Source organism: Bacillus sp. AFS029637 (genome assembly GCF_002584985.1).
Taxonomy (GTDB): Bacteria; Bacillota; Bacilli; order Bacillales; family Bacillaceae_G; genus Bacillus_A.
Genome location: NZ_NUPZ01000030.1, coordinates 1 through 56,434 on the forward strand (window position 1 = coordinate 1; position 56,434 = coordinate 56,434).

72 protein-coding genes and 2 other annotated features (1 of these 74 cut by a window edge) are annotated in these 56,434 nt (G+C 39.1%); of the genes, 2 read left to right on the top strand and 70 right to left on the bottom strand.

Translation table 11 applies throughout. From position 1 onward, the window contains the following. Positions 1-75: 75 nt before the first annotated feature. Complete coding sequence (locus tag COE49_RS15740) at positions 76-294, bottom strand: hypothetical protein (RefSeq protein ID WP_088232933.1); 219 nt, start codon at positions 292-294, stop codon at positions 76-78. Between the two features lie 170 nt (positions 295-464). Between COE49_RS15740 and pdaB the strand changes: the two genes are divergently transcribed. Further along, positions 465-1,229, top strand: coding sequence for a polysaccharide deacetylase family sporulation protein PdaB (gene pdaB, locus COE49_RS15745; protein ID WP_088232932.1), 765 nt, complete (start codon positions 465-467; stop codon positions 1,227-1,229). A 124-nt stretch (positions 1,230-1,353) separates the two neighbouring features. Here pdaB and kbaA read toward each other — a convergent pair whose 3' ends face one another. Then, positions 1,354-1,965 (bottom strand): KinB signaling pathway activation protein KbaA, encoded by a 612-nt coding sequence (gene kbaA, locus COE49_RS15750; RefSeq protein ID WP_088232931.1) that lies wholly within the window; start codon positions 1,963-1,965, stop codon positions 1,354-1,356. 138 nt (positions 1,966-2,103) lie between these two features. On the opposite strand from kbaA, the gene gerD reads away from it, so the two are divergent. Further along, a complete protein-coding gene (gene gerD / locus COE49_RS15755) occupies positions 2,104-2,721 on the top strand; it encodes a spore germination protein GerD (RefSeq protein WP_088232930.1) in 618 nt (205 codons plus the stop codon). Positions 2,722-2,777: 56 nt separating this feature from the next. Here the strand turns inward: gerD and COE49_RS15760 are convergent, their stop codons facing one another. The 68 genes from COE49_RS15760 to mcsB form a co-directional block, all read right to left on the bottom strand. Continuing rightward, a complete protein-coding gene (locus COE49_RS15760; protein WP_088232929.1) occupies positions 2,778-3,842 on the bottom strand; it encodes an Mrp/NBP35 family ATP-binding protein in 1,065 nt (354 codons plus the stop codon). 144 nt (positions 3,843-3,986) lie between these two features. Then, a complete protein-coding gene (gene cwlD / locus COE49_RS15765) occupies positions 3,987-4,700 on the bottom strand; it encodes an N-acetylmuramoyl-L-alanine amidase CwlD (RefSeq protein ID WP_071711511.1) in 714 nt (237 codons plus the stop codon). 66 nt (positions 4,701-4,766) lie between these two features. Further along, complete coding sequence (locus COE49_RS15770; RefSeq protein ID WP_001101006.1) at positions 4,767-5,195, bottom strand: YbaK family protein; 429 nt, start codon at positions 5,193-5,195, stop codon at positions 4,767-4,769. A gap of 162 nt (positions 5,196-5,357) precedes the next feature. Continuing rightward, on the bottom strand, positions 5,358-5,750 hold the full coding sequence (gene rpsI, locus COE49_RS15775; protein WP_000079986.1) for a 30S ribosomal protein S9: 393 nt from the start codon (positions 5,748-5,750) through the stop codon (positions 5,358-5,360). A 21-nt stretch (positions 5,751-5,771) separates the two neighbouring features. After that, positions 5,772-6,209, bottom strand: a complete 438-nt coding sequence (rplM, locus tag COE49_RS15780; RefSeq protein ID WP_001260795.1) for a 50S ribosomal protein L13 — start codon at positions 6,207-6,209, stop codon at positions 5,772-5,774. A gap of 152 nt (positions 6,210-6,361) precedes the next feature. After that, positions 6,362-7,105: a tRNA pseudouridine(38-40) synthase TruA gene (gene truA, locus COE49_RS15785; RefSeq protein WP_088232934.1), complete on the bottom strand. Its 744-nt coding sequence runs from the start codon at positions 7,103-7,105 to the stop codon at positions 6,362-6,364. Positions 7,106-7,119: 14 nt separating this feature from the next. After that, complete coding sequence (locus COE49_RS15790) at positions 7,120-7,914, bottom strand: energy-coupling factor transporter transmembrane component T family protein (protein WP_001186522.1); 795 nt, start codon at positions 7,912-7,914, stop codon at positions 7,120-7,122. Next, entirely contained in the window at positions 7,902-8,783 is an 882-nt protein-coding gene (locus tag COE49_RS15795) for an energy-coupling factor ABC transporter ATP-binding protein (protein ID WP_088232928.1), read from the bottom strand. Before COE49_RS15795 ends, COE49_RS15790 begins: the two co-directional genes overlap by 13 nt. Further along, a complete protein-coding gene (locus tag COE49_RS15800) occupies positions 8,759-9,601 on the bottom strand; it encodes an energy-coupling factor ABC transporter ATP-binding protein (RefSeq protein WP_140417510.1) in 843 nt (280 codons plus the stop codon). Before COE49_RS15800 ends, COE49_RS15795 begins: the two co-directional genes overlap by 25 nt. A gap of 103 nt (positions 9,602-9,704) precedes the next feature. Further along, a complete protein-coding gene (rplQ, locus tag COE49_RS15805) occupies positions 9,705-10,067 on the bottom strand; it encodes a 50S ribosomal protein L17 (protein WP_000331490.1) in 363 nt (120 codons plus the stop codon). A 35-nt stretch (positions 10,068-10,102) separates the two neighbouring features. After that, the gene (locus tag COE49_RS15810) at positions 10,103-11,047 is read right to left on the bottom strand and encodes a DNA-directed RNA polymerase subunit alpha (RefSeq protein WP_000569643.1); all 945 of its coding nucleotides are present in this window, start codon (positions 11,045-11,047) and stop codon (positions 10,103-10,105) included. A 181-nt stretch (positions 11,048-11,228) separates the two neighbouring features. Beyond that, positions 11,229-11,618 (bottom strand): 30S ribosomal protein S11, encoded by a 390-nt coding sequence (rpsK, locus tag COE49_RS15815; protein WP_000101799.1) that lies wholly within the window; start codon positions 11,616-11,618, stop codon positions 11,229-11,231. A gap of 24 nt (positions 11,619-11,642) precedes the next feature. Continuing rightward, positions 11,643-12,008, bottom strand: coding sequence for a 30S ribosomal protein S13 (gene rpsM, locus COE49_RS15820; RefSeq protein WP_000090788.1), 366 nt, complete (start codon positions 12,006-12,008; stop codon positions 11,643-11,645). Between the two features lie 21 nt (positions 12,009-12,029). Further along, a complete protein-coding gene (gene rpmJ, locus COE49_RS15825) occupies positions 12,030-12,143 on the bottom strand; it encodes a 50S ribosomal protein L36 (protein ID WP_000868344.1) in 114 nt (37 codons plus the stop codon). A gap of 35 nt (positions 12,144-12,178) precedes the next feature. Further along, positions 12,179-12,397: a translation initiation factor IF-1 gene (infA, locus tag COE49_RS15830; protein ID WP_001029884.1), complete on the bottom strand. Its 219-nt coding sequence runs from the start codon at positions 12,395-12,397 to the stop codon at positions 12,179-12,181. Between the two features lie 68 nt (positions 12,398-12,465). Then, the gene (gene map / locus COE49_RS15835; protein WP_088232926.1) at positions 12,466-13,212 is read right to left on the bottom strand and encodes a type I methionyl aminopeptidase; all 747 of its coding nucleotides are present in this window, start codon (positions 13,210-13,212) and stop codon (positions 12,466-12,468) included. Continuing rightward, positions 13,212-13,862 (bottom strand): adenylate kinase, encoded by a 651-nt coding sequence (locus COE49_RS15840; protein ID WP_001048996.1) that lies wholly within the window; start codon positions 13,860-13,862, stop codon positions 13,212-13,214. The genes map and COE49_RS15840 overlap by 1 nt, the downstream gene beginning before the upstream one ends. Positions 13,863-13,918: 56 nt before the next feature. Then, entirely contained in the window at positions 13,919-15,220 is a 1,302-nt protein-coding gene (gene secY, locus COE49_RS15845; protein ID WP_000490116.1) for a preprotein translocase subunit SecY, read from the bottom strand. Next, entirely contained in the window at positions 15,220-15,660 is a 441-nt protein-coding gene (gene rplO / locus COE49_RS15850; RefSeq protein WP_000766080.1) for a 50S ribosomal protein L15, read from the bottom strand. Before rplO ends, secY begins: the two co-directional genes overlap by 1 nt. A gap of 33 nt (positions 15,661-15,693) precedes the next feature. Then, a complete protein-coding gene (gene rpmD, locus COE49_RS15855; protein ID WP_001085231.1) occupies positions 15,694-15,876 on the bottom strand; it encodes a 50S ribosomal protein L30 in 183 nt (60 codons plus the stop codon). Positions 15,877-15,889: 13 nt separating this feature from the next. Continuing rightward, on the bottom strand, positions 15,890-16,390 hold the full coding sequence (gene rpsE / locus COE49_RS15860) for a 30S ribosomal protein S5 (protein WP_000554646.1): 501 nt from the start codon (positions 16,388-16,390) through the stop codon (positions 15,890-15,892). A gap of 21 nt (positions 16,391-16,411) precedes the next feature. Next, the gene (gene rplR, locus COE49_RS15865) at positions 16,412-16,774 is read right to left on the bottom strand and encodes a 50S ribosomal protein L18 (protein ID WP_000628816.1); all 363 of its coding nucleotides are present in this window, start codon (positions 16,772-16,774) and stop codon (positions 16,412-16,414) included. Positions 16,775-16,807: 33 nt separating this feature from the next. Next, positions 16,808-17,347, bottom strand: coding sequence for a 50S ribosomal protein L6 (rplF, locus tag COE49_RS15870; RefSeq protein WP_000086556.1), 540 nt, complete (start codon positions 17,345-17,347; stop codon positions 16,808-16,810). 32 nt (positions 17,348-17,379) lie between these two features. Continuing rightward, positions 17,380-17,778 (bottom strand): 30S ribosomal protein S8, encoded by a 399-nt coding sequence (rpsH, locus tag COE49_RS15875; protein WP_000245511.1) that lies wholly within the window; start codon positions 17,776-17,778, stop codon positions 17,380-17,382. A 29-nt stretch (positions 17,779-17,807) separates the two neighbouring features. Further along, positions 17,808-17,993: a 30S ribosomal protein S14 gene (gene rpsN / locus COE49_RS15880; protein ID WP_001085700.1), complete on the bottom strand. Its 186-nt coding sequence runs from the start codon at positions 17,991-17,993 to the stop codon at positions 17,808-17,810. A gap of 33 nt (positions 17,994-18,026) precedes the next feature. After that, on the bottom strand, positions 18,027-18,566 hold the full coding sequence (gene rplE / locus COE49_RS15885; RefSeq protein WP_001080829.1) for a 50S ribosomal protein L5: 540 nt from the start codon (positions 18,564-18,566) through the stop codon (positions 18,027-18,029). A 26-nt stretch (positions 18,567-18,592) separates the two neighbouring features. Continuing rightward, entirely contained in the window at positions 18,593-18,904 is a 312-nt protein-coding gene (gene rplX, locus COE49_RS15890) for a 50S ribosomal protein L24 (protein ID WP_000558200.1), read from the bottom strand. Positions 18,905-18,942: 38 nt separating this feature from the next. After that, positions 18,943-19,311 carry a 50S ribosomal protein L14 gene (gene rplN, locus COE49_RS15895; RefSeq protein WP_000615912.1) on the bottom strand — a complete coding sequence of 123 codons (369 nt, stop codon included), beginning with the start codon at positions 19,309-19,311 and terminating at the stop codon, positions 18,943-18,945. Between the two features lie 43 nt (positions 19,312-19,354). Next, a complete protein-coding gene (gene rpsQ / locus COE49_RS15900; protein ID WP_000004106.1) occupies positions 19,355-19,618 on the bottom strand; it encodes a 30S ribosomal protein S17 in 264 nt (87 codons plus the stop codon). Positions 19,619-19,638: 20 nt separating this feature from the next. Continuing rightward, on the bottom strand, positions 19,639-19,839 hold the full coding sequence (gene rpmC / locus COE49_RS15905; protein ID WP_000855718.1) for a 50S ribosomal protein L29: 201 nt from the start codon (positions 19,837-19,839) through the stop codon (positions 19,639-19,641). Beyond that, entirely contained in the window at positions 19,829-20,263 is a 435-nt protein-coding gene (gene rplP / locus COE49_RS15910; protein WP_000928969.1) for a 50S ribosomal protein L16, read from the bottom strand. Before rplP ends, rpmC begins: the two co-directional genes overlap by 11 nt. A 1-nt stretch (position 20,264) precedes the next feature. Next, a complete protein-coding gene (gene rpsC / locus COE49_RS15915; protein WP_000529956.1) occupies positions 20,265-20,924 on the bottom strand; it encodes a 30S ribosomal protein S3 in 660 nt (219 codons plus the stop codon). Positions 20,925-20,927: 3 nt separating this feature from the next. Next, positions 20,928-21,269, bottom strand: a complete 342-nt coding sequence (gene rplV / locus COE49_RS15920) for a 50S ribosomal protein L22 (RefSeq protein ID WP_001148024.1) — start codon at positions 21,267-21,269, stop codon at positions 20,928-20,930. 17 nt (positions 21,270-21,286) lie between these two features. After that, positions 21,287-21,565: a 30S ribosomal protein S19 gene (rpsS, locus tag COE49_RS15925; RefSeq protein ID WP_000124454.1), complete on the bottom strand. Its 279-nt coding sequence runs from the start codon at positions 21,563-21,565 to the stop codon at positions 21,287-21,289. A gap of 60 nt (positions 21,566-21,625) precedes the next feature. Then, positions 21,626-22,456 (bottom strand): 50S ribosomal protein L2, encoded by an 831-nt coding sequence (rplB, locus tag COE49_RS15930; protein WP_000511585.1) that lies wholly within the window; start codon positions 22,454-22,456, stop codon positions 21,626-21,628. A gap of 28 nt (positions 22,457-22,484) precedes the next feature. After that, positions 22,485-22,775 carry a 50S ribosomal protein L23 gene (gene rplW / locus COE49_RS15935; RefSeq protein WP_001205558.1) on the bottom strand — a complete coding sequence of 97 codons (291 nt, stop codon included), beginning with the start codon at positions 22,773-22,775 and terminating at the stop codon, positions 22,485-22,487. Then, complete coding sequence (gene rplD / locus COE49_RS15940) at positions 22,775-23,398, bottom strand: 50S ribosomal protein L4 (protein ID WP_001127258.1); 624 nt, start codon at positions 23,396-23,398, stop codon at positions 22,775-22,777. Before rplD ends, rplW begins: the two co-directional genes overlap by 1 nt. A gap of 25 nt (positions 23,399-23,423) precedes the next feature. Next, entirely contained in the window at positions 23,424-24,056 is a 633-nt protein-coding gene (gene rplC, locus COE49_RS15945) for a 50S ribosomal protein L3 (protein ID WP_000160207.1), read from the bottom strand. Positions 24,057-24,090: 34 nt separating this feature from the next. After that, positions 24,091-24,399 (bottom strand): 30S ribosomal protein S10, encoded by a 309-nt coding sequence (gene rpsJ / locus COE49_RS15950; protein WP_001040596.1) that lies wholly within the window; start codon positions 24,397-24,399, stop codon positions 24,091-24,093. Between the two features lie 398 nt (positions 24,400-24,797). Beyond that, positions 24,798-25,985 (bottom strand): elongation factor Tu, encoded by a 1,188-nt coding sequence (tuf, locus tag COE49_RS15955; protein ID WP_001029614.1) that lies wholly within the window; start codon positions 25,983-25,985, stop codon positions 24,798-24,800. A 117-nt stretch (positions 25,986-26,102) separates the two neighbouring features. Beyond that, on the bottom strand, positions 26,103-28,181 hold the full coding sequence (gene fusA / locus COE49_RS15960; protein WP_088232925.1) for an elongation factor G: 2,079 nt from the start codon (positions 28,179-28,181) through the stop codon (positions 26,103-26,105). 208 nt (positions 28,182-28,389) lie between these two features. After that, the gene (rpsG, locus tag COE49_RS15965; RefSeq protein WP_001137493.1) at positions 28,390-28,860 is read right to left on the bottom strand and encodes a 30S ribosomal protein S7; all 471 of its coding nucleotides are present in this window, start codon (positions 28,858-28,860) and stop codon (positions 28,390-28,392) included. A gap of 29 nt (positions 28,861-28,889) precedes the next feature. Beyond that, positions 28,890-29,312, bottom strand: a complete 423-nt coding sequence (gene rpsL, locus COE49_RS15970) for a 30S ribosomal protein S12 (protein ID WP_001142341.1) — start codon at positions 29,310-29,312, stop codon at positions 28,890-28,892. A gap of 114 nt (positions 29,313-29,426) precedes the next feature. Next, on the bottom strand, positions 29,427-29,675 hold the full coding sequence (locus COE49_RS15975; RefSeq protein ID WP_088232924.1) for a ribosomal L7Ae/L30e/S12e/Gadd45 family protein: 249 nt from the start codon (positions 29,673-29,675) through the stop codon (positions 29,427-29,429). 113 nt (positions 29,676-29,788) lie between these two features. Beyond that, positions 29,789-33,400 (bottom strand): DNA-directed RNA polymerase subunit beta', encoded by a 3,612-nt coding sequence (rpoC, locus tag COE49_RS15980; protein WP_088232923.1) that lies wholly within the window; start codon positions 33,398-33,400, stop codon positions 29,789-29,791. A gap of 37 nt (positions 33,401-33,437) precedes the next feature. After that, a complete protein-coding gene (rpoB, locus tag COE49_RS15985; protein WP_088232922.1) occupies positions 33,438-36,971 on the bottom strand; it encodes a DNA-directed RNA polymerase subunit beta in 3,534 nt (1,177 codons plus the stop codon). A gap of 291 nt (positions 36,972-37,262) precedes the next feature. Then, positions 37,263-37,862, bottom strand: a complete 600-nt coding sequence (locus COE49_RS15990) for a class I SAM-dependent methyltransferase (protein WP_088232921.1) — start codon at positions 37,860-37,862, stop codon at positions 37,263-37,265. 76 nt (positions 37,863-37,938) lie between these two features. Beyond that, positions 37,939-38,298: a 50S ribosomal protein L7/L12 gene (gene rplL, locus COE49_RS15995; protein ID WP_000159736.1), complete on the bottom strand. Its 360-nt coding sequence runs from the start codon at positions 38,296-38,298 to the stop codon at positions 37,939-37,941. Positions 38,299-38,365: 67 nt separating this feature from the next. Next, the gene (gene rplJ / locus COE49_RS16000; RefSeq protein WP_000048718.1) at positions 38,366-38,866 is read right to left on the bottom strand and encodes a 50S ribosomal protein L10; all 501 of its coding nucleotides are present in this window, start codon (positions 38,864-38,866) and stop codon (positions 38,366-38,368) included. A 39-nt stretch (positions 38,867-38,905) separates the two neighbouring features. Next, positions 38,906-39,049, bottom strand: a sequence feature (ribosomal protein L10 leader region). A 49-nt stretch (positions 39,050-39,098) separates the two neighbouring features. Further along, positions 39,099-39,791, bottom strand: a complete 693-nt coding sequence (gene rplA / locus COE49_RS16005; protein WP_002020168.1) for a 50S ribosomal protein L1 — start codon at positions 39,789-39,791, stop codon at positions 39,099-39,101. A 176-nt stretch (positions 39,792-39,967) separates the two neighbouring features. Next, a complete protein-coding gene (gene rplK, locus COE49_RS16010) occupies positions 39,968-40,393 on the bottom strand; it encodes a 50S ribosomal protein L11 (protein ID WP_001085872.1) in 426 nt (141 codons plus the stop codon). A 166-nt stretch (positions 40,394-40,559) separates the two neighbouring features. Next, the gene (gene nusG / locus COE49_RS16015) at positions 40,560-41,093 is read right to left on the bottom strand and encodes a transcription termination/antitermination protein NusG (RefSeq protein WP_000415794.1); all 534 of its coding nucleotides are present in this window, start codon (positions 41,091-41,093) and stop codon (positions 40,560-40,562) included. A 131-nt stretch (positions 41,094-41,224) separates the two neighbouring features. Further along, positions 41,225-41,404 (bottom strand): preprotein translocase subunit SecE, encoded by a 180-nt coding sequence (gene secE / locus COE49_RS16020; RefSeq protein ID WP_001241321.1) that lies wholly within the window; start codon positions 41,402-41,404, stop codon positions 41,225-41,227. A 32-nt stretch (positions 41,405-41,436) separates the two neighbouring features. Further along, positions 41,437-41,583, bottom strand: a complete 147-nt coding sequence (gene rpmG / locus COE49_RS16025) for a 50S ribosomal protein L33 (RefSeq protein WP_012260172.1) — start codon at positions 41,581-41,583, stop codon at positions 41,437-41,439. A 130-nt stretch (positions 41,584-41,713) separates the two neighbouring features. Further along, on the bottom strand, positions 41,714-42,373 hold the full coding sequence (locus COE49_RS16030; protein WP_000387198.1) for an RNA polymerase factor sigma-70: 660 nt from the start codon (positions 42,371-42,373) through the stop codon (positions 41,714-41,716). Positions 42,374-42,440: 67 nt separating this feature from the next. Beyond that, the gene (locus tag COE49_RS16035; RefSeq protein ID WP_098945957.1) at positions 42,441-42,953 is read right to left on the bottom strand and encodes an NYN domain-containing protein; all 513 of its coding nucleotides are present in this window, start codon (positions 42,951-42,953) and stop codon (positions 42,441-42,443) included. A gap of 3 nt (positions 42,954-42,956) precedes the next feature. Continuing rightward, a complete protein-coding gene (gene rlmB, locus COE49_RS16040; RefSeq protein WP_088232920.1) occupies positions 42,957-43,700 on the bottom strand; it encodes a 23S rRNA (guanosine(2251)-2'-O)-methyltransferase RlmB in 744 nt (247 codons plus the stop codon). Continuing rightward, positions 43,697-44,104 carry a Mini-ribonuclease 3 gene (locus COE49_RS16045; protein WP_000564261.1) on the bottom strand — a complete coding sequence of 136 codons (408 nt, stop codon included), beginning with the start codon at positions 44,102-44,104 and terminating at the stop codon, positions 43,697-43,699. The genes rlmB and COE49_RS16045 overlap by 4 nt, the downstream gene beginning before the upstream one ends. Before the next feature lie 2 nt (positions 44,105-44,106). Then, positions 44,107-45,504 carry a cysteine--tRNA ligase gene (cysS, locus tag COE49_RS16050; RefSeq protein ID WP_098945958.1) on the bottom strand — a complete coding sequence of 466 codons (1,398 nt, stop codon included), beginning with the start codon at positions 45,502-45,504 and terminating at the stop codon, positions 44,107-44,109. Next, positions 45,485-46,150: a serine O-acetyltransferase gene (gene cysE / locus COE49_RS16055; RefSeq protein WP_088232917.1), complete on the bottom strand. Its 666-nt coding sequence runs from the start codon at positions 46,148-46,150 to the stop codon at positions 45,485-45,487. Before cysE ends, cysS begins: the two co-directional genes overlap by 20 nt. Before the next feature lie 147 nt (positions 46,151-46,297). Further along, positions 46,298-46,544 (bottom strand) — a binding site (T-box leader). Between the two features lie 47 nt (positions 46,545-46,591). After that, positions 46,592-48,049: a glutamate--tRNA ligase gene (gene gltX, locus COE49_RS16060; RefSeq protein WP_098945959.1), complete on the bottom strand. Its 1,458-nt coding sequence runs from the start codon at positions 48,047-48,049 to the stop codon at positions 46,592-46,594. Between the two features lie 89 nt (positions 48,050-48,138). Then, positions 48,139-48,615, bottom strand: a complete 477-nt coding sequence (ispF, locus tag COE49_RS16065; RefSeq protein WP_000488394.1) for a 2-C-methyl-D-erythritol 2,4-cyclodiphosphate synthase — start codon at positions 48,613-48,615, stop codon at positions 48,139-48,141. A gap of 116 nt (positions 48,616-48,731) precedes the next feature. Then, a complete protein-coding gene (gene ispD / locus COE49_RS16070) occupies positions 48,732-49,412 on the bottom strand; it encodes a 2-C-methyl-D-erythritol 4-phosphate cytidylyltransferase (protein ID WP_098945960.1) in 681 nt (226 codons plus the stop codon). Positions 49,413-49,428: 16 nt separating this feature from the next. Further along, complete coding sequence (locus tag COE49_RS16075) at positions 49,429-50,538, bottom strand: PIN/TRAM domain-containing protein (protein ID WP_098945961.1); 1,110 nt, start codon at positions 50,536-50,538, stop codon at positions 49,429-49,431. Positions 50,539-50,699: 161 nt separating this feature from the next. Further along, positions 50,700-51,773, bottom strand: a complete 1,074-nt coding sequence (gene disA / locus COE49_RS16080; protein WP_000392167.1) for a DNA integrity scanning diadenylate cyclase DisA — start codon at positions 51,771-51,773, stop codon at positions 50,700-50,702. A 3-nt stretch (positions 51,774-51,776) separates the two neighbouring features. Next, a complete protein-coding gene (radA, locus tag COE49_RS16085; protein WP_060629200.1) occupies positions 51,777-53,153 on the bottom strand; it encodes a DNA repair protein RadA in 1,377 nt (458 codons plus the stop codon). Between the two features lie 96 nt (positions 53,154-53,249). Continuing rightward, entirely contained in the window at positions 53,250-55,685 is a 2,436-nt protein-coding gene (gene clpC, locus COE49_RS16090) for an ATP-dependent protease ATP-binding subunit ClpC (RefSeq protein WP_088232912.1), read from the bottom strand. A gap of 21 nt (positions 55,686-55,706) precedes the next feature. Next, on the bottom strand, positions 55,707-56,434 hold the 3' portion of the coding sequence (gene mcsB / locus COE49_RS16095; protein ID WP_088232911.1) for a protein-arginine kinase McsB. It continues 337 nt past the right edge of the window; 728 of the gene's 1,065 nt are visible here — the last part of the coding sequence; the start codon falls outside the window, past its right edge; it ends in the stop codon at positions 55,707-55,709.

A 56,434-nucleotide genomic window follows, 5' to 3' on the forward strand; every position in this document is an offset into this window, starting at 1 on the left:
TTTGTCGTTTTCTGCGTTTCTGCATCAGCGACGGTTATTAATTTATCATATATTAACTATTAACGTCAACACTTTTTAATAAAAATTTCTTTTTCTTACATAACGGATACATTCTTCCGCGTTAGCAACTCTCCGAAACAAACAAAAAATGATTTTATATCTTTCTTCCATTGCCTTTTTTACAACGTCATGAATACGCTCATCTTCAAAATCAAATAAAAGTTCCTCTAGCTCTCTCTTCAACATGTATTCCATTTCTTTTCTCTCTTCTTTCGTCAACATAATCCCAAGCAAATCATCACCTCAATAATCCCTTACGGGGCAATAAACATTCCGCTCATTTTCACTTATCAAAATCCTCTCATTCATTATATCCACTACTTACGATATTAATCACTTGTTCTCTTTTTTATATTTTAAGCATATATGTAACTGAAAAGGATTGGACAAAGGGGCGTAATATTATGTTTTTCTTTTTTATTACGAGTAAAAGAACTTTTAAACACATTAGCTTAATAGTAATACTTTCCTTATTTACGGCATGGCTTCTCTTTTTAAAAACATATTCACATGAGTCTGCTTTTTCAACAGCTACAGGACCTAAGGTAATTTACAAAGGGGACACCAGTAAAAAACAAGTTGCATTCACGTTTGATATTAGTTGGGGAGACAAAAAGGCTATTCCAATCCTTGATACACTTAAAGAAAGAGATATTAAGAATGCAACCTTCTTCCTTTCTGCTGCATGGGCAGAAAGACACCCTGATATTGTTGAACGCATCATGAAAGATGGACATGAAATCGGTAGTATGGGCTATAATTACACGTCCTACACTTCTCTAGAGACAAATGAAATACGAAGAGATCTTTTGCGTGCACAAGATGTTTTTACGAAACTCGGTGTGAAACAAGTCAAGCTATTACGTCCGCCTAGTGGAGACTTTAACAAAGCAACACTTAAAATAGCAGAATCACTCGGATACACTGTCGTTCACTGGAGTAATAATTCGAACGATTGGAAAAACCCAGGTGTAAATAATATCGTATCCACCGTCTCTAATCATTTGAAAGGTGGAGATATCGTTTTATTACATGCATCCGACTCTGCCCTTCAAACAAATAAAGCTTTACCACTGCTTCTACAAAAGCTAAAGAGTGACGGATATGAACAAATATCTGTCTCACAACTTATTTCCAACACAAGTACAAAAAGTGAAGATGTAAAGTAATTTCCCTACTACCCTTCACACATAAAAAGCTCTATTACCTTTCATCCAGGTAATAGAGCTTTTTTTATCCTGATATTCACAGTAGTACAACTATTACTGCGTAAAAACAAGATAATTCTCTTAATTAAACAGATTTACTCGTTCTTCCAATTAAACGATGTAACACAAGTAACTGATATGCATTACACAATAAAAGTGGTATCACCATTAAATATAACCAATCTGTATCATTAATCCGAAGTGCTGGTACCCATTCAAGAATTGTGACGACAACCATAAAAAACAGGGCAGGCACAAATGCTTTTTTATTCGTTTCTTTACTTTTTATATAAGCAACAATCGCTCCAAACACAAATAATACCCCAGCAACAAGTATGTTATTCCCTAATGAAACTTCCCCATTTGCAATAAGTACGGATCTTAAATATACGAAATCAAATAATACAAATGCGATAAAGAAAAGTTGTACTGCATTCCATAAAGAAGATGACCGAAACATCCCGAGTCCAAAACGATGAATTGTTAAATATGCAAAGAACCCCATTTGACTTATAACACTAAAAATAAATCCTACACCCATCAACCAGAAAGAAATTGCTAGAATTTCCTTACCGTCGAAATTTTGAAAAAATTTAGCGTACTTGTCCCACTCTAAAACAAACCCGATAAAGACCGTACTAATTCCTCCAAGAAACAACGTCGTTAAAAATAGTCGTACCCACTTGCGGCTATTCACAACACATCCCCCATTATTCGTATATTTCTAATTAAATTGTATCAATGACAATTTCAAAAAGCTAGCCATGTTCATGTATAAATTCCTTAAAGATATTTATATTAAAAAAGAGAACTGTGTTGAAAGGAGTCCCAATTTATGAAACGGATGCTACTCGTTTTGATTTCTTCTTTTTTATTTATCGCACTTGTAGCATGTGCACAAGAAAAAGAAGCTAAATCCGAACTAGATTACGATCAAACAAAGAAAATGATTATTGATATTTTAAAAACTGACCAAGGAAAGAAAGCTATTCAAGATGTATTAACAGATGAAAAAATGAAACAAGCACTCATACTAGATGAAACAGTAGTAAAGAAAACGATTGAAGATGCAATGGTATCCGACAAAGGGCAACAATTCTGGGAAAAGCTCTTTAAAGACCCTGAGTTCTCATCGAAATTCGCTAAAAGTATGGGAAAAGAACAGACAAACTTAATGAAAACTCTCCTAAAAGATCCTGAATACCAATCAGGTGTGATAGAAATTATGAAGAACCCTGAAGTAGAAAAAATAATGCTGCAAACAATGAAGAGTAAAGAGTACCGTCAATATTTACAACAAGTACTAACAGAAACCGCTGAAAGCCCTCTCTTCCAAGCTAAGATGATTGACATCATTAGTAAAGGTGTACAAAAAGCTGAAAAAGGTGGGTCTGATAAGAAAGAAGCGGGCGGTGAAGGTGGTTCCCAAGAAGGGAACAAAGAACAACAGTAAAAATACTAACTATAATAATGAGTGGACGATATATATATCGTCCACTCATTATTACTTTACTTTTGCGTGACAGCTGTTTTCTCAATCACTGTTTCAGCTATCGTACGATAAATAAGACCCGTTGTATGTGTATCTTCATATACTGACGGCGCAAAGTCCTCTTTATTCCAATCAGGTTGTTGAAGTGGAATTCGGCCAAGTACATCTGTTTGGAGTTCTGTAGCTAATTTATCTCCTCCACCTCTTCCAAATACATACTCTTTCTCTCCAGTTACTTTACTTTCAAAATACGCCATATTTTCAACAACACCAAGAATACTATGTTCTGTGCGTAAAGCCATCGCTCCAGCACGTGCTGCTACGAACGCCGCTGTTGGATGAGGTGTCGTTACAATAATCTCTTTACAAGCCGGTAACATCGAATGTAAGTCTAGCGCAACATCACCTGTACCTGGAGGTAGATCTAATACTAAATAATCTAAATCACCCCATTCTACTTCTGTGAAGAAGTGATTTAACATCTTCCCAAGCATTGGCCCTCTCCAAATAACCGGTGCATTATCTTCTACAAAGAATCCCATAGAGATTACCTTTACACCTAGACGCTCTACCGGAATTATCTTATCACCTCTTACGATAGGACGTTTTTCTATCCCCATCATATCTGGTACGCTAAAACCGTAAATATCTGCATCAATAATACCAACCTTTTTCCCTAGACGAGCTAAAGCAATTGCAAGGTTAACAGAAACTGTTGATTTTCCAACTCCACCTTTTCCACTCGCCACTGCTAAAAATGTCGTTTTTGAGTTTGGTGATAATAAAGATTCACTCTTCTCTTCTTGCGGCGGCGCAAACTGAGCTAATTCCTCTTCCGTAAACTCTGCAAAACGAAGTCCCACCGTTGCTGCCCCAAGTTCTTTTACTAACTTTACGATTTCGGCTTGCAATTGCATTTGTTCTGCTGTACCCATTTTTACAATTGCAATTTTAACACTCACATGTCCCTTTTCCGGCTTGACTGTTACCTCTTTAATTGCATTTGTTTCTTTTAACGTTTTATGTAAAAACGGATCTACAATCCCTTCTAATGCTTCTACTATTTGCTCTTTCGTTACCATAATTAGCCCAGCCCCCTGTATGAAAAATAACGTAATGTTAATTAAATTTATCTCTCTTCATTCCTGAAATAAATGCGTTTACATTTCCAGTATAACATATTTTCCGAAAACTTCGTTAACGACAGAAACTCAAAAAAATCCTCCTTATTCTGGAGGATTTCCTTTTTCCGTGAAATAACGTAATATACCACGATATATAGCGGCAGCTACCTTTTGCTGATATTTCTCCGAATTTAACATATACCTTTCGTTCACATTCGATAAAAAGCCAGCTTCAATTAAAGCACCTGGTGTCTTCGCATACTTTAATAAATACACATGAGAAATCGTTTTAGCAGAACGGTTCGTATTTTCTAAACTCGTTCGCAATTCAGCTTGTATAAATTTCGCAGCACGTTCATTTTCAAGTAACGAACGATAATAGAACGTTTGTGCGCCTTTTGATCCACTACTCGTTAAAGCATTTAAATGAATACTTGCAAAAAAGTCTACATCAGGTTTATTAATGATCTCTACACGCTTTTTTAAATCCTCCGCTTTACGTCTACTATACGACTTTGTATCCTTGTGAGCTAAATCATAGTCTCCCTCACGTGTTAAAATAACTAACGCACCTTGTTCTTGTAAATAATCTTGTACTTTCTTTGTAATCTCAAGTGTAATATCTTTTTCTATAATATCCTTTCCACCAACAGCCCCTCCGTCTGGCCCACCATGCCCAGCATCTAGTACAATTACTTTCCCTGATAAGGGTAAATTCCAAGCTCGCCACGATTTTGTAATTTGAAACTCTTGTTTGACCAAAAAAAACAAAACAACCGCAGCGAGTGCAAAAGAGATAATTCGAATTCTCTTCATACCTTTCCTCCTCCAGCTAGTCCCTCTAATTACTTATATGGGACAAGAGGAAAGTTTATGCTTGTCTTAATGAAGCTTTAATCGATATCTTCTTTCACCTTTTTCATATCCTTCCTGCCACCATAAGCCGATAAACTGCTGGCAAGATTCAAAAAGTAATTCCTCATCTTGTAACTTAATTTCTCGCATAGTCATGCTCGTTAAAAATTGAAATAGTGTTTCTGTTAATTGTTGCTCTTCTTCCAAAGCTCTATATTTCACGTCAAAGAACGATTCGCCATAATAACCAAATTTACTATATCTCGCTCCTAATAAATACGATTCTATCCCTAATTCAATGCAGTAATCTTCATACTGACGATGAAGCTCCTGCATCTGAAAGGCATCTCTAATATTTGAACGTAATGTTTTTAATGATAATTCCCGCAGCATCTTTCGTTCATATTTCAACTGCTTTTCTTTTTGTTTTTCTTGTAAGCTGACAATGACATTCATAGTACTTATAAACCTCCCTACTACGTATTAGTCTAAACTTCTAGAGAAGAAGCATACGCGAGCGGATAGCACTAAAATATTCCAAGCAATAAAAATTATAAAAGAGGAATGAAACATAAAAAAACCCCAACCAAAATGGTTGGGGTTTGTAGTTCGCAAAAATTAACGTTTTGAGAACTGAGGTGCACGACGTGCGCCTTTAAGACCGTATTTTTTACGCTCTTTCATACGTGCGTCACGAGTTAATAGACCTGCACGTTTTAGTGTTAGACGGTATTCTGGATCAGCTTTTAATAAAGCGCGAGAAATACCGTGACGAATAGCACCAGCTTGACCAGTGTATCCACCACCATTTACGTTTACAAGTACATCGTAGTTACCTAAAGTTTCTGTTGCAACTAGAGGTTGTTTCACTACTTCACGTAATGCAGCAAATGGGATATAGTTTTCAAAATCACGACCGTTAATGATAACGCGTCCTTCGCCTGGAACTAGGCGTACGCGCGCTACTGAACTCTTACGACGTCCAGTGCCATAGTATTGAACCTGTGCCAAAGTAAGCCCTCCTTTAATTAATTATCCGCGAAGTTCGTAAACTTCTGGTTTTTGTGCTTGGTGTGGATGCTCTGCTCCAGCATACACGTTTAGTTTCTTAGAAACTTGACGGCCTAAGCGTCCTTTTGGAAGCATGCCTTTAATTGCAAGCTCTAACATTTGTACAGGGTAGTTTGTACGCATTTCTAGAGCTGTTCTTTGCTTAAGTCCACCTGGGTGGTTAGTGTGACGGTAGTAAATTTTATCGTTTAATTTATTACCTGTTAAATGAATTTTCTCAGCGTTAATAATAATTACATGATCACCCGTGTCAACGTGTGGTGTAAATGTAGGTTTGTTTTTACCGCGTAAAATAGATGCTACTTCCGTAGATAGGCGACCTAAAGTTTGACCTTCAGCATCAACCACATACCATTTACGCTCAACTTCGTTAGCTTTTGCCATAAAAGTCGTACGCATGTGTTTCCCTCCTCGTTATCTTTTCCATAGAAAAAATCTATTGTTTATCTTAAACACGATTTCCTTCCGGGGCTAATCGTGGTTTTAGAAACAATACCATATGTTATGATATACTTTTGAGTTTCTAATGTCAAGCAAATGTTACACCAGGATTAGTTGTTATAGTTTACCTCCCATAAGTAAAGCCCATGACCTGGAGCCATCTTTCCAGCAAACTGACGATTTTGTTTCGCTAAAATCTCTGGAATGCTATCAGGATCAAGCTTTCCTTGCCCTACGCTAAGCAACGTACCAACAATAATTCTGACCATATTATATAAAAATCCATTGCCTACAAAACGAAAAATTAATTCATCGCCTTGCTCAATTAATTCTATTTCATAAATTGTTCGCACTTTATCCTTTTTGTCAGTTTTTGCAGAACAAAAAGAGGTGAAATCATGCGTTCCAATAAAATACGGAATCGCTTTTCTTATAGAATTGATTTCAAGCGGATATGGATATTGATATACGTAATTTCTACGGAATACATCCGCAGTCTTTGATAATAATACACGATAACGATATTCTTTTTTCTCAACACCGTAACGCGCATGAAATTCTTCAGTTTTTTTCTCTACCTGCCTGATAACAATATCATCTGGCAACATTGTGTTTAAAGCATTACTCCATTGCCACTCTTCAAGAGACAACGGTGTATCAAAGTGTATTACTTGTCCTTTGGCATGAACGGTAGAATCCGTTCTGCCCGATGCCTGAACACGAACAAGCTCCCCTTTATGCAATTTCTGCAATGCTTTCTCTATCTCTTGTTGAACAGTACGATGCTGCGGCTGAATTTGATAACCACAAAAATGCATGCCATCATATGCAACCGTACATTTTATTCTATCCATTTCTCTATTCTCCATTACGATCGCACCCATGCCAAAATACAAGCTAAACAAAGTAAGCTTATAATCGTTACTGTATCGCTTGTTTTCCAGCGTAGTTGCCTAAATTTAGTACGTCCTTCGCCACTTTGATATCCACGGGCTTCCATCGCGATTGCTAAGTCCTCTGCACGCTTAAAAGCACTGATAAATAGAGGAACGAGTAATGAAATGATAGCTTTCATCCTATCCTTTATCGGGCCCCCTGCGAAATCAATACCACGTGACGCTTGTGCCTTCATTATTTTACTCGTTTCATCCATTAGTGTCGGGATAAAACGAAGAGAAATTGACATCATTAACGCGATTTCATGAACAGGAACTTTTATACGCTTCAACGGCTTTAATAACGTCTCCAACCCATCTGTAATTTCAATAGGTGTCGTCGTTAACGTTAATAATGTCGTCATTAGAATAATAACGAAGAATCGTATAGAAATGTATATCCCTTGCTCTAATCCTTTTTCATGTATAGAAAACCAACCAAGTTGGAATAGTACATCCCCTTCTTTATTTGTAAAAATATGCAGGAAAAATGTAAAAAGAAAAATCCATAAAATTGGTTTTAAGCCCGAAAGTACATAACGAATCGGCACTTTTGCAAAAAATAAAGCAATGAGTGCATATAAAAATAAAAATCCATATGAAATCGCATTATTTGCCAAGAAAACAACAAATACATATAAAAAGACAATCAGCAGCTTCGTACGTGGATCAAGTTGATGAATAAGTGAATTCCCTGGGATATATCTCCCAATAATCAACTGCTGCATGATTCATGACCACCTTTTCGTAACACCTGCACAACTTCATGAGTAAGATCCTCTAAAGATAAGGTAGCCTTTGGAATTGAAATGCCAAACTTCTCTTCAATTGCACGTTTATACTTTAAAGACATAGGAAGATCAACGCCAATTTTTTCTAATTCATCAGCATGTGAAAATACTTCCTCTGCACTTCCTTGCAAAAAGACCGTTCCTTTATGCATGACTACAACCTGCTCTGCATACTTAGCAGCATCCTCCATATTATGCGTTACAAGGATAACTGTAAGACCTTTCTCCTTATGTAGCTTATAAAACATCTCCATAAGTTCATTCTGCCCTTTAGGATCTAGCCCTGCTGTAGGTTCATCTAATACAAGCACTTCGGGTTCCATAGCCAGTACGCCCGCTATCGCAACACGCCTCATTTGCCCTCCACTTAACTCGAACGGAGAACGTGTTAATAGTTCTGTATCTAATCCTACAAGTTCAATTGCCTCTCTGGCCTTTTTCTTCGCTTCTTCTACAGATACCCCAAAGTTTGTAGGGCCGAAACAAATATCTTTCTCCACAGTCTCTTCAAACAACTGATGTTCTGGGAACTGAAAGACAACCCCTACTTTTTTACGTAGTGGCTTTAGCTTCTTTTCTTTCTTTCCTGCCGAAATGAAATGTTCACCAATTTGAACCGTACCATTTGTCGGCTGCAATAAACCATTTAAATGTTGAATCATCGTCGACTTACCTGAACCAGTATGACCGATAATGGCATAATAGCCCCCACTTGGAAACGACACGTCTACATCATAAAGTGCGCGTCTTTCAAATGGAGTTTTATATTGATAACGATGTTCTACTTTTTGGAATGTAATCTCCAAAGTTCGTTCACCAAGCTTTCCATTGTAAGATGCGTATTTTGCAAGTGAATTTCATTTCTTTTTAATAATTCTGCTATTTTCACTGAAAAAGGTACATCTAATCCAATTTCTTGGAGCATATGAGAGGATTTGAAGATTTGCTCTGGGGTCCCTTCCTCCAATATTTCTCCCTTGTTTAAAATAACAACCCGGTCTGACTGTGCCGCCTCTTCTAAATCGTGCGTAATTGATAACACAGTAATCCCTTTCTGATTAACGAGCTGTCTAACCGTTTCTACTACTTCACGTCTCCCCTGAGGGTCTAGCATTGACGTTGCTTCATCTAGTATTAAAATAGATGGCTGAAGCGCTAAAACGCCTGCTATTGCCACTCGCTGCTTTTGTCCACCAGATAACGAATGAGGCTCATCATTAAGAAAATCTTCCATACGGACGAGTCGTAGGGCCTGTTCCAACCTTTCTACCATCTGCTCTCTTGGCATTCCGATATTCTCCAAACCAAATACAACATCATCTTGCACTGTTGTTCCAACAAATTGGTTATCTGGATTTTGAAATACCATTCCAATTTGCTTTCGAACATCCCATACCGTTTCCTCTGATAAAACCATTGTATCGTTTACTGTAATTGTCCCTGCTTCCGGCAAAAACAAACCATTCAATAATTTTGCAAGTGTAGACTTCCCTGAACCGTTTTGTCCAATAACAGATACCCATTCTCCTTCATATAAGGAAAATGAAACATCTTTTAATGCATAAGTGGCTGCCCCAGGATATTGAAATGATATATTTTCTGTCCGAAGTTTCTCTTTTTTCAATACAAGGCACCCTTTCTTTTGCCAAGTTAGCCTATTTTTATATTTAAAAAAAAGGGCCATGACCAGTTTCTTGAAAAGAACTGTCCTGCCCTTTTAATTATCATTATACTAACTCGATAATTACCATTGGTGCTGCGTCTCCGCGACGTGGACCAATTTTTGCAATACGAGTGTATCCGCCTTGGCGCTCAGCATAGCGTGGAGCTACATCAGCGAATAGTTTTTGAAGTGCATCTTGACCAGTCTCAGCGTTAGCTACTTCATTGCGAATGAAAGCTGCTGCTTGACGACGAGCATGAAGATCTCCGCGTTTACCTAAAGTGATCATTTTTTCCACTACAGAACGAAGTTCTTTTGCACGAGTTTCTGTCGTTTGGATGCGCTCGTTGATAATTAAATCAGTAGCTAAGTCACGTAACATAGCTTTACGTTGCGCACTTGTACGGCCTAATTTTCTGTATGCCATTCGTAGTTCCCTCCTTTGTTGATGGGTTTAAATCCTCAGTCGTCTTTACGTAAACCTAAACCTAATTCCTCAAGTTTATGTTTAACTTCTTCTAAGGATTTACGTCCTAAGTTACGAACTTTCATCATATCTTCTTCTGTTTTGTTCGCAAGCTCTTGTACAGTATTAATTCCTGCACGTTTTAGGCAATTATAAGAACGAACAGAAAGGTCTAGTTCTTCGATAGTCATCTCAAGAACTTTCTCTTTTTGATCTTCTTCCTTCTCGACCATAATCTCAGCATTTTGTGCTTCATCAGTTAAACCAACAAAGATATTTAAATGCTCAGTTAAGATTTTGGCACCTAAAGAGATAGCTTCTTTTGGCCCGATGCTTCCATCCGTCCATACATCAAGCGTAAGCTTATCATAATTAGCCACTTGTCCGACACGTGTCTTTTCCACTTGGTAAGTCACACGTGATACTGGAGTATAAATAGAATCAATAGGAATTACTCCTATTGGTTGATCTTCGCTTTTATTTGCATCAGCTGGCGTATACCCACGGCCACGCTTTGCAGTTAAACGCACGCGGAAATGCGCATCTTTTGCTAACGTTGCAATGTGTAAATCTGGATTTAAGATTTCTACATCACTATCGTGAGTAATATCAGCAGCTGTGACAATACCTTCGCCCTGCACATCAATTTCCAACGTCTTCTCTTCTTCAGAGTAGATTTTAAGAGCTAACTTTTTCAAGTTTAAGATGATCGTCGTAACGTCTTCTACTACGCCCTCAACTGTTGAAAATTCATGTAATACGCCATCGATTTGGATAGCAGTAACAGCGGCACCAGGGAGTGAGGATAAAAGAATACGACGTAAGGAGTTACCCAAAGTAGTACCATATCCACGCTCAAGCGGTTCAATTACGAATTTACCATATTTAGCATCTTCGTTAAGTTCAACCGTTTCGATTTTCGGCTTTTCGATTTCAATCATTAACTAAACCCTCCTTCAAAACGTCGAAACCCCGGTTAAACAAAGGTATACACCCCTGTCTAACCGAAAGTCCCCCTTAGGCAGTTCCCGATTGTGCACAACAAGCGATGTTTCTGTACGAAATTTCTCGATAATGCATCATATCCATTATAGACAAAAGGGAAAATTCTATACAGAAAAATTACACACGACGACGTTTTGGTGGACGACATCCATTATGAGGAACTGGAGTAACATCTCTAATTGCTGTTACTTCTAGACCTGCAGCTTGAAGAGCACGAATTGCAGCTTCACGACCAGCACCAGGACCTTTAACAGTAACCTCTAAAGTTTTTAAACCGTGTTCCATTGCAGCTTTAGCAGCAGTTTCAGCAGCCATTTGCGCAGCGAATGGAGTAGATTTACGAGATCCACGGAAACCAAGTGCACCAGCACTAGACCAAGAAAGTGCGTTACCGTGAGTATCTGTAAGTGTTACGATTGTGTTGTTGAAAGTAGAACGAATATGAGCTACACCAGCTTCAATATTCTTTTTCACACGTTTTTTACGAGTGTTTGTTTTACGTGCCATTGTTAGTTCAACCTCCTTTACTTATTATTTCTTTTTATTTGCTACTGTACGACGTGGACCTTTACGTGTACGAGCATTGTTTTTAGAGTTTTGACCACGAACTGGTAAACCACGACGGTGACGAAGACCACGGTAAGAACCGATCTCCATTAGACGTTTGATGTTAAGAGATACTTCACGACGAAGGTCTCCCTCAACTTTAATACGATCGATGATATCACGGATACGTCCTAATTCGTCTTCCGTTAAATCACGAACTCGTGTTTCTTCAGAAATACCTGCTTCAGCAAGAATTTTTTCAGCAGTTGTACGACCAATGCCGAATACGTAAGTTAAAGAAATAACAACGCGTTTGTCTCGAGGAATATCTACACCTGCGATACGTGCCATTACGAATGCACCTCCTTCTGATTAACCTTGTTTTTGTTTATGTTTAGGGTTTTCACAAATAACCATTACTTTTCCACGTCTACGAATAACTTTACATTTTTCGCAGATTGGTTTAACTGACGGTCTTACTTTCATGTCTCGAACCTCCTTAAAGATTACGGAGTGCTATATTATTTAAAACGGTACGTAATACGACCACGATTTAAATCGTACGGAGATAATTCTACCGTAACTTTGTCTCCTGGTAAAATACGAATGAAGTTCATACGGATTTTACCAGAAACGTGAGCCAATACGACATGCCCATTCTCTAATTCTACTTTGAACATAGCATTTGGCAACGTTTCAAGAACGGTACCTTCGACTTCAATTACATCATCTTTAGCCATTCAATAGTTCTCCCTTCTTCAAATCAGTAACATTTTACACTGCTCTGAAATCCCGGAGAGCCAGCTACTTATAAAGTGGTAAGGATTTCGTATCCTGCTTCTGTAAGAGCAATCGTGTGCTCAAAATGGGCACACCATTTACCATCTACCGTTACCACTGTCCAGTCATCAGATAGTGTTTTTACATATCGTCTTCCTTGATTCACCATCGGCTCAACACAGATGACCATTCCCGGCTTTAATCTAGGGCCTCTATTTGGTGGACCATAGTGCGGGATTTGAGGGTCCTCATGTAAGTCTTGCCCGATTCCGTGACCAACATACTCCCTAACGATCGAGAATCCATTCTCTTCAGCATGGGTTTGAACCGCATGTGAGATATTTGATAATCTTTCGCCTGGTTTTACTTGTTCTAGACCAAGATACAACGATTTTTCTGTGACATCAAGTAGCTTTTGAACAGATTCAGAAATGTTTCCAACTGGATACGTCCATGCAGAATCTCCATGGTACCCATTGTATTTCGCACCAATATCGATACTGATGATATCGCCCTCTTTGAGCTTGCGCTTCCCTGGAATTCCGTGTACAAGCTCTTCATTTACAGAAGCACATATGCTCCCCGGAAATCCGTTATATCCTTTAAAAGATGGCGTAGCACCATATTTTCGAATCGTCTTTTCCGCTATTTGATCGAGCTCTTTCGTTGTAATTCCTGGAGTAATGTGCTGTTTCAACTCTTGATGAGTTAAAGCAACGATTCTGCCCGCTTCTCGCATGATTTCTATCTCGCGAGGAGTTTTGCAGATGATCACTACGCTAAGCCTCCGATGAGAACATCGATATCAGCAAATACTTTATTGATATCTTGCTCACCATTAATGCTTTGTAAGTAACCAAGCTCTTCGTAGAAATCAAGCAAAGGTTTTGTTTGCTTAATATTTACATCTAAACGATTTGCTACAGTTTCTTCATTGTCATCAGAGCGTTGATATAATTCGCCACCACATTTATCGCACACATCAGCTTTTGCTGGTGGATTGAATTCTAAATGGTAAGTCGCACCGCACTCTTTACAAATGCGACGGCCTGTAAGACGTTTTAATAACAACCCTGAATCCACATTAATGTTTAAAACATAGTCGATTTTTTTGCCAAGATCTTTCATAATTTCTTCAAGAGCTGATGCTTGTGCAACAGTTCGTGGGAAACCGTCCAGTAAGAAGCCTCTTACGCAGTCTTCTTGACTTAAACGTTCACGAACGATTCCGATTGTAACTTCATCTGGAACAAGTGCACCTTTATCAATAAAAGATTTTGCTTGTAGACCCATTTCAGTTTCAGCCTTCATAGCTGCACGGAACATATCTCCTGTTGAAATGTGAGGGATGTTATACTTGGCAACAATCTGTTCGGCTTGTGTACCTTTACCAGCACCAGGAAGCCCCATTAAAATTAAGTTCATCCTTGTTCCCCCTCAGAGTACATGAGCATGTAGGGAAGACAATTCTTCCCACCTACTCACTGCTTGATAAACCCTTTGTAATGGCGTTTTACCAGTTGGCTTTCTAGCTGCTTCATTGTTTCTAAAGCAACGCCGACAACGATTAACATACTCGTTCCACCAATCTGTGCAGATGGAGGAAGATTTCCCAGTTTCGTAAAGATAACTGGTAAGATTGCAATCGCTGCTAGGAAAATTGATCCTACAAAGGTCAAACGATACAAGATTTTTGTTAGATATTGTTCTGTATTCTTACCCGGACGAATACCAGGAACATATCCACCTTGCTTGTTTAGATTCTCTGACATTTGCTCTGGATTAACCTGAACAAACGCATAGAAATATGTGAAGGCTACAATGAGCGCAACATATATGATCATTCCCACTGGATGAGAATAGTTAAAGTTTGCAATAATCCACTGCGATACATCATGATCCGGGAAGAACTGTGCAATAGTCGGAGGCGTAATTAAGAATGAAACAGCAAAAATTACTGGAATAACACCAGCACTATTTACCTTAAGCGGTAAATGTGTGTTTTGTGCTCCAGCATAACCACCATTTCCTCCTGTTACACGCTTCGCATATTGAATTGGGATCTTTCTAACAGCCTGTTGAATGAAAATAACACCTACAATAACTGCTAGCACAGCTAGTAAAATCAATGCAACTTTAACGATACTCATGAACAATTGATCTCCGATATTTTGAAACTGTTGCTGATACACTTGAGATATAACACTTGGGATCGCTGCGGCAATACCACCAAAGATAAGGATGGAAATACCATTACCTACACCTTTAGCTGTAATCTGTTCACCTAACCACATTAAAAATGCAGTACCAGCAGTCAGTACCGTAGCAATGTATAAATAAGTGCTCCAACCAGGATTCAAAATTAATTGCCCACCTACCATACCGTTAAAACCGATTGACATACCAAACCCCTGAATAAACGCAAGAACAATTGTAAAGTAACGCGTGAATTGCGTTAATTTACGACGGCCCATTTCACCTTGCTTCGACCATTCCGAAAATTTAGGAACAACATCCATCTGCAATAATTGCACGATGATGGATGCTGTAATATACGGCATGATTCCCATCGCAAAGATGGAGAAGTTTTTCAAGGCTCCACCGCCAAATGTATTTAGAATACCTAAAGCATTTAATTGATCTTGTGCCTTCAGTACGTCTCCATTTGTAAATGGCACGGGGATAAACGTGCCAATCCTGAATACGATTAACATCGCTAAAGTGAATAATATTTTACGTCTTATCTCAGCAACGCGCATAAAGTTGGAGATTGTACGAAACATTAGATCACCTCAACTGATCCGCCAGCTGCTTCAATTGCTTCTTTAGCACTTGAAGAGAACTTGTGCGCTTTAACAGTTAGTTTTTTCTCTACTGCTCCGCTTGCAAGAATTTTAACACCGTCGTTTAACTTGCTGATAACGCCAGTTTCCAGCAATAATTCAGGTGTTACTTCTGTACCATCTTCAAAACGATTTAACGTTGATAAGTTTACAATAGCAAACTCTTTACGGTTAATGTTTGTGAAGCCGCGTTTTGGTAAACGACGGAATAATGGAGTTTGACCACCTTCGAAGCCAAGACGAACACCGCCGCCAGAACGTGCGTTTTGTCCTTTATGACCTTTACCAGCAGTTTTACCGTTACCAGAACCGATACCACGACCGACACGGTTACGTACTTTACGAGAACCTTCTGCAGGTTTTAATTCATGAAGTTTCATTCCCAGGCACCTCCTTATATTAATGAGTTATCCTTAAGCTTCTTTTACAGTTATAAGGTGAGAAACTTTGTTGATCATACCAAGAATAGCAGGAGTTTCTTCCTTAACTACAGTTGAATTCAACTTTTTAAGACCTAAAGCTTCTACCGTCGCACGTTGATCTTGTGGACGACCAATTACACTACGAGTGAGGGTAATTTCTAACTTTTTCGCCATTTGTTTTCCCTCCTTAACCTAGTAGCTCTTCTACAGATTTACCGCGTAATTTTGCAACATCTTCAGCGCGCTTAAGTTCGCTTAATCCGTTCACAGTAGCGCGAATCATGTTGATTGGTGTGTTAGAACCAAGAGATTTCGAAAGAATATCTTGTACACCAGCTAATTCAAGGACCGCACGAACAGGTCCACCAGCAATAACACCAGTACCTTCAGCAGCAGGTTTTAAGAATACTTCACCAGCTCCAAAGTGACCGTTGATTGTGTGTGGAATTGTTGTACCAACTAATGGTACAGCGATTAAGTTTTTCTTAGCGTCTTCGATAGCTTTGCGGATTGCGTCTGGTACCTCTTGTGCTTTACCAGTACCGAATCCAACATGACCGTTTTTATCGCCAACTACAACTAGTGCAGCAAAGCGGAAACGACGACCACCCTTAACAACTTTCGCGACACGATTTATCGTAACTACACGTTCTTCAAGTTCTAATTTACTTGGGTCAATGCGATGCATCAATTTTCCCTCCTTTGACCATTAAAATTGTAATCCAGCCTCACGAGCAGCTTCAGCTAGAGCTTTAACACGGCCATGGTATAAGTAACCACCGCGATCAAATACTACTTCTTTAACGCCTTTCTCTACAGCACGCTTAGCAACTGATTCTCCAACTTTCGTAGCAGCTTCAATATTGCTAGTACCGTTAAGAGCAAGGTCTTTATCAAGAGTAGATGCACTTACTAACGTTACACCATTCACATCATCAATAACTTGAGCGTAAATATGTTGGTTAGAACGGAACACGTTTAAACGTGGACGCTCTGCAGTACCAGTAAGTTTAGCACGTACACGTGCATGTCTTTTCTTACGAGTCGCATTTTTATCAGCTTTAGTGATCATTTTCTTGTCACTCCTTTCTCTCACCTAACGGGTTTACTTAGCAGTTTTACCTTCTTTACGACGAACAACTTCGCCTTCGTAACGAATACCTTTACCTTTGTAAGGCTCAGGAGCACGTACAGCGCGGATGTTAGCAGCGAATTCGCCAACACGTTGCTTGTCGATACCTTTAATTACGATCTTAGTTGGTGCAGGTACTTCAACTTCAAGACCTGCTTCCGGAGTCATTTCTACTGGATGAGAATAACCTACGCTTAATACAAGTTTATCACCTTGTTTTTGAGCACGGTAACCAACACCGACTAATTCAAGTCCGCGTGCGAAACCTGCAGTTACACCTTCAACCATGTTTCCGATTAAAGCACGAGTTGTACCGTGTAATGCACGGTGTTCCTTCTGTTCAGATGGACGCTCAACTGTTAATGTATTCTCTTCAATTTTGATAAGCATATCAGCATTGAAAGTACGAGTTAATTCACCTTTAGGGCCTTTTACTGTTACAGTATTGTCTTCTGCAACTGTAATAGTAACACCTGCAGGGATTTCAAGAATCTTTTTACCAATACGAGACATGTGGTCACACCTCCGTTCGTTTTAAATATATATTACCAAACGTATGCTACTACTTCTCCACCAGTTTGTAATTGACGAGCGTCTTTGTCCGTCATTACTCCCTTAGATGTAGAAACAAGAGCGATACCTAATCCGTTAAGTACACGTGGTACTTCGTCAGCTTTAGCGTAAACGCGTAAGCCAGGTTTACTGATACGTTTTAATCCAGTGATTACACGTTCATTGTTTGCACCATATTTCAGGAAAATACGAAGGATACCTTGTTTGTTATCCTCGATGTATTCTACATCACGAATGAAACCTTCACGTTTTAAAAGTTCAGCGATCTCTTTTTTGATTTTAGAAGCAGGAACCTCTAATTTCTCATGACGTACCATGTTCGCATTACGGATGCGAGTAAGCATGTCTGCAATTGGATCTGTCATCACCATGTGTTTTACCTCCTTCCCATTTGTGGGTTTTACCAACTAGCTTTTTTAACACCAGGAATTTGACCTTTATATGCAAGTTCACGGAAACAAATACGGCAAAGTTTAAATTTGCGGTATACAGAATGCGGACGACCGCAGCGTTCGCAACGTGTATACTCTTGTACTTTAAACTTAGGAGTACGCTTTTGTTTCGCTATCATAGATTTTTTAGCCACGTTTTCGCCTCCTCTACTTAGCGTTGGCTTCCATTATTTTTGGAATGGCATACCGAATTGTGTTAAAAGTTCACGAGCTTCTTCATCAGTTTTCGCTGTAGTAACGATTACGATGTCCATACCGCGGACTTTGCTTACTTTATCATAGTCGATCTCAGGGAAAATAAGTTGCTCTTTAACACCTAATGTGTAGTTTCCACGACCATCGAATGATTTCTTAGAAACACCACGGAAATCACGTACACGTGGTAAAGAAACTGATACTAATTTGTCGAAGAACTCATACATTTGCTCGCCGCGTAAAGTTACTTTCGCACCGATTGGCATACCTTCACGAAGACGGAAACCAGCGATTGATTTTTTAGCACGAGTTACAACAGGTTTTTGACCTGCGATTTGTGTTAATTCTTCTACTGCATTGTCTAAAGCTTTTGAGTTAGATACCGCGTCACCAACACCAGTGTTGATTACGATCTTTTCGATTTTCGGTACTTCCATCACAGATTTATAGTTAAACTTGCTCACTAGAGCAGGAGTAATTTCCTTTTGGAACTTCTCTTTAAGGCGATTCAATGAAGTGACCTCCTTTCTTAAGAAAATTATTTATCTAATAATTCACCAGATTTTTTTGCAATACGAACTTTTTTACCATCTTCTACTTTGAAGCCTACACGAGTAGGTTCACCTGTTTTCGGATCTAAAATCATAACGTTAGAAACGTGAATAGGTGCTTCTTTAGTAATAATTCCACCTTGTGGATTTAATTGAGATGGCTTAGAGTGCTTCTTAACGATGTTGACACCCTCAACGATAACACGGTTTTGCTTTGGGAAAGCCACAAGGATAACGCCTTGTTTTCCTTTGTCTTTACCAGTGATTACCTGTACTTTATCACCTTTTTTTACATGCATCTTAATTCTGCACCTCCTTAGCAAGGCAATACCTTAAATTATAGAACTTCTGGAGCTAAAGAAACGATCTTCATGAAGTTGCTATCACGTAATTCACGAGCTACTGGTCCGAAGATACGAGTACCACGTGGGCTCTTATCGTCTTTAATGATAACCGCTGCGTTTTCATCAAATTTGATATAAGAACCGTCCGGACGACGAGCTCCGCTCTTCGTACGTACTACTACTGCTTTAACAACGTCACCTTTTTTAACAACGCCACCTGGTGTTGCTTGTTTTACCGTAGCAACGATAATATCACCAATGTTAGCATATTTACGACCAGAGCCGCCTAATACTTTAATTGTTAAAAGTTCACGTGCACCAGAGTTGTCAGCAACTTTCAAACGAGATTCTTGTTGGATCATGTTATGAAACCTCCCTTCGGACTAAAAATTCCGATTCGTCTATTTAGATAATAACCGCTTCTTCAACGATTTCAACTAAACGGAAACGCTTAGTAGCAGAAAGCGGGCGAGTTTCCATGATTTTAACGATATCGCCAAGTTTCGCTTGGTTTTGCTCATCATGGGCTTTGTACTTCTTAGAATACTTAACACGTTTTCCGTACAAGGAATGAGTTTTGTAAGTTTCAACTAAAACTGTAATCGTTTTGTCCATTTTGTCAGACACTACACGACCAGTATAAACTTTGCGTTGGTTACGTTCGCTCACTATGCAAACCTCCCCTCAATTTATCGATTAATTCCGATCTCTCTTTCACGAACTACAGTTTTCATACGAGCAATTGCTTTACGCACTTCACGAATGCGAGTTGGATTCTCTAATTGTCCTGTAGCAAGTTGGAAGCGAAGATTAAACAACTCTTCCTTTAAAGCTTTAACTTTTGTTTCGATTTCGGCAGTGGTTAATTCACGAATATCATTAGTTTTCATTAGATTCACCACCATTTTCTTCACGTTTTACGAATTTACATTTCACAGGTAACTTGTGAGCTGCAAGACGTAATGCTTCGCGTGCTACCTCTTCAGATACACCCGCGATTTCGAACATAATTTTCCCAGGTTTTACTACTGCTACCCAGCCTTCTGGTGCCCCTTTACCGGAACCCATACGTACTTCTAGAGGTTTTGCAGTGTAAGGTTTAGAAGGGAAAATTTTAATCCATACTTTACCGCCACGTTTCATGTAACGAGTCATTGCACGACGAGCAGCTTCGATTTGACGGTTTGTAATCCATGAAGCAGCTTGTGCTTGTAAACCGAATTCACCGAAAGCAATTTCAGTTCCACCTTTAGCACGACCACGCATTTTACCACGATGCTCTCTACGATATTTTACGCGTTTTGGCATTAACATATTATTTTCCTCCTTCCTCAGAAGCTTTCTTTTTTGTAGGAAGGACTTCTCCACGGTAGATCCATACTTTTACGCCTAATTTACCGTATGTTGTATCAGCTTCAACTGCTGCATAGTCAATATCAGCGCGAAGTGTATGAAGTGGAACAGTTCCTTCACTGTAAGATTCTGCACGAGCGATATCAGCTCCGCCAAGACGACCAGAAACCTGTGTTTTAATACCTTTAGCACCTGCACGCATAGCACGTTGAATAACTTGCTTTTGTGCACGACGGAATGATACACGGTTTTCTAATTGACGAGCGATGTTTTCGCCTACTAATTTAGCGTTAAGATCAGCTCTCTTAACTTCTAAAATGTTGATGTGTACACGCTTGCCTGTTAATTGGTTAAGAGCTTTACGAAGTGCTTCAACTTCAGTACCACCTTTACCAATTACCATACCAGGTTTTGCAGTGTGAATTGTAACATTTACACGATTTGCTGCACGTTCGATTTCTACTTTAGCAACAGCAGAATCTTTTAAGCGTACATTAATGTACTCACGGATTTTGATGTCTTCATGTAATAATGTAGCGTAATCTTTCTCAGCGAACCAACGAGATTCCCAATCACGAATAACGCCGACACGAAGACCAATTGGATTAACCTTTTGACCCATCGATTATCCCTCCTTCTTTTCTGATACCACAACTGTGATGTGGCTTGTGCGTTTGTTAATTTGGCTTGCACGACCCATTGCACGTGGACGGAAACGTTTTAACGTTGGACCTTCGTCAACGAAAACTTTTTCAACAACTAAGTTGTTAATATCCATCTCATAATTGTGCTCTGCATTTGCGATTGCAGATTTTAAAACTTTTTCTACAACTGGAGAAGCAGTTTTCGGTGTGTGGTTAAGGATAGCAATCGCTTCACCCACTTGCTTACCTCGGATTAAGTCTACTACTAAACGAACTTTACGAGGAGCAATACGAACTGTTCTCGCTACTGCTTTAGCTTGCATTGAAGTGCCTCCTCTCATTATCTTCTAGTTTTCTTATCGTCAGCAAGGTGACCTTTATACGTACGAGTTGGTGCGAATTCACCTAACTTATGGCCAACCATATCCTCAGTGATGTACACAGGTACGTGTTTACGACCATCATATACAGCGATTGTGTGTCCGATGAACTGAGGGAAGATTGTTGAACGGCGAGACCAAGTTTTAACAACTTGTTTTTGCTCAGATGCAACTAATTTTTCCATTTTGCTCATTAAGTGATCATCGACAAATGGTCCTTTTTTTAAGCTACGAGCCATTTTGGTGCCTCCCTTCGTGATTGGCGTACGGTTCTAGAAATGAACCGTACTACAATCCCATTATTTTTTACGACGACGAACGATAAATTTGTCAGACGCTTTGTTTTTCTTACGAGTCTTGAATCCAAGAGTTGGTTTACCCCATGGAGACATTGGAGACTTACGTCCGATTGGAGAACGTCCTTCACCACCACCGTGTGGGTGATCAACCGGGTTCATTACAGAACCACGAACTGTTGGGCGTTTACCTAACCAGCGAGAGCGACCTGCTTTACCGATTTTGATAAGTTCGTGTTGTTCGTTACCTACTTGACCGATTGAAGCGCGACAAGCAGATAATACAAGACGTACTTCACCAGAAGTTAAACGTACAAGTACGTATTTACCTTCTTTACCAAGTACTTGAGCAGATGTACCAGCAGAACGAACTAATTGTCCGCCACGACCAGGCTTAAGCTCGATGTTATGAACAACAGTACCTACTGGAATGTTGATTAATGGTAATGCGTTACCGACTTTGATGTCAGCCTCTGGGCCAGACATAACTTCCATACCTACTTCTAAAGTTTTAGGAGCAAGAATGTAACGTTTTTCACCGTCAACGTAGTTAATTAATGCGATATTCGCAGAGCGGTTTGGATCGTATTCGATCGTAGCAACGCGTCCTGGAATTCCATCTTTGTTACGCTTAAAGTCGATGATACGGTATTGACGCTTATGTCCGCCACCTTGATGACGTACAGTAATTTTACCTTGGTTATTACGACCAGCCTTCTTGCTTAAAGGAGCAAGTAATGACTTTTCGGGTCTGTCAGTCGTGATTTCAGCGAAATCATTCGTAGTCATGTTACGACGACCGTTAGTAGTTGGATTATACTTTTTAATTCCCATCTCAATTTCCCTCCTTCTTTAGTAAGAATTAAACGCCTTGGAAGATTTCGATTTCTTTGCTGTCAGCAGTTAGCTTAACGATTGCTTTACGACGACGGCTAGTAAAACCAGCGTGACGACCAACGCGTTTTGCTTTCGGCTTGTAGTTCATGATGTTCACTTTTTCTACTTTAACACCAAAGATCGCTTCAAGAGCATCTTTAACTTCTGTTTTATTAGATTTAACGTCCACATCGAACGTGTATTTTTTTTCAGCCATCATTTCCATAGAACGTTCAGTGATAACTGGGCGCTTAATGATATCACGAGGATCTCTCATTATGCAAGCACCTCCTCTACTTTTTCCACTGCCGCTTTTGTCATGATTAGCTTATCATGATGAAGCACGTCTAAAACGTTTACGCCATCAGCAGTGATTACTGTTACTCCAGGGATATTGCGAGCAGATAACTCTACAGATTCGTTTGCATCAGCAGTTACGATAAGAGCTTTCTTCTCAACAGTTAATCCTTTAAGTACTGCTAGCATATCTTTTGTTTTTGGTGCATTTAACACTAGGTCTTCAAGAACTACAATGTTGTTCTCAACTACTTTAGTAGCTAATGCAGATTTGATTGCTAAACGACGAACTTTCTTAGGAAGTTTGTACGCATAGCTTCTTGGTGTAGGTCCGAATACCGTACCACCACCACGCCATTGAGGAGAGCGGATAGACCCTTGACGAGCACGTCCAGTTCCTTTTTGACGCCATGGTTTACGACCACCACCGCGAACTTCAGAGCGAGTTTTTACTTTGTGTGTACCTTGACGTAAAGATGCACGTTGCATCATTACAGCTTCGAAAAGTACAGCTTCATTTGGTTCGATACCGAAAATAGCTTCAGCTAATTCGATTTCACCAACCTGTGAACCAGTTTGGTTATATACAGTAACTTTTGGCATTGGAATTCCTCCTTCCTATTGTGAATTATTTGCTAACCTTCACAGCGCCTTGAACAACTACAAGAGATTTCTTAGCACCTGGAACGTTACCTTTTACTAATAATAAGTTGCGCTCAGTGTCAACTTGAACGATTTCTAAGTTTTGGATAGTAACTTGGTCTCCACCCATACGTCCAGCAAGTTTTTTGCCTTTGAATACACGGTTCGGAGCAACTGGGCCCATTGAACCTGGACGACGGTGATAGCGAGAACCATGAGACATAGGTCCGCGAGATTGTCCGTGGCGTTTGATAACACCTTGGAAACCTTTACCTTTAGAAATTCCTGTTACATCAACGATTTCACCTGTAGCGAATACGTCAACTTTTACCTCTTGACCAACCTCTAATCCGTCCACGTCTGCATCGCGGATTTCGCGAATGAAGCGCTTAGGAGTTGTAGATGCTTTAGCAGTGTGGCCTTGTTCAGGTTTGTTAGTTAACTTTTCACGTTTATCTTCAAATCCTAACTGAATTGCGTTGTAGCCATCAGTTTCAGTTGTTTTCTTTTGAAGAACAACGTTTGGATTAGCAGCGATAACTGTTACTGGGATTAACTCACCGTTCTCAGCAAATACTTGAGTCATACCGATCTTTCTTCCTAAGATTCCTTTGGTCATGAGTTACACCTCCTACATTTTTAAGTTATATAAATTATAGTTTGATTTCGATATCTACACCAGATGGTAAGTCTAAACGCATTAATGAATCTACTGTTTGTGGAGTAGGACTCACGATGTCGATTAGACGTTTGTGCGTGCGCATTTCGAATTGCTCACGAGAATCTTTGTACTTATGAACAGCACGAAGAATTGTGTAAACAGTTTTCTCAGTTGGTAATGGGATCGGACCAGAAACTGTTGCCCCAGAACGCTTAGCTGTTTCTACAATTTTCTCAGCTGACTGATCAAGAATACGGTGATCGTAAGCTTTTAAACGGATACGAATTTTTTCTTTTGCCATTATTTTCCCTCCTTCGTTCGCCTATTTCTAAAATAGACCTTCTCCATGGAAATTTCCCCACACCATGCCATGGCAAAGCGGCCGGGTGTGTCAGCAACCTTCCACTTCATCGCAGTCAAAGACCAACATTGTCTATTATACAATGTTATTCGTCTAGATGCAAGCATCTTTTTGTTTGCATCTGCTTTTCTCTACTTTTGCTATTATACATGGCACTTTAAAGAATTTCAAGTTTTCATCTACTAGAATTCTTTTTACAGTTTCTGGGTTTTGTTTTATTGATTTTATATACTATAGAAGAAACTCGCCAAAACGAAAAAATGTTATCTTGTTTCTTATATAAACACAAACAAAAAACCCAAGGGAAAATCCCTTGGGTTTTTTTATATCAGTTAAGATTACTCAACGATAGTAGCAACTACACCGTAACCTACTGTACGTCCACCTTCACGAATAGAGAATTTAGTTCCCTCTTCGATAGCGATTGGAGCGATAAGTTCGATAGTCATTTCGATGTTGTCACCAGGCATTACCATTTCAGTACCTTCTGGTAATTGGATGATACCAGTTACGTCAGTTGTACGGAAGTAGAACTGAGGACGGTAGTTAGCGAAGAATGGAGTGTGACGTCCACCTTCTTCTTTAGATAATACGAAAACTTCAGCTTTGAATTTAGCGTGAGCTTTTACAGAACCGCTTTTTGCAAGTACTTGTCCACGTTGGATGTCTTCACGAGCAACCCCACGAAGTAAAGCACCGATGTTGTCTCCAGCTTGAGCTTGGTCAAGAAGTTTACGGAACATCTCTACACCAGTTACAGTTGTAGAAGCATTTTCTTCAGCAAGACCGATGATTTCTACTACGTCACCAACTTTAACGATACCGCGCTCAACACGACCAGTAGCAACTGTACCACGACCTGTGATAGAGAATACATCCTCTACAGGCATTAAGAATGGTTTGTCAGTTTCACGTTCTGGAGTTGGGATGTAAGCATCAACTTCAGCCATTAATTCAATGATTTTTGCTTCCCAATCAGCTTCTCCTTGAAGAGCTTTAAGAGCAGAACCTTTGATTACAGGAATGTCGTCGCCTGGGAATCCGTATTCAGATAATAGGTCGCGAACTTCCATTTCTACTAATTCTAATAATTCTTCGTCGTCTACCATGTCGCATTTGTTTAAGAATACAACGATGTAAGGTACACCTACTTGACGAGAAAGAAGGATGTGCTCACGAGTTTGAGGCATTGGGCCATCTGCAGCAGATACTACTAAGATACCGCCGTCCATTTGAGCAGCACCAGTGATCATGTTTTTAACATAGTCAGCGTGACCTGGGCAGTCAACGTGTGCATAGTGACGAGTTTCAGTTTCGTACTCAACGTGTGCAGTTGAGATTGTGATACCGCGCTCTCTTTCTTCTGGAGCAGCATCGATTTGATCGTATCCGCGTGCTTCAGCACCACCAGCTTTTGCAAGAACTGTAGTGATCGCAGCAGTTAATGTAGTTTTACCATGGTCAACGTGGCCGATTGTACCGATGTTAACATGGGGTTTAGAACGTTCGAATTTAGCTTTAGCCATTCTAAATTCCTCCTTAGTTTATATAGGTTATTTTATATTTAGACTAGAAAGTGAAACTTGCGTCCCACTTTCTAAGCTTACATAAGTAGTTATACTCGAACAATCGATAAAAATCAATTATTCACCTTTATTTTTTTTGATAATTTCTTCAGAAACAGACTTTGGTACTTCTTCATAGTGGTCAAACACCATAGAGAATGTTCCGCGTCCTTGAGTGTTAGAACGTAATGACGTTGCATAACCGAACATTTCAGAAAGTGGAACCATAGCGCGAACAACTTGTGCGTTACCGCGAGCTTCCATACCTTCTACACGTCCACGACGAGATGTTACGTCACCCATAATGTCTCCCATGTACTCTTCAGGAATTACAACTTCAACTTTCATCATTGGCTCAAGAATTACTGGGCTACATTTAGAAACCGCAGCTTTAAGTGCCATAGATGCAGCGATTTTGAACGCCATCTCAGATGAATCGACATCATGGTAAGATCCGTCAACTAATGCAGCTTTAATGTCAACTAGTGGATAACCAGCTAGTACACCATTTTTAAGTGCATCTTCAAGACCTGCTCCAACAGCTGGGATGTATTCACGAGGAACTACACCACCGACGATCTTGTTTTCGAATTCGAATCCTTTACCTTCTTCGTTAGGTTCAAACTCAATCCAAACGTGACCGAATTGTCCACGTCCACCAGATTGACGAGCGAACTTACCTTCAACTTTCGCAGCAGCGCGGAAAGTCTCACGGTATGCTACCTGAGGAGCACCAACGTTTGCTTCAACTTTGAATTCACGGCGCATACGGTCAACGATGATATCAAGGTGAAGTTCACCCATACCAGCGATGATTGTTTGGCCAGTTTCTTGGTCAGTGTGAGCACGGAATGTTGGATCTTCTTCAGAAAGCTTAGATAATGCTGTACCCATTTTATCTTGGTCAGCTTTAGATTTTGGTTCGATAGCTACAGAGATAACTGGCTCTGGGAATTCCATAGACTCAAGGATAACAAGGCTCTTCTCGTCACAAAGAGTATCACCAGTAGTAGTATCTTTTAAACCTACAGCAGCAGCGATATCACCAGCGTAAACTGTTGAAATCTCTTCACGGCTGTTAGCGTGCATTTGTAGGATACGACCTACACGCTCACGCTTACCTTTAGTTGAGTTTTTCACGTATGATCCAGAGTTTAACACACCAGAGTACACACGGAAGAACGTTAACTTACCAACATAAGGGTCAGTCATGATTTTGAATGCTAAAGCTGCGAATGGTTCTTCATCGCTAGACTTACGTTCTACCACTTCATCTGTATCCGGAAGAGTACCTTTGATAGCAGGTACGTCTAATGGAGATGGTAGGTAGTCGATAACTGCGTCTAACAGAATTTGAACACCTTTATTTTTGAATGCAGAACCACAGATTACTGGGAAGAATTCTACAGAAGTTGTAGCCTTACGGATACCAGCTTTAAGCTCTTCTACAGTGATTTCTTCACCTTCTAGGTACTTCATCATCATTTCTTCATCAAGCTCAGCTACCGCTTCAATAAGCTTTCCACGGTATTCTTCAGCTAGTTCTTTGTGCTCTTCAGGAATTTCAACACGTTGAATGTCTGTTCCTAAATCGTTACCGTACATGTAAGCACATTCTTCAACAAGGTCAATGATACCATTGAACTCATCTTCAGCACCGATTGGTAACTGAATTGGGTGTGCGTTTGCTTGTAAACGATCGTGGATTGTTCCTACAGAGTATAAGAAATCTGCACCGATTTTATCCATTTTGTTAACGAATACGATACGAGGTACGCCGTAAGTAGTAGCCTGACGCCAAACAGTTTCTGTTTGTGGTTCTACACCAGATTGCGCATCAAGTACTGCTACCGCGCCATCAAGTACGCGTAAAGAACGTTCTACTTCTACTGTGAAGTCTACGTGTCCTGGAGTGTCAATGATGTTTACACGGTGACCTTTCCATTGTGCTGTAGTTGCAGCAGAAGTAATTGTGATACCACGCTCTTGCTCTTGCTCCATCCAGTCCATCTGAGATGCACCTTCGTGAGTTTCACCGATTTTATGAATACGTCCTGTGTAATACAGAATACGCTCAGTTGCTGTTGTTTTACCAGCATCGATGTGAGCCATGATACCAATATTACGAGTGTTTTCTAAAGAGAACTCTCTTCCCATTTGGTGTCTTGCTCCTTCCATATATGGATTGGATTTTTTTATTTTAAGTAGCAAAAAAGCCACTTTATATTGTTACACATGTCAGTATGTCCAGTACTCTCATTATGTAAAACGAGCGCCCAACGAAAGGGAGAGGCATTCTCCCTCTCCACACTTCCATAAGCGACAAATAAAGCGGTTTATGCTTACATTTATTTTACGTTGAATCCTACCAACGGTAATGAGCAAATGCTTTGTTAGCTTCTGCCATTTTATGAGTGTCTTCACGTTTCTTAACTGATGCACCAGCGTTGTTAGCTGCATCTAAGATTTCGTTAGCAAGACGCTCTTCCATAGTTTTTTCACCACGAAGACGAGCGTAGTTTACTAACCAACGAAGACCTAAAGTTGTACGGCGTTCTGGACGAACCTCAACTGGAACTTGGTAGTTAGCACCACCAACACGACGAGCGCGTACTTCAAGAACAGGCATAATGTTCTTAAGAGCTTGCTCGAATACTTCCATTGGCTCTTTACCAGTACGTTCGCTTACGATATCGAACGCATTATAAAGAATTGTTTGAGATTTACCTTTTTTACCGTCAACCATCATTTTGTTGATAAGGCGTGTTACTAGCTTCGAATTGTACATTGGATCTGGTAACACGTCACGTTTCGCAACAGGTCCTTTACGAGGCATATTGAGTTCCTCCTTTCATTTTAAAGTTATTATTTTTTAGCAGGTTTTGGTCTCTTAGTACCATATTTAGAACGTCCTTGCATACGTTTGTCAACACCAGCTGTGTCAAGCGCACCACGAACGATGTGGTAACGTACCCCCGGTAAATCCTTTACACGACCACCGCGAATTAATACTACGCTATGCTCTTGTAGGTTATGACCGATACCTGGGATGTAAGCTGTAACCTCGATACCGTTTGTTAAACGTACACGAGCGTATTTACGTAACGCTGAGTTAGGTTTCTTTGGAGTCATTGTACCAACACGAGTACATACACCACGTTTTTGAGGTGCAGAGATATCAGTTGATTTTTTCTTTAAAGAGTTGAACCCTTTGTTTAACGCAGGTGATTTAGATTTCCATACTTTATCAGTACGACCATTTCTCACTAATTGGTTAATAGTAGGCATTTGATTATCCTCCCTTCGCATGTTTGTATGACCACATATCCAGGTGGTTCATTATTAGTTGAAAACAAAGTTTTTGCAAGGGAGAGCAAATGCTCTCTCCTCACAAAAACAGTTTTAACTTATTATTCCTATTGCTGAAGCTCCCACTTGAATCCCCGAAACTTTTCCAAGTTTACGAACTGATTCAACTTTTGTTATAGGTATGTTATGTTGCAATGCATTACGAATGATAACATTGGTTAACCGCATATCAGCATCTTCTGCGATGACAACTTCTTTAACTATACCGTTTTTGATTGCCTCCAATGTACGTTTATGACCAACGACTACATTTTCAGCATTTGACACTTTTTGATAAGACATATAAATATCCTCCAAAGCATCGTTCAGGAGCAACCTTGCTTATAGTAACATTTTGACTCATACAATGTCAACTAGGATTAACTGTTTTTATACAAAATTTACGACGGAAAATTTTACTGTTCCACATAAACTTCATCGTTTTCTACATTCATGTCATCTTGCGTTGTTTTTACAAGATCCACTTTGCGATAACGATTCATACCTGTTCCAGCAGGAACAAGTTTACCGATAATAACATTTTCTTTCAATCCTAGAAGTTCATCGCGTTTACCTTTAATTGCTGCATCAGTTAAGACACGAGTTGTTTCTTGGAACGATGCTGCAGATAAGAATGAATCTGTTTCAAGTGAAGCTTTTGTAATACCAAGTAGAACAGGTCTAGCTGTTGCTGGTTGTTTACCTTGCAGTAACACCTTCGCATTCGCATCAGTAAACTGATGGATATCTAGTAACGTTCCTGGTAATACATCTGTTTCACCTGCATCACTTACACGAACTTTACGTAGCATTTGACGTACCATTACTTCTACGTGTTTGTCACCAATTTCTACCCCTTGCATACGGTATACTTTTTGAACTTCACGTAATAAGTATTCTTGAACTGCTGTAATGTCCGTTACTTTTAGTAATTCTTTCGGATCAATAGAACCTTCTGTTAACTCTTTACCGTGGCTAATTGGCTGTCCTAGAGTTACTTTCAAACGAGCACCGTAAGGAATAGCATACGTACGAGCTTCTACTTCACCCTGTACAACTACTTCTTGGCGATCTTTAACATCGTTGATCGCTGCGATAACACCGTCGATTTCACTGATAACTGCCTGACCTTTCGGATTACGAGCTTCGAAGATCTCTTGGATACGAGGTAAACCTTGAGTGATATCATCTCCGGCAACCCCACCTGTATGGAACGTACGCATCGTTAACTGTGTACCTGGCTCACCGATAGATTGAGCTGCGATAATACCTACCGCTTCTCCTACTTCTACGTCTGTACCAGTTGCTAAGTTACGACCGTAACACTTCTTACATACACCATGGCGAGTGTTACACGTAAACGCTGAACGAATGTTTACAGTTTCAACACCCGAATTTTCAACGATATGAGCGATATCTTCAGTAATTAATTGATTTTCACCAACTAATACTTCACCTGTTTCAGGATGTTTTACAGTTTTTCTTGCAAAACGTCCAACAAGACGATCATATAAAGACTCAATAACTTCATTACCCTCTTTAATCGCACCAATTAGTAAACCACGATCTGTTCCACAATCGTCTTCACGAACGATTACATCTTGTGCAACGTCAACTAGACGACGTGTTAAGTAACCAGAATCGGCAGTTTTAAGTGCTGTATCGGCAAGACCTTTACGCGCACCATGCGTAGAGATGAAGTACTCAAGTACTGTTAAACCTTCACGGAAACTTGATTTGATCGGAAGTTCGATAATACGACCAGATGGATTGGCCATCAGACCACGCATACCAGCAAGCTGAGTAAAGTTCGATGCGTTACCACGGGCACCGGAATCACTCATCATGAAGATCGGGTTGCGTTTATTCAAGGACTTCATCAGTTTTCCTTGGATAACATCTTTTGCATTACTCCAAATAGAGATAACGCGATCGTAACGTTCTTCTTCCGTGATTAAACCGCGACGGAATTGTTTAATTACATTATCTACTTTTGCTTGTGCTTCGTGGAGAATTTCATCTTTTTCACCTAATACAAGAATGTCAGATACCCCAACTGTAATACCAGCTTTTGTAGAGTACTTAAATCCTAGGTTTTTCATACGGTCAAGCATGCGAGATGTTTCTGTAATTTGGAAACGTTTGAACACTTCCGCAATGATGTTTCCAAGGATCTTCTTGCTAAATGGTGCCACTTCTTCGCGACTAGCAATAATCTCTTTAATGTTCGCACCTTTTTCAACGAAGTATTTCGCTGGTGTTTCTTTTTCAAGGTTTGAGTTTGTTGGTTCGTTAATATAAGGGAACGACTCTGGTAAGATTTCGTTAAATATTAATTTACCAACTGTTGTTAATAGAAGCATACCTTTTTGCTCTTCAGTAAATGTTGCATTGTTTACTGCGCTTGCAGCAACTGCAACACGTGTGTGCAGATGTACATATCCATTTTGATATGCAAGTAATGCTTCATTTGCATCTTTGAAGACCATACCTTCACCGATTGCACCTTCACGCTCAAGTGTTAAGTAGTAGTTACCTAATACCATATCCTGAGATGGAGTAACAACTGGTTTTCCGTCTTTTGGATTCAAGATGTTTTGTGCCGCTAACATAAGAAGACGAGCTTCTGCTTGCGCTTCTGATGATAATGGAACGTGAACCGCCATTTGGTCACCGTCAAAGTCAGCGTTGTATGCAGTACATACAAGTGGGTGAAGACGGATTGCGCGACCTTCTACTAATGTAGGTTCAAACGCCTGGATACCAAGACGGTGAAGTGTTGGTGCGCGGTTTAGAAGTACTGGATGCTCTTTGATCACAGATTCTAAAACGTCCCAAACTTCAGGTTGTACACGCTCGATTTTACGTTTCGCACTCTTAATATTGTGTGCTAATCCTTTTTCAACTAACTCTTTCATAACGAAAGGTTTGAACAGTTCAAGCGCCATTTCTTTCGGTAATCCACATTGATACATCTTTAAGTTCGGTCCTACAACGATTACAGAACGGCCAGAGTAGTCAACACGTTTACCTAATAAGTTTTGACGGAAACGTCCTTGTTTACCTTTAAGCATGTGAGATAGTGATTTTAATGGACGGTTACCTGGTCCAGTTACTGGACGGCCACGACGACCATTATCGATTAATGCGTCTACAGCTTCTTGTAACATACGTTTTTCGTTTTGAACGATGATGCTTGGTGCACCTAAGTCCAATAGACGTTTTAAACGGTTGTTACGGTTAATTACACGACGGTATAAGTCGTTTAAGTCAGAAGTAGCAAAACGTCCACCATCTAACTGTACCATTGGGCGTAGTTCTGGTGGGATAACTGGTAGAACATCTAAGATCATCCAAGATGGTTCATTTCCAGAGTTACGGAATGCTTCTAATACTTCTAGACGTTTAATAGCACGAGTACGGCGTTGTCCTTGTGCTGTTTTTAATTCTTCTTTTAAGAAGTCTACTTCTTTATCTAAATCGATATCTTGTAGTAGCTTTTTAATCGCTTCTGCACCCATAGCAGCTTGGAATGTGCTACCATATCGATCACGATATGCACGGTATTCTTTTTCAGAAAGTAATTGCTTCTTATCAAGTGGTGTATCTCCACTTTCTGTTACAACATAAGAAGCGAAATAAATTACTTCTTCAAGCGCGCGAGGGGACATGTCTAAGACAAGTCCCATGCGGCTCGGGATACCTTTGAAATACCAAATATGAGATACAGGAGCAGCTAATTCGATATGACCCATACGTTCACGACGTACTTTTGCACGCGTTACTTCAACGCCACATCGATCACAAACTACACCTTTATAACGTACACGTTTGTATTTTCCGCAATGACATTCCCAGTCCTTTTGTGGTCCGAAAATACGTTCACAGAACAAGCCATCTTTTTCAGGCTTTAACGTACGATAGTTAATAGTTTCTGGTTTCTTAACTTCACCGTATGACCAAGAACGAATCTTGTCAGGTGAAGCAAGTCCAATCTTCATATATTCAAAGTTATTTACATCTATCAAGGGGCCTACCTCCCTTTTAGTCTACAGGTTATCCCAATTATTCCTTAGTTGTCTCCACTTCGACATTCAATTTATCTGCTGATTGATGATCATCGTCATCTTCCGTATCACGCATTTCAATTTCTGTATCGTCGCTAGACATCATTTTAACGTCCATACCTAAACTTTGCAGCTCTTTAATCAATACTTTGAATGATTCAGGAACGCCTGGTTCTGGAACATTTTCGCCTTTAACAATTGCTTCATACGTCTTAACACGTCCAACAACATCATCAGACTTCACTGTTAAGATTTCTTGAAGAGTATAAGCAGCACCGTAAGCTTCAAGTGCCCAAACCTCCATCTCACCGAAACGCTGTCCACCGAACTGAGCTTTACCTCCAAGAGGCTGCTGCGTTACAAGTGAGTATGGTCCAGTAGAACGAGCATGAAGTTTATCGTCAACCATGTGCGCAAGTTTGATCATATACATGACACCAACAGATACGCGGTTATCGAATGGTTCACCAGTACGTCCGTCATACAGGATTGTTTTCGCGTCGTTTGCCATACCAGCTTCTTCAATCGTGCCCCAAACATCTTCCTCACGAGCACCATCGAATACTGGTGTTGCAATGTGAATACCAAGGTATCTCGCTGCCATACCAAGATGAAGCTCTAATACCTGACCGATATTCATACGAGATGGTACCCCTAATGGGTTTAACATGATATCGATTGGCGTACCATCTGGTAAGTAAGGCATATCTTCTTCTGGTAAAATACGAGAGATAACACCTTTGTTACCGTGACGTCCGGCCATTTTGTCACCTTCAGAAATTTTACGTTTTTGAACGATATATGCACGTACAAGTTGATTCACTCCTGGTGGCAATTCATCGCCATCTTCACGGTTGAATACTTTTACGTCTAAGATAATACCGCCACCACCGTGTGGTACACGTAGTGATGTATCACGTACTTCACGTGCTTTTTCTCCAAAGATAGCATGTAATAGACGTTCTTCAGCTGTTAATTCTGTTACACCTTTAGGTGTTACTTTACCAACAAGTAAATCTCCATCTTTTACTTCCGCACCAACGCGAATGATACCGCGCTCGTCAAGGTTGCGCAATGCATCTTCCCCAACGTTTGGAATGTCACGTGTAATTTCTTCTGGTCCAAGCTTCGTATCACGAGCTTCTGACTCATATTCTTCAATATGAATAGAAGTGTACACATCATCTTTTACAAGGCGCTCACTCATAATGATCGCATCCTCGTAGTTATAACCGTCCCAAGTCATGAAGCCAACAAGCACGTTACGTCCAAGTGCTAGTTCGCCCAGTTCCATAGAAGGACCATCCGCAAGGATTTCACCTTTTACAACTTCGTTTCCAACACTTACGATTGGACGTTGGTTGTAACAAGTTCCTTGGTTAGAACGAATGAATTTCTGCATTTTGTAGCGATCTAAGTCGCCTTTTACTGTTTGACCGTCAACTTCTACATAGCGACGTACCCAAACTTCACGTGCTTCTACGCGTTCAACAACACCAGGGTGTTTACAGATTACTGCAGCACCTGAGTCTTTTGCTGATACGTACTCCATACCAGTACCTACAATCGGAGATTCCGGATTCATTAACGGAACCGCCTGACGTTGCATGTTCGCTCCCATAAGTGCGCGGTTAGAGTCATCGTTTTCTAAGAACGGAATACAAGCTGTCGCTGCCGACACTACTTGTTTTGGAGATACATCCATGTAGTCGATGCGTTCTTTATTTGTGACAATGTTTTCACCACGGAAACGAGCTACGATATCTTCATCAAGGAATTCTCCTTCTTCAGATAGTTTCATATTCGCTTGGGCTACAACATAATTATCTTCTTCATCTGCTGTTAAGTAATCAACATGCCCTGTTACAAGACCAGTTTCTGGATCAACACGGCGGTATGGTGTTTCAATGAAACCAAACTCATTTACTTTCGCGAACGAAGATAATGAGTTAATCAAACCGATGTTTGGTCCCTCTGGTGTTTCAATCGGACACATACGACCATAGTGAGAGTAGTGAACGTCACGCACTTCAAAGCCTGCGCGCTCACGCGTTAAACCACCAGGTCCTAATGCAGATAGTCTTCGTTTGTGAGTTAACTCTGCTAATGGGTTTGTTTGGTCCATGAACTGAGATAACTGAGAACTTCCGAAGAACTCTTTAATAGATGCAATAACAGGACGAATATTAATTAATGCCTGTGGTGTAATTGCATTTGTATCTTGGATCGACATTCTCTCACGAACAACACGTTCCATACGAGAAAGACCGATACGGAATTGATTTTGTAATAATTCTCCAACAGAACGCAGACGACGGTTTCCTAAGTGGTCGATATCATCTGTATCCCCTACTTTGTATAGTAGGTTGAAGAAGTAACTGATAGAAGCAAGGATATCACCTGGTGTGATATGTTTAATATCACGAGTAATATTTGCGTTACCAATTACATTAATTACGCGTTCGCCTTCTGACTCAGGAGCATAAATCTTAATGGATTGCAGCTCAACATCGCCTTCTACCACTCCACCCATTGGTTTCGCTGTTTTGAATCCAATGTTTTTCTCTAAGTAAGGTAAAATGCGATCAAGTGTACGACGATCTAAGATTGTTCCTTCTGCCGCTAAAATTTCACCAGTTTCTGGATCCACTAACGTTTCAGCTAAACGTTGATTAAACAATCTGTTTTTAATGTGTAACTTTTTGTTGATCTTATAGCGACCTACATTTGCTAAATCGTAGCGCTTTGGATCGAAGAAACGAGACACAAGTAAGCTCTTAGCATTTTCTACTGTTGGTGGTTCACCAGGGCGTAGACGCTCATAAATTTCAAGCAATGCTTTTTCTGTGCTATCTGTGTTGTCTTTTTCTAATGTGTTGCTTAAGTATTCGTTATCACCTAAAAGCTCGGTGATTTCTTGATCAGAGCCAAACCCTAATGCGCGTAACAAAACAGTTACAGGAAGTTTACGCGTACGGTCAATACGCACATATACAACATCCTTAGCATCTGTCTCATACTCTAACCAAGCTCCGCGGTTTGGAATTACAGTAGCAGTAAAACCACGTTTTCCGTTTTTATCCACTTTGCCACTATAGTATACGCTTGGAGAGCGAACTAACTGGGAAACGATAACACGTTCTGCACCGTTAATTACGAATGTTCCAGTCTCTGTCATGAGTGGGAAATCTCCCATGAACACATCTTGTTCTTTTACTTCACCAGTTTCCTTGTTGATTAGACGCACTTTTACACGAAGTGGTGCTGCATACGTCACATCACGCTCTTTGCATTCGTCTACAGAGTATTTAGGTTCACCTAAGCTGTAGTCGATAAATTCAAGCGATAGATTTCCCGTAAAGTCTTCAATCGGAGAAATGTCTTGGAACATTTCTCGCAAACCCTCATCAAGAAACCACTGATAAGAAGAGGTTTGAATTTCGATAAGATTTGGTAACTCTAATACTTCACTAATACGGGCATAACTTCTTCGTTGGCGGTGGCGTCCGTATTGAACTAGTTGACCTGTCAACTGCTTCACCCCTCAAATCATGAGTATTATAAATGCACAAAAAAATTTGTGCAAAATCACAAATAAATACAACTACTGCTATTCGCGTAGTCTTTTTCTCTTAAAGATAAATACGTTGAGTCTTTCTACCTGCTCAAAAAAGAAAAATGGCTTCTATAAGAAAACCATCATTCTGTTTCATAATCTGCTGATTTTACTATCTTTTCCAAGAGAAACAAAAATATACATTTTTCTCAACGCAGAAAATCATATATTGGCATTGTATAATGTTAACATAGCCAAAAATAACCGTCAACGTTTTTTTGATTTTATGATATAATATCCTTTTTTCTTTTCTACAACTTCAACTTCAGAAAACACTTCTTCTAGTTTCTTCAGCGCAGATGGTGCACCTTGCTTCTTTTGAATAACAATCCACAGCTCTCCACCTGGAACTAAATACTCCACAGCTTTTTCTAAAATTTCATGCACGATATCTTTCCCTGCACGAATTGGAGGATTAGATAGAATGGCAGCATACTCGCCATCTACATTTTCATAGACGCTACTTTGAAAAATACGTATATTCTCGATTTTGTTATTAGCGGCATTTTCTTTTGCAAGCCCAAGCGCCCTTTCATTCACATCCACCATGTGAACGTTACGACCTTGAAACTCTTTCGCTAACGACAAACCAATAGGACCGTATCCGCAACCTACGTCTAATATATCACCTTTAATATCCGGCATTTGAAACGCTTCAATTAAAAGACGAGAACCAAAGTCCACCTCGTTTTTCGAAAACACCCCATGGTCAGATAAAAAAGTAAATCGAGATCCACGAAGGGTAAATTCCCATCGTTTACGATCACTTTTACTAGAAGGGTCGTTAGAAAAATAATGGTCTGCCATATGGCCACCTCTTTTCTTTACAGTTAAAAAAAAAGCTCGCATGAGAGCGAGCTTTTTTTAAAGCATCAAAAGTTAATTACTTAACTTCTACAGCAGCGCCAACTTCTTCAAGTTTAGCTTTGATTTCTTCAGCTTCTTCTTTAGCAGCAGCTTCTTTGATTACTTTTGGAGTGTTGTCAACTAATTCTTTAGCTTCTTTTAAGCCAAGACCAGTGATTTCACGAACAACTTTGATAACTTTGATTTTTTGTGCACCAGCGCTAGTTAGTTCCACATCAAATTCAGTTTTCTCAGCAGCAGCTTCTCCAGCGCCACCAGCAACAGCTACAGGAGCAGCAGCAGTTACGCCGAATTCTTCCTCGATAGCTTTTACTAAGTCGTTAAGTTCTAATACAGTCATAGATTTAACTGCTTCAATGATTTGTTCTTTAGTCATTGTAAATATCCTCCCTTAAATAGGTTTGTATTGTTTTATAGATAACAAGTAATTATCTTTTAAAAAATTAAGCGCCTTGCTCTTCCTTTTGTTCTGCAACTGCTTTAGTAGCAAGTGCAAGATTACGGATTGGAGCTTGAAGAACGCTAAGAAGCATAGAAAGTAAGCCTTCACGTGATGGAAGAGTAGCGATAGCTTTAACCTCATCAAGTGTTACAAGTTTACCTTCGATTACGCCCGCTTTAATTTCTAAAGCTTCATGCTTTGTAGCGAAGTCGTTTAATACTTTCGCAGGAGCAACTACATCCTCGTTACTGAACGCGATTGCGTTTGGTCCTGTTAAGAATTCGTTTAACTCAGCCATTTCAGCAGACTCTGCAGCACGACGAGTTAAAGAGTTTTTGTAAACTTTGAACTCAACGCCAGCTTCACGTAATTGCTTACGTAATTCTGTTGCTTCAGAAACTGTTAAACCACGGTAGTCAACAACGATTGTAGATTTACTAGCGCGAAGTTTGTCCGCGATTTCAGTCACAACTTGTTGTTTAGTTTCGATTACTTTGCTCATGTTATTACACCTCCTGTAGATTATATAGAAGATGTACCGAAAGTGCACTAAAAACCTCCATGCCCAACTTGTAGACATGGAGGCATATAGTCACAGAAAAAAATTCCGTTTCGTATATTAACACCTAGGTAGGAAATTAAGTCTATTGACACCTACTGTCTACGGTACACTATTTAAATTCACAACATAAATGATTATATTAAATCTTCTTTATGAAGTCAACTTCCAATTTTTACGCTAATGTAGAAACGTCTACACGTACGCCAGGTCCCATTGTAGAAGCAACCGTTACGTTCTTCATGTAAGTACCTTTTGCAGCAGCTGGCTTAACTTTTTGTAAAGTGTCAGCAATTGTTCTGAAGTTTTCTACTAATTTAGCATCTTCGAAAGATACTTTACCGATTGGAACGTGGATGTTACCAGCTTTATCAACGCGGTATTCAACTTTACCAGCTTTGATTTCGTTAACAGCTTTAGTTACATCGAAAGTAACTGTTCCAGTTTTAGGGTTTGGCATTAAACCTTTAGGTCCTAATACGCGACCAAGTTTACCAACTTCACCCATCATGTCAGGAGTTGCTACTACTACATCGAAATCGAACCAACCTTGTTGGATTTTACCGATGTAATCAGCATCGCCTACGAAGTCAGCTCCAGCAGCTTCAGCTTCTTTAGCTTTTTCACCTTTAGCGAATACTAATACACGTTGTACTTTACCAGTACCGTGTGGAAGAACAACTGCACCACGGATTTGTTGGTCAGCTTTCTTAGGGTCAACACCTAAACGGAATGCAGCTTCTACAGTTGCATCAAATTTAGCTGTGTTTGTTTTCTTTACTAATTCTACTGCTTCTGTTGCAGAGTAAGCAGCTGCACGATCAACAAGCTTCGCAGCTTCTACGTACTTTTTACCTCTTTTAGCCATTTTTATTTCCTCCTCGAATGTGGTTTTAGCGGAATAACCTCCCACGTTTACGCTTATTTTCAGGTATAACCTGAGGATGCGCGCCATCCATTTATTTAAAAACGATAATCATTTACGATAATAAAGGTTGCGAATTGGAATTCCAGACCCGCAACCTTTTTTAAAAACAAATCGAATTAGTCTTCGATAACGATGCCCATACTGCGTGCAGTACCTTCAACCATACGCATTGCAGCTTCTACGCTAGCAGCGTTTAGGTCAGGCATTTTAGTTTCAGCGATTTCGCGTACTTTATCACGCTTAACAGTTGCCACTTTATTACGGTTTGGTTCACCAGAACCAGACTCAATACCAGCTACTTTCTTAAGAAGAACAGCAGCAGGAGGAGTTTTAGTAATGAAAGTGAATGAACGGTCCTCAAATACCGTAATTTCAACAGGGATGATAAGACCAGCTTGATCTGCTGTACGAGCGTTAAACTCTTTACAGAAGCCCATGATGTTAACACCTGCTTGTCCTAATGCTGGACCAACTGGTGGAGCTGGGTTAGCTTTACCTGCAGGAATTTGAAGCTTTACCATTTTAATTACCTTTTTAGCCACGAGACACACCTCCTTAAGTCCGTGATGTGGTCAATTGGACAGTGATTTGCCCTCCCACGTCATATTTTATCGTAGTGATAAAATCTTTCAAAAAACGTCTCCGATAACGAAGACGTACTGACTTAAAAGATATTATCACTTTTTACAATTCATTTCAAGTTTCATTTTATAATTTTTCAATTTGATGGAAGTCAAGCTCAACTGGAGTCTCGCGACCAAACATGTCCACAAGCACGCTAACCTTCTTCTTCTCCACATCAATTTCTTCGATAGCACCTGTATAATCTGCGAATGGCCCTTCATTTACACGCACTGTTTCATGAAGTTCAAAGTCGAAATCAACCACTTCGTTGTCCATTCCCATATGCTTCATGATGGTAACAACTTCCTCTTCTAATAGAGGTGATGGTTTAGAACCAGAACCAGAAGAACCAACGAACCCAGTTACACCCGGCGTGTTACGTACAACATACCAAGAGTCATCAGTCATGATTAGTTCTACTAATACGTAACCTGGGAACACTTTTCTTTTCATTAATTTTTCTTTACCGTTTTTCATTTCTACTTCTACTTCTTCCGGGACAACAACACGGAAAATTTTATCTTGCATACCCATTGATTCTACACGTTTCTCTAGGTTTGCTTTTACTTTATTTTCATATCCAGAATAAGTATGGACAACATACCAACTTTTTTCCATTCATTTAGGACGAGCGTCCTTCCCTCCCTGACGTACATTTTTTTGCGCAAATGAAAAAACCCGTTCACCGGGCTTTTACACAGTTCTTATAAATAACATTATATCATGGATAAGTGCTTCTTATTCAAGAATTAACCAAGAATTAACCGAATTAAAGAAGAAATGCCCATATCAACTACTGCGAAGAAAATCGCAAAGAAGACAACTGTAGCAATAACTGTCGCTGTTGAGCGAAGTAATTCATCTTTTTTAGGCCAACTTACTTTTTTCATTTCGCGACCTACATCGCCGAAAAAGTTCGTTAAACGCATCTACGGGACCTCCAATTTAGTATTTCAATTATTTATTTTGTTTCCTTGTGAACTGTATGCTTATTGCATGTTTTACAAAACTTCTTTATCTCAAGTCGCTCTACTGAGCTCGTATCTTTCATCGTAGAGTAGTTTCGATTTTTACACTCTTCACATGAGAGTACAACTTTTTTCCTCATTAGTTACACCAACCTTGTAACATTATGTCCCTAAAAATGTATCATACAACAAAAGACAATGTCAATGTCATGACTCCTACTCTCTTTACAAAAAGAAAACAGGTGAATTATCTTACACCTGCGATACTTGCTATGAATTTAAGGTTGTACTCTCTCTCATCTCCATATATCTTTCCAGTTTCCTTTTCACACGTTGCAATGCGTTATCAATAGATTTCACATGCCTGTTTAACTGTTCTGAAATCTCTTGATAGGAACGGCCATCTAAGTATAGAGATAGTACCTTCCTTTCTAAATCGCTTAATAATTCAGATATTTTTGATTCTATGTCTGTATATTCTTCCTGACTTATAATCATTTCCTCAGGATCAGTTACTTTTGCTTCTGAAATAACATCTAATAGTGTTCGATCAGATTCCTCATCATAAATCGGCTTATCTAAAGATACATATGAATTTAATGGAATATGCTTTTGCCTGGTTGCTGTTTTAATAGCGGTAATAATTTGTCGAGTGATACACAGTTCAGCAAATGCTTTGAATGAAGACAGCTTGTCCTCTTTATAATCACGAATTGCTTTAAACAATCCAATCATACCTTCTTGAACAATATCTTCTCGATCGGCACCCACCAAGAAATAAGATCTTGATTTCGCGCGAACAAAGTTCTTATATTTGTGAATCAAATATTCTAAAGCATCAGTATTACCTTTTCGAACTAATTCAACGATTGCCTCATCCTCTAAATCACGAAATGTAACGTCGCCTACACTTACGAAGCCTGCTTCCACCTTGATCCCTCCGACCGCTATTTATTTAGCAATATTATACAGCAAAAAGATAAAGAGCGTCAATGCTTCAACGCTCTCCTCGTCTTAATTTTTCTAATTTTTCTGTAATATCCTTACTAAATATCTTCCGCATGGCGGGTTGTTTTTCTTTCGTGTCTTTTGTACGTCTTCTTACTTGTTGCTCCATCGCTTGTACTTCCAACTCTAATTCACGTGCAGATTTCCGAAGAGCACCTTGCGCAAATATAACCCACTGTTCCGTATAATCAGAAGTCGCAACGTATATTTGTGTATTTATATTTCTAAGCTCAATCGCAAGTTGCTCTATCTTTTCATCCGCAGTTTGATTCTTTCTCGTGAATATTACTTCCACACGAGATTGTTTCATCTTTTTTTCAATACCATAAACTGTATAGGCATCAAATACTATCATTACCTTTGTGCCTGTATAACCTTGATAATCCGCCATCTTATCAATGAGTGCATCTCTTGATGATTGCAAATCTACATCCCGCAGTTTCTTCAAATCTCCCCAAGCCCCGATAATGTTGTAGCCATCAACGATTAAAATATCGTTCATTTTTTATTTACCAATTTCGTGACGTTTACGATATACCTCATACATTAACAAACTTGCGGCTACTGAAGCATTTAAGGATGTAACTTTTCCAACCATCGGTAAGGTGATTAGGAAATCACACTTTTCACCAATAATACGACTCATACCTTTCCCTTCACTTCCAATTACTAATCCAATTGGCATATTCCCATCTAAATTACGATAATCCGTTTTCCCTTTGGCATCTGTACCAGCAATCCAAAGCCCACGTTCTTTTAATTCATCAATTGTGCGAGATAAATTTGTCACGCGCGCAACAGGAATGTATTCGATCGCCCCAGTCGATGCTTTCGCAACTGATGCAGTAAGTCCTACAGCTCTTCGTTTCGGAATAATAATCCCATGTGCTCCTGTTGCATCAGCAGTACGCATAATAGAACCTAGGTTATGCGGATCTTCAATTTCATCTAAAATTAAGAAGAATGGATCTTCATTACGCTTCTCTGCTACCTTAAATAAATCTTCTAACTCAGCATATTGATATGCAGCTACTTGAGCAATTACACCTTGATGGTTACCCTCAACTAATTGATCTAACTTCTTCTTTGGTGCATGTTGTAAAATAATCTTATTCTCTTTCGCTAATGCCAGTACAATTTGTACCTGTCCTTTGGCAGCACCTTCTGCGATCCAAATTTTATTAATATCTCTCCCTGATCGTAACGCTTCAATTACAGGGTTACGTCCAATAATATATTCACTACTCATGATGATGTGCCCCCTTCCTTTTCTTCTAAAACAGCAATTGCTTTATATACAATTTCATCTAATCTTTCACGATTATTTAACAAGTGATGATAACCGATTAAGGCTTCGAAGGCTGTACTATGTCGATATGTTTGTACATCCGTATTCTTCGGAACAGTGCCCGAATTTGCATTACGCCCTCTTCTTAGTACTGCCTCTTCTTCCTCTGTCAAAAATGCCGTCTCTAATAAATGATAAACAACTTTCGCCTGTGCTTTTGCCGAAACAAAGCTCGTCCCTAATCGATGTAATTGATTAGGGCGAACCTTTCCTTTTTGAAGGAGGTGATAGCGGATATATTGTTCATATACCGCATCACCCATATATGCTAACGCTAAGCTGTTTAATTGCTTTGCATCAATCATGCTTATCCTCTTTTCCATCTTGTACCTTGAGCGGTATCTTCTAAAATAATATTACGTTCTTTTAAATCATCGCGAATTTGATCAGATAATGCGAAATCGCGGTTTTTACGAGCTTCGATACGCTTTTGGATAAGCGCCTCAATTTCTTCATCAAGCAATTCTTCTTGCGCTAATTCTAATCCTAAAATATCAAATAATGTTTCAAGTTGTTTTACGTATGCCTCAATCACAACTGTAGAAGTATGTTCTTCCAGTAAATATTGATTCGCATGATTTGCTACATTATACAACTCAGTAATCGCATTAGCCGTGTTGAAATCATCATCCATTGCTTCTTCAAATGCAACCTGGAATTTTTCCATTTCAGCTAACCATTTCTCATTATGATCTGTTAAATCCGTGCTACTTTCCATACGATGCTTTAAGTTACCGTAAGCTGTTTTAATTCTTTCTAGCCCGTTATTTGTGCTTTGTAATAACTCTTCACTAAAGTTAATTGGATGACGATAATGCACTGACAACATAAAGAATCTAATTAACTGTGGATCATATTGCTTAATAATATCGTGAACTAAAATGAAATTTCCAAGTGACTTAGACATCTTCTCATTATTAATATTAATATATCCATTATGCATCCAGTAACGTGCAAATGTTTTTCCTGTTAATGCCTCTGACTGTGCAATTTCATTTTCATGATGAGGAAATGCTAAATCTTGACCGCCAGCATGAATGTCAATTGTATCTCCTAAGTACTTACGTGCCATTGCTGAGCATTCAATATGCCATCCTGGACGTCCTTTACCCCAAGGGCTTTCCCAGAAGATTTCTCCTTCTTTCGCAGCTTTCCATAAAGCAAAATCAAGAGGATCTTGTTTCTTTTCCCCTACTTCAATACGCGCACCGTGACGTAAGTCTGCAATTGGTTGATGCGATAATTTACCGTAACCTTCGAATTCCTTCGTTCTAAAGTACACATCACCTTCTGATTCATACGCGTACCCTTTATTCACAAGTTCTTGAATAAATTCAATAATGATATCCATGTTTTCTGTTACACGCGGATGAACCGTTGCGTGTTTGCAACCTAACGCTGTTACATCTTCAAAGTAAGCTTCTACAAAACGATCTGCAATTGTCGGCACATCTTCGCCTAATTCATTTGCCGCCTTAATTAATTTATCATCTACGTCAGTAAAGTTAGATACATACTGCACATCATACCCTTTATATTCTAAATAACGACGTACTGTATCAAATACCATAGGTGGTCTTGCATTCCCAATGTGAATGTAGTTATATACTGTAGGTCCGCACACATACATCTTTACCTTATTTTCTTCTAATGGAACAAACTCTTCCTTTTGACGTGTTAACGTATTATAAATGTGAATAGTCATTTTTATCCTTCCTTTCTACCTTTACTTCAAGTTGCTTTTTCAATTTATCAAGTTCTTCTTCCATAACCTTTAATTTATCAAAAATTGGGTCTGGAAGATCAGAATGATTTAATTCTTGACCAATCTTCACTCCATTTTGAATAACGACTCTTCCAGGTATACCTACAACTGTAGAATGTGCAGGAACTTCTTTTAATACGACAGATCCTGCTCCAATTTTAGAATTCTCTCCAACTGTAATAGAACCTAGTACTTTAGCACCTGTCGCAATTAATACATTATCTTGAATCGTGGGGTGCCTCTTTCCCTTTTCTTTACCTGTACCACCTAATGTAACACCTTGATAAATTGTTACATTATCACCAATTTCACACGTTTCTCCAATTACAACCCCCATTCCATGGTCGATGAAAAAACGACGACCGATAGTTGCCCCTGGATGAATCTCAATACCAGTAAAGAAACGACTAACTTGTGAAATCCAACGTGCAAGAAAGAAGAAATTCTTTTTATAAAAAGCATGTGCAATTCGATGAGCCCAAACTGCATGTAATCCAGAGTAAGTCAAAATAACTTCAAAATAACTTCGTGCCGCTGGATCCTGTTCAAAAACGACTTCAATATCTTCTCGAAGCCTCTTAAACATTGATGTTCCCTCCCCTTTATGGGCTGCTTTGTCGAGCGAACTAACTTCCTTAAACTCCCCACTTATCCCCTAAATCTCTATACGAAGAGATAAATTTTATACTCATACCCATTTATATGGTATAAAAAAAGACGCCTCTGTCATATTGACAGAGACGCCTTATAAGCGCGGTTCCACTCTGTTTAGGCTAAAGAAAGCCTCAAACTCTTCCATGATAACGGTTTGCACCGCTTCTGTTTACTTTGCGTCCAAAGACGTTCCGCGAAATACTTCGCTGTTCAACAGAAGACTCGAAGGGGCATTTCAAAAATCCGCTTATAAACCACTCCCAGCCTAAAGGTGGTTCTCTCTGTAAAAAGCCTGATTTTCTACTTTTCCTTCTCGTCGCTTTTCCTTATTAGGTTTTAAGTATACTTATTATATTTCTAAACCTAGAAAATGTTAACCAATTACTTTTTGAATACGATTTAAAACTTTTTCTTTTCCAAGAAGAGCAATCGCATTAGGAAGTTCTGGGCCATGTGTTTGTCCAGTAGTCGCAACACGGATTGGCATAAATAAGTTTTTACCTTTATGTCCCGTTTCCTTTTGAACCGCTTTAATAGCTGCCTTAACTGCCGCTGGTTCCATTGCTTCTAGAGCTTCTACTTGACCCGCAAATGCACGAAGTACTTCAGGTACTTGTTCACCTTTCAATACTTCTTGTCCTTCTTCTTCGTAATCAACGTGATCTTTAAAGAACATTTCAGAAAGCTCTACAATTTCAGCTCCAAAACTCATTTGGTCATGATATAAAGCAATTACATCACGAACCCAAGCTTGTTCCTGTTCGCTTAAGTTTTCACCTACGCGACCCGCTTTCACTAAATGCGGTAAGCTTAGTTCAACAACCGTATCTAAATCTTGTTTTTTCATATATTGGTTGTTCATCCATTTTAATTTTTGAGAATCAAATAATGCAGGTGATTTTGATAAACGTGCTGCATCAAACATTTTGATAAACTCATCTTGAGAGAAGATTTCTTCTTCTCCTACTGGTGACCAACCTAGTAGTGCAATAAAGTTAAAGATTGCTTCTGGAAGATATCCAAGCTCTTTATATTGTTCAATAAATTGAATAATAGATTCATCACGCTTACTTAACTTTTTACGGCTTTCATTTACAATTAAGGTCATATGACCGAATTGCGGGATATCCCAACCGAAAGCTTCATAAATCATCATTTGTTTTGGCGTGTTTGAAATATGGTCATCACCACGAAGTACGTGTGTAATCTCCATTAAGTGATCATCTACTGCTACCGCAAAGTTATAAGTTGGAATTCCATCTTTTTTCACGATAACAAAATCGCCAAAGTCATTTGAATGGAATGCAACTTCGTCTTTTACGATATCTTTAAATGTGTAATCACGATCTGCTGGTACACGGAAACGAATACTTGGAATACGTCCCTCAGCTTCAAATTCTTTCACTTGTTCTTCAGTTAAATCACGGTGGTTACCAGCGTAACGAGGTGTTTCACCACGAGCAATTTGCCCTTCACGCTCTGCTTCTAGCTCTTCTTCTGTCATATAACATTTGTAAGCTAAACCACGCTCTAATAAATCTACATATAATTTTTTATAAATATCTAAACGCTCTGTTTGACGATATGGTCCAAATTCACCACCAACGTCAACACCTTCATCCCAGTCCATACCGAGCCATTTCAAGTATTTTAATTGGCTTTCTTCTCCGCCTGCAACATTACGTTTTACATCAGTATCTTCAATACGAATAATAAACTTACCATCTTGATGACGAGCAAATAAATAATTAAATAATGCCGTACGCGCATTTCCGATATGTAAGTGTCCTGTTGGACTTGGCGCATAGCGCACTCTCACTTGCTTTTCCATAATTGGTACACCTTCCATTCTTAATGTCAACACATTCTATAATTGTACACCAAAAAAATGTGATTATCCATCTTACGAATTAAAAACCATTATTTTTTCTGTAATAAAACAACTGCTTGAGAAGCAATTCCTTCTTCCCTACCTGTAAATCCTAACTTTTCTGTTGTTGTTGCTTTTACATTGATATTATCAATAGACGTTTCTAATAGTTCACTAATACGTTTACGCATACTTTCAATATGTGGTGCCATTTTTGGCTTTTGAGCAATAATTGTACAATCTAAATTCCCTAATTCATAACCTTGTTCGCGCACAAATTCCCAAACCTTTTGCAATAATACAGCTGAATCAGCATCCTTAAACGCTGGGTCTGTATCAGGAAAATGCTTTCCAATATCTCCTGCTGCAATCGCACCTAAACATGCATCTGCAATCGTATGTAACAATACATCCGCATCCGAATGACCAATTAACCCTTTTTCGTAAGGAATTGTAATTCCGCCAATAATTAACGGTCTTCCTTCCGCGAATTCATGTACATCAAAACCTTGTCCAATTCGAAACATTTTTACATCCTCCTCAAGCTAAACTACTGAGCTTTATGACTCTATATTATATCGCTATCCTTATAAAGAAAAGCCCGGCTTTTGCCGAGCTTTTCTTTGTTATCATACCATCACGGCTATTTCTTCTGAGCATGAAGGAAACTTTCAGCAATTAGTAAATCCTCTGGAGTCGTCACTTTAATATTATAGTAACTCCCCTCTACTACACCTACTGGCCTCCCAATACGCTCTACAAGACTTGCGTCATCTGTACCAAGGAAGCAACTCTGTTTCGCGCTTTTATGAGCTTCTAACAAAAGGGGAACAGAGAATCCTTGTGGTGTTTGTACAGCTTTAAGCTGAGATCTTTCTACCGTTTCGACAACAACACCCTGCTTTACTTTCTTAACGGTATCCTTCACTGACACTGCACAAATGGAAGCTCCATATGTTTCTGCCGCAGTTAATACATCTTGAATCACTTTATTCGTTACGAACGGGCGTGCACCGTCATGCACAAGAACATATTCAACATCACTCGCATGCTGAATCGCATTATATACACTATCTTGTCTTTCTGCTCCACCCTGAATAAATTGTACTGGTTTTTCAACCGGATACTTCTGCATTAGCTCTTCAAAATACGGGCGTTCTTCTTCATTAATTGCCATAACAATACTTTTACACGCCTTATCTTTTTCAAAAGCACGTAATGTATGCACAATAATTGGTACTTCATTTATAAGTAAGAACAACTTGTTTTTGCCAGCACCCATCCGCTTTCCTTGACCAGCTGCTGGAATAATTAATGTATACATATTAATAATCCTCTACTTATAATGCTTTTTCTAATAATTTACGTTTTGCGAAAATCATACGACCAGCCGATGTTTGTAATACACTAGTAACAAGTACATTGAGCTGTGAACCTACAAATTCTCTACCATCTTCTACTACAATCATCGTGCCATCATCTAAATATGCAACACCTTGATTTTGTTCTTTTCCATCTTTTACAACATAAACACTTAGTTCTTCACCTGGGAGTACAACTGGTTTAATCGCATTAGCTAAATCATTAATGTTTAACACCGTTACCCCTTGTAATTCAGACACTTTGTTTAAGTTGAAATCGTTCGTTACCACAGTTCCACCAGTGATTTTCGCCAACTTTACAAGTTTGCTATCCACCTCTTGAATATCCTCGAAATCGCCTTCATAAATTTCTACCGGAATCGGCATCTCTTTTTGAATACGATTTAAAATATCTAATCCTCTGCGACCACGATTTCGCTTTAACGCATCAGAAGAGTCGGCAATATGTTGTAATTCTTCTAATACGAATTGCGGAATCACAATGGTTCCTTCTAAAAACTTTGTTTGGCAAATATCAGCAATACGTCCATCAATAATTACACTCGTATCGAGAATCTTCCAGTGAGCTGTAGATTTCTCTCCTTCTCCCTCGACATCTTCAGTCTCACTATTGTTCTTTTTCTTACCGCCACGTTGCGGTAATGTAAATAGTCCTAGCAATTCATTTCTCTTTTTAAACCCTACTTGGAACCCTAAGTACCCAAGTAAAAGGGTAAAGAACACTTGCAATACTGTACTAATGACTGGAATTGTAAATTCACGAATTGGTATTAAAATTAAATATGCAACAATAAGACCAGAGATCAACCCTAATGTACCAAATAAGACATCTGCTACAGGTGCCTTTACAAGGGCTTCTTCAATATGCTTAATAAGTTGAACAATATAATCTACAAGCCAAAATGTTGTTAAAAATAAAATAATTGCACCAATAATTGCACGAACATACGATCCTTCTAACCAGGGAACCGCACCAATGTCCATTACATTAATAACTTTTGGGATTAAGAAAATCCCTAACGCTCCTCCGATCACTAAAAAGAAGAGCTGTACGATCCGTTTTAACATCCAACCACCTCCTACTCATTATTAACCATTGTTTCGCTAATCAAAACGCCGAATGCAAAAGCGGACGTGTTTTTTTTATAAATAGTTTTATTTACCAATATATCATATCATATACCAAAAATGTTCTAGTGTCGTTATATTATGGAATCAATGTAATATTCTTAATTGTGTCTACTCATATAGAGATGCTCTTGAATTCTTTTTAGGCCTTCCCGTATTTTCTTCGCCCTGACTTCCCCAATTCCTTCCACATCGTCCAATTCATTAATAGTCGCACGACAAACACCTTGCAACGTTTTAAATCGATTAATTAAATTTTCAATGATAAGTGGCGGAACACGCGAAATTTTACTTGTGATTCGGTATCCTCTTGGTGTCACACTTTCTTCTAAGCTCGTTTGTCCTGGGTAACCAAGCAATTTAACCAAATCGCTATCCTCTAGAAGTTGTGTATTCGCAAGATCTTGTAACTTTTTCAAAATTTGATGATGGTCTTGTGTTTTTTCTTGATAATAATCTTTAATTAATAACGCTGCCTCTGCCTCTAAATCGGCCAGTAATTCTGTAAGTTGTAAACGAATTAACCTACCTTCTGTTCCAAGTTCATGAATATAGCTCAATATTTCATTTTTAATACGCAGCACCATTTCAACACTATGTAAAACATGAACCACTTCAGACATTGTAACGACCTCTTCAAATTCTAGAATGCCCAAATTCGTAATACCATCATTCCATACAGCCTTATATTTTTCTAACGTTTGAATAGCTTGATTTGCCTTTGTTAAAATAACGCCTATATCTTTTAGTGTATAACGTAAATTCCCTTGGTATAGCGTAATTACGTTACGCCTTTGTGAAATAGCCACAACAAGGCTACCCGTCTGCTTTGCTACACGCTCTGCTGTTCGGTGACGCATACCTGTTTCAATAGAATCAATAGATGATTCTGGAACTAACTGTGCGTTCGCAATTAAAATTTTACTTCCTGTTTCATTTAAAATAAGTGCCCCATCCATTTTTGCTAATTCGTATAAACTAGCAGGAGAGAATGCACAATTAATATGAAAACCTCCATCAACAATGCTTTTAATCTGCTCATTATATCCAAGAACAATTAATCCCCCCGTTTGTGCACGAAGTACATTATCTATCCCTTCGCGCAGTGGTGTTCCTGGGGCCACGAGCTGTAAAATATTAATCATACTTTTGACACGTTGCTTGTTTTCTTCCATAGCCTAGCCTCCTAATGTCAAACGAAGCGCTTCTCCTAAATTAGATACACCTACTACCTCAATCCCATCCGGAATTGTCCACCCTCCCAAATTTTTTCTAGGAATAATAGCGCGTTGGAACCCTAATTTAGCTGCTTCTTGTACACGTTGTTCAATTCTTGATACTCTTCTTATTTCTCCAGTTAACCCTACTTCTCCTATTACTGCGTCGGTCGGTGCCGTAGATTTATCTCTAAAACTTGAAGCTATACTTAAAGCTACAGCTAAATCAATTGCTGGTTCATCTAATTTCAAACCACCTGCTACTTTTAAATATGCATCTTGATTTTGCAATAATAAACCTGTTCTTTTTTCTAGTACTGCCATAATAAGCGATACACGATTATGGTCAATTCCCGTCGCCATTCTTCGAGGGTTTCCAAAACTAGTAGGGGAGATTAATGCTTGTATTTCTACTAAAACTGGTCTTGTTCCTTCCATTGAGGCAACCACCGTTGATCCTGCGACCCCAACTGGTCTTTCCTCAAGGAAAATTTCTGAAGGGTTTAAGACTTCTGCAAGACCAAGTTCTTTCATTTCAAAAATACCCATTTCATTTGTAGAACCAAAACGATTCTTCACAGCTCGCAAAATACGATATGTATGATGACGGTCTCCTTCAAAATAAAGAACTGCATCGACCATATGTTCTAACATGCGCGGTCCTGCAATTGCCCCCTCTTTTGTCACATGTCCGACGATAAAAATAGGGATTCCTTTCGTTTTTGCAAGTTTCATTAATTCTGCTGTACACTCACGTACTTGTGCCACACTTCCTGGAGCTGACGTCACCTCTGGTAAATGTATCGTTTGAATGGAATCAATAACAACAAAGGCCGGATTCATCTCTTCAATGTGTGTTGCAATTCGCTGTAAGTCAGTCTCTGCTACAACAAATAAATTACTACCCTTTACATCCAAACGATCTGCACGAAGCTTTATCTGCTTTGCTGACTCCTCACCCGATATATATAGTACATCATATGAAGAGTCTGCTAATTGTGATGAAATCTGTAATAACAAAGTTGATTTTCCAATCCCAGGGTCCCCGCCAATAAGTACTAAAGATCCATCTACGATTCCACCACCAAGTACACGGTTAAATTCTTGAAATTTTGTTTCAATACGCGCCTCAGACTTTGTTTCTACCTCTGTAAGACGTCTTGGTTTTGTTACTTCTGTTTGAATTGCATTTGCATAATTAAGGCGTCTTGATGATACAACCGGTTCCATTTCTTCAACAAGTGTATTCCATTGACCACATCCAGGACATTTACCCATATATTTTGGTGACTGATAGCCACATTCTTGACATGTGAATTTTGTTTTCTTTTTAGCCATATCGTTTTATAGTTCACTTCACTTTCATCTATAAACATTTTATCCTTCTCGTACAAGAAAGAGGGCTATCTCGTAGCCCTCTTAGTTTGTCTATACTTATTTTACCTTTTCGGCACTATGAATGACAAATGTTTCCCCTTCTACATCGAAGATAACTTTTTGTCCTTTCTCAATAGCACCTTTTAAAAGTTCTTCCGATAGTCTGTCTTCTACGTGCTTCTGAATTGCCCTACGCAGTGGACGAGCACCGTACTCTCGGTCAAATCCTTTATCAGCAATAGCTGAAATCGCTCCTTCTGTTAAATGCAATTCAATTTCTTGCTCTTTTAAGCGATTTACTAGCTGATTCACCATAAGGTTTACAATCTCTTGAATATGTTTTTTCTCAAGCATATGGAACACGATAATTTCATCAATACGGTTTAAGAATTCTGGACGAAATGCCTTTTTCAGCTCATCCATTACTTTGCCTTTCATATCTGAATAATCGCGACTTTCATCTTGTACGTTGAATCCAAGATGCTTATTACGTTTTAATGCCTCTGCACCAACGTTAGATGTCATAATAACAATTGTATTACGGAAATCAACTGTACGTCCCTTAGAATCTGTTAAACGACCATCTTCTAATACTTGTAGTAAAATATTAAACACATCAGGATGAGCCTTCTCTACTTCATCTAATAGAACAACTGAATAAGGCTTACGACGAACTTTCTCTGTTAATTGCCCACCTTCTTCATATCCAACATATCCTGGAGGAGAACCAACTAAGCGAGAAGTTGAGTGCTTCTCCATGTACTCAGACATATCAATACGAATCATTGCATCTTCATCACCGAACATAGATTCTGCTAGTGCTCTTGCTAGTTCTGTTTTCCCTACACCTGTTGGTCCTAAGAAAATAAATGAACCAATTGGACGTTTCGGATCTTTCAATCCTGCTCTCGCACGACGAACAGCTTTCGCTACAGCTACTACTGCTTCATCTTGACCGATGACACGATCATGAAGAATGGATTCTAAGTTTAATAATTTATCAGTCTCTGTTTGTGCAAGTTTAGAAACTGGAATACGAGTCCATGTAGAAACGACATTTGCAATATCTTCTACCGTAACTTCTGAGTTTTCTTGTCCTTGTTTCTCTTTCCACTGACGCTTCGTATCTTCTAACTTCTCACGTAAGCGTTGTTCCATATCACGTAGGGAAGCAGCTTTTTCAAATTCTTGACTTTGTACAGCTGCATCTTTTTCTTTTCTAATTTCCTCAAGTTTCACTTCAAGCTCTTTTAAATTTGGTGGTGTTGTATAAGAGCGTAAGCGAACCTTGGAAGCAGCTTCATCAATTAAATCAATTGCTTTATCTGGTAAGAAACGATCTGTAATATAACGATCTGAAAGCTTTACAGCTGCATCAATTGCATCATCCGTAATAGATACGCGGTGATGTGCCTCGTAACGATCACGTAAACCTTTCAAGATTTGAGTTGATTCGTCTAAACTCGGCTCATCAACATGAATTGGTTGGAATCGTCTCTCTAAAGCTGCGTCTTTTTCAATATATTTACGATATTCATCTAAAGTTGTCGCACCAATACATTGTAACTCTCCGCGTGCTAAAGATGGTTTTAAAATGTTAGATGCATCAATTGCACCTTCTGCTCCACCTGCACCAATTAACGTATGAAGTTCATCAATAAATAGAATAATGTTGCCAGCTTGACGGATTTCATCCATTACTTTCTTTAAACGATCCTCAAATTCACCACGATATTTCGTTCCAGCTACAACTGTACCCATATCTAGTGTCATAACGCGCTTATCTCTTAAAGTTTCAGGAACTTCATTATTTACAATTTGTTGTGCCAATCCTTCTGCAATCGCCGTTTTACCCACACCAGGCTCTCCGATTAATACAGGATTGTTTTTTGTTCTCCGACTTAACACTTCAATTACACGTTGAATTTCTTTACCACGACCTATAACAGGATCTAGACGATTTTCACGTGCAACAACTGTTAAATCACGTGCTAAGCTATCAAGCGTTGGTGTATTTGCACTTGTTGAAGAACCACCTTGGTGACCTGAACTTGCCTCATTACTTCCAAGAAGTTGCAATACTTGTTGTCTTGCTTTATTTAAGCTAACACCTAAATTATTTAAAACACGTGCCGCTACACCTTCACCTTCACGAATCAAGCCAAGTAAAATATGTTCTGTTCCAACATAAGAGTGGCCTAATTTACGCGCTTCATCCATAGATAACTCGATAACTTTTTTAGCACGAGGTGTATAATGTACAGTTTGGGATGCTTCTGTCCCGCGTCCAATTAACGCTTCTACCTCTTTTTGAACTTTCTCTGGACTTAATCCAAGAGCAATTAACGCTTTTGCTGCAATTCCTTCACCTTCGCGTACAAGCCCAAGTAAAATGTGTTCTGTTCCAATATTATTATGCCCAATGCGAATTGCTTCCTCTTGAGATAAAGCTAATACTTTCTGTGCTCTTTCTGTAAATCTTCCAAACATCATAGAAATCCCTCCTACTTGCGCTTAGTTTTTTTCAATACGTAATCGCTCACGGATTAAGGTTGCTCTTCGATAATCTCTTTCTTCTGGTCCTAAAGGTCCTCCTGCATATTGTTGTAAAATGCCTGGTTGCGTAAGAACCATTAGCTCAGTCAAAATATTTCTCGATATCCCTTTTATATATCCTAGATCAATACCAAGTCGTACATCTGATAAGCAAGTGGCTGCTTCCGCAGATTGAATTAAACGACTGTTTGCTAGTATGCCATAAGAGCGAAAAACCTTATCTTCAAGTTCAATACTTGAATTTTGTACAATTAATTCTCTAGCCAGTTTTTCCTGTTGTATAATTTGTTGAATGACGCTCTTTAAATCTGCAATAATATCTTCTTCAGATTTCCCTAACGTCATTTGATTTGACACTTGAAATATATTACCTAACGCTTCGCTACCTTCACCGTATATTCCTCTTACTACTAGCCCTAATTTTTGAATTACTTGTATAATACGGCTAATTCTTTTTGTTAAGACCAGCCCCGGTAAATGAATCATTACAGAAGCTCTTAATCCTGTGCCAACGTTAGTTGGGCAACTCGTAATATATCCAAGGGATTCATCAAAAGCATATTCAACCTTTTCCTCAATCCAATTATCTATTTGATTAGCACTTTGAAGCGCCTCTGATAATTGCAATCCTGAAAATAGACACTGAATTCTAATGTGATCTTCTTCATTAAGCATAACACTAATAT

What these genes read in the sequence shown, in the direction of transcription:
- pdaB (WP_088232932.1), top strand. Translation starts at nt 465, where the DNA reads ATGTTTTTCTTTTTTATTACGAGTAAAAGAACTTTTAAACACATTAGC.
- gerD (WP_088232930.1), top strand. Translation starts at nt 2,104, where the DNA reads ATGAAACGGATGCTACTCGTTTTGATTTCTTCTTTTTTATTTATCGCA.
- COE49_RS15760 (WP_088232929.1), bottom strand. Translation starts at nt 3,842, where the DNA reads ATGGTAACGAAAGAGCAAATAGTAGAAGCATTAGAAGGGATTGTAGAT.
- cwlD (WP_071711511.1), bottom strand. Translation starts at nt 4,700, where the DNA reads ATGAAGAGAATTCGAATTATCTCTTTTGCACTCGCTGCGGTTGTTTTG.
- COE49_RS15770 (WP_001101006.1), bottom strand. Translation starts at nt 5,195, where the DNA reads ATGAATGTCATTGTCAGCTTACAAGAAAAACAAAAAGAAAAGCAGTTG.
- rplM (WP_001260795.1), bottom strand. Translation starts at nt 6,209, where the DNA reads ATGCGTACGACTTTTATGGCAAAAGCTAACGAAGTTGAGCGTAAATGG.
- truA (WP_088232934.1), bottom strand. Translation starts at nt 7,105, where the DNA reads ATGGATAGAATAAAATGTACGGTTGCATATGATGGCATGCATTTTTGT.
- COE49_RS15790 (WP_001186522.1), bottom strand. Translation starts at nt 7,914, where the DNA reads ATGCAGCAGTTGATTATTGGGAGATATATCCCAGGGAATTCACTTATT.
- rplQ (WP_000331490.1), bottom strand. Translation starts at nt 10,067, where the DNA reads ATGGCATACAGAAAATTAGGCCGTACAAGTGCGCAACGTAAAGCTATG.
- COE49_RS15810 (WP_000569643.1), bottom strand. Translation starts at nt 11,047, where the DNA reads ATGATTGAAATCGAAAAGCCGAAAATCGAAACGGTTGAACTTAACGAA.
- rpsK (WP_000101799.1), bottom strand. Translation starts at nt 11,618, where the DNA reads ATGGCACGTAAAACAAACACTCGTAAAAAACGTGTGAAAAAGAATATT.
- rpsM (WP_000090788.1), bottom strand. Translation starts at nt 12,008, where the DNA reads ATGGCACGTATCGCAGGTGTAGATATTCCTCGAGACAAACGCGTTGTT.
- rpmJ (WP_000868344.1), bottom strand. Translation starts at nt 12,143, where the DNA reads ATGAAAGTAAGACCGTCAGTTAAACCAATCTGCGAAAAATGTAAAGTT.
- infA (WP_001029884.1), bottom strand. Translation starts at nt 12,397, where the DNA reads ATGGCTAAAGATGATGTAATTGAAGTCGAAGGTACCGTTCTTGAAACG.
- COE49_RS15840 (WP_001048996.1), bottom strand. Translation starts at nt 13,862, where the DNA reads ATGAACTTAATTTTAATGGGGCTTCCTGGTGCTGGTAAAGGTACACAA.
- secY (WP_000490116.1), bottom strand. Translation starts at nt 15,220, where the DNA reads ATGTTTCGTACAATCTCCAACTTTATGCGCGTTGCTGAGATAAGACGT.
- rplO (WP_000766080.1), bottom strand. Translation starts at nt 15,660, where the DNA reads ATGAAACTTCATGAATTAAAACCTGCAGAAGGTTCTCGTAAAGTACGT.
- rpmD (WP_001085231.1), bottom strand. Translation starts at nt 15,876, where the DNA reads ATGGCGAAAAAGTTAGAAATTACCCTCACTCGTAGTGTAATTGGTCGT.
- rpsE (WP_000554646.1), bottom strand. Translation starts at nt 16,390, where the DNA reads ATGCATCGCATTGACCCAAGTAAATTAGAACTTGAAGAACGTGTAGTT.
- rplR (WP_000628816.1), bottom strand. Translation starts at nt 16,774, where the DNA reads ATGATCACTAAAGCTGATAAAAATGCGACTCGTAAGAAAAGACATGCA.
- rplF (WP_000086556.1), bottom strand. Translation starts at nt 17,347, where the DNA reads ATGTCTCGTATTGGTAAAAAGATTCTTGAAATCCCTGCAGGTGTTACT.
- rpsH (WP_000245511.1), bottom strand. Translation starts at nt 17,778, where the DNA reads ATGGTGATGACAGATCCAATTGCAGACATGCTTACTCGCATCCGTAAT.
- rplX (WP_000558200.1), bottom strand. Translation starts at nt 18,904, where the DNA reads ATGCATGTAAAAAAAGGTGATAAAGTACAGGTAATCACTGGTAAAGAC.
- rplN (WP_000615912.1), bottom strand. Translation starts at nt 19,311, where the DNA reads ATGATCCAACAAGAATCTCGTTTGAAAGTTGCTGACAACTCTGGTGCA.
- rpmC (WP_000855718.1), bottom strand. Translation starts at nt 19,839, where the DNA reads ATGAAAACTAATGATATTCGTGAATTAACCACTGCCGAAATCGAAACA.
- rplP (WP_000928969.1), bottom strand. Translation starts at nt 20,263, where the DNA reads ATGTTAATGCCAAAACGCGTAAAATATCGTAGAGAGCATCGTGGTAAA.
- rpsC (WP_000529956.1), bottom strand. Translation starts at nt 20,924, where the DNA reads ATGGGTCAAAAGGTTAATCCAATTGGTCTTCGTGTCGGCGTTATTCGT.
- rplV (WP_001148024.1), bottom strand. Translation starts at nt 21,269, where the DNA reads ATGCAAGCTAAAGCAGTAGCGAGAACAGTTCGTATTGCTCCTCGTAAA.
- rpsS (WP_000124454.1), bottom strand. Translation starts at nt 21,565, where the DNA reads ATGGCTCGTAGCTTAAAAAAAGGACCATTTGTCGATGATCACTTAATG.
- rplB (WP_000511585.1), bottom strand. Translation starts at nt 22,456, where the DNA reads ATGGGAATTAAAAAGTATAATCCAACTACTAACGGTCGTCGTAACATG.
- rplW (WP_001205558.1), bottom strand. Translation starts at nt 22,775, where the DNA reads ATGAGAGATCCTCGTGATATCATTAAGCGCCCAGTTATCACTGAACGT.
- rplD (WP_001127258.1), bottom strand. Translation starts at nt 23,398, where the DNA reads ATGCCAAAAGTTACTGTATATAACCAAACTGGTTCACAGGTTGGTGAA.
- rplC (WP_000160207.1), bottom strand. Translation starts at nt 24,056, where the DNA reads ATGACCAAAGGAATCTTAGGAAGAAAGATCGGTATGACTCAAGTATTT.
- rpsJ (WP_001040596.1), bottom strand. Translation starts at nt 24,399, where the DNA reads ATGGCAAAAGAAAAAATTCGTATCCGTTTAAAAGCTTACGATCACCGT.
- tuf (WP_001029614.1), bottom strand. Translation starts at nt 25,985, where the DNA reads ATGGCTAAAGCTAAATTCGAACGTTCTAAACCCCATGTTAACATCGGT.
- fusA (WP_088232925.1), bottom strand. Translation starts at nt 28,181, where the DNA reads ATGGGAAGAGAGTTCTCTTTAGAAAACACTCGTAATATTGGTATCATG.
- rpsG (WP_001137493.1), bottom strand. Translation starts at nt 28,860, where the DNA reads ATGCCTCGTAAAGGACCTGTTGCGAAACGTGACGTGTTACCAGATCCA.
- rpsL (WP_001142341.1), bottom strand. Translation starts at nt 29,312, where the DNA reads ATGCCTACTATTAACCAATTAGTGAGAAATGGTCGTACTGATAAAGTA.
- COE49_RS15975 (WP_088232924.1), bottom strand. Translation starts at nt 29,675, where the DNA reads ATGTCTTATCAAAAAGTGTCAAATGCTGAAAATGTAGTCGTTGGTCAT.
- COE49_RS15990 (WP_088232921.1), bottom strand. Translation starts at nt 37,862, where the DNA reads ATGGCAGACCATTATTTTTCTAACGACCCTTCTAGTAAAAGTGATCGT.
- rplL (WP_000159736.1), bottom strand. Translation starts at nt 38,298, where the DNA reads ATGACTAAAGAACAAATCATTGAAGCAGTTAAATCTATGACTGTATTA.
- rplJ (WP_000048718.1), bottom strand. Translation starts at nt 38,866, where the DNA reads ATGAGCAAAGTAATCGAAACTAAACAACAAGTTGTGACTGAAATCGCG.
- rplA (WP_002020168.1), bottom strand. Translation starts at nt 39,791, where the DNA reads ATGGCTAAAAGAGGTAAAAAGTACGTAGAAGCTGCGAAGCTTGTTGAT.
- nusG (WP_000415794.1), bottom strand. Translation starts at nt 41,093, where the DNA reads ATGGAAAAAAGTTGGTATGTTGTCCATACTTATTCTGGATATGAAAAT.
- secE (WP_001241321.1), bottom strand. Translation starts at nt 41,404, where the DNA reads ATGCGTTTAACGAACTTTTTCGGCGATGTAGGTCGCGAAATGAAAAAA.
- rpmG (WP_012260172.1), bottom strand. Translation starts at nt 41,583, where the DNA reads ATGAGGAAAAAAGTTGTACTCTCATGTGAAGAGTGTAAAAATCGAAAC.
- COE49_RS16035 (WP_098945957.1), bottom strand. Translation starts at nt 42,953, where the DNA reads ATGAACGATATTTTAATCGTTGATGGCTACAACATTATCGGGGCTTGG.
- rlmB (WP_088232920.1), bottom strand. Translation starts at nt 43,700, where the DNA reads ATGAGTAGTGAATATATTATTGGACGTAACCCTGTAATTGAAGCGTTA.
- COE49_RS16045 (WP_000564261.1), bottom strand. Translation starts at nt 44,104, where the DNA reads ATGATTGATGCAAAGCAATTAAACAGCTTAGCGTTAGCATATATGGGT.
- cysS (WP_098945958.1), bottom strand. Translation starts at nt 45,504, where the DNA reads ATGACTATTCACATTTATAATACGTTAACACGTCAAAAGGAAGAGTTT.
- cysE (WP_088232917.1), bottom strand. Translation starts at nt 46,150, where the DNA reads ATGTTTAAGAGGCTTCGAGAAGATATTGAAGTCGTTTTTGAACAGGAT.
- gltX (WP_098945959.1), bottom strand. Translation starts at nt 48,049, where the DNA reads ATGGAAAAGCAAGTGAGAGTGCGCTATGCGCCAAGTCCAACAGGACAC.
- ispF (WP_000488394.1), bottom strand. Translation starts at nt 48,615, where the DNA reads ATGTTTCGAATTGGACAAGGTTTTGATGTACATGAATTCGCGGAAGGA.
- ispD (WP_098945960.1), bottom strand. Translation starts at nt 49,412, where the DNA reads ATGTATACATTAATTATTCCAGCAGCTGGTCAAGGAAAGCGGATGGGT.
- COE49_RS16075 (WP_098945961.1), bottom strand. Translation starts at nt 50,538, where the DNA reads ATGTTAAAACGGATCGTACAGCTCTTCTTTTTAGTGATCGGAGGAGCG.
- disA (WP_000392167.1), bottom strand. Translation starts at nt 51,773, where the DNA reads ATGGAAGAAAACAAGCAACGTGTCAAAAGTATGATTAATATTTTACAG.
- radA (WP_060629200.1), bottom strand. Translation starts at nt 53,153, where the DNA reads ATGGCTAAAAAGAAAACAAAATTCACATGTCAAGAATGTGGCTATCAG.
- clpC (WP_088232912.1), bottom strand. Translation starts at nt 55,685, where the DNA reads ATGATGTTTGGAAGATTTACAGAAAGAGCACAGAAAGTATTAGCTTTA.